Annotated in this window: 53 protein-coding genes (1 of these 53 running past the window's edge); 33 read left to right on the forward strand and 20 right to left on the reverse strand. The window is 61.2% G+C overall.

Annotation, left to right across the window (positions count from 1 at the left end; all coding sequences use genetic code 11):
- Window positions 1–192: 192 nt before the first annotated feature.
- From FHR95_RS01865 to FHR95_RS01895, 7 genes are all read right to left on the reverse strand, one after another.
- Window positions 193–540, reverse strand: coding sequence for a hypothetical protein (locus tag FHR95_RS01865; protein ID WP_183313136.1), 348 nt, complete (start codon window positions 538–540; stop codon window positions 193–195).
- A gap of 111 nt (window positions 541–651) precedes the next feature.
- On the reverse strand, window positions 652–1,881 hold the full coding sequence (locus FHR95_RS01870) for a FliC/FljB family flagellin (RefSeq protein WP_183313137.1): 1,230 nt from the start codon (window positions 1,879–1,881) through the stop codon (window positions 652–654).
- 260 nt (window positions 1,882–2,141) lie between these two features.
- A complete protein-coding gene (gene fliD / locus FHR95_RS01875) occupies window positions 2,142–3,575 on the reverse strand; it encodes a flagellar filament capping protein FliD (RefSeq protein ID WP_183313138.1) in 1,434 nt (477 codons plus the stop codon).
- A 193-nt stretch (window positions 3,576–3,768) separates the two neighbouring features.
- Window positions 3,769–5,649, reverse strand: a complete 1,881-nt coding sequence (locus tag FHR95_RS01880; protein WP_183313139.1) for a methyl-accepting chemotaxis protein — start codon at window positions 5,647–5,649, stop codon at window positions 3,769–3,771.
- 111 nt (window positions 5,650–5,760) lie between these two features.
- The gene (locus tag FHR95_RS01885; RefSeq protein ID WP_183313140.1) at window positions 5,761–8,121 is read right to left on the reverse strand and encodes a bifunctional diguanylate cyclase/phosphodiesterase; all 2,361 of its coding nucleotides are present in this window, start codon (window positions 8,119–8,121) and stop codon (window positions 5,761–5,763) included.
- A 382-nt stretch (window positions 8,122–8,503) separates the two neighbouring features.
- Window positions 8,504–11,011, reverse strand: a complete 2,508-nt coding sequence (locus tag FHR95_RS01890; protein WP_183313141.1) for an EAL domain-containing protein — start codon at window positions 11,009–11,011, stop codon at window positions 8,504–8,506.
- A 244-nt stretch (window positions 11,012–11,255) separates the two neighbouring features.
- Complete coding sequence (locus FHR95_RS01895; RefSeq protein WP_183313142.1) at window positions 11,256–13,067, reverse strand: putative bifunctional diguanylate cyclase/phosphodiesterase; 1,812 nt, start codon at window positions 13,065–13,067, stop codon at window positions 11,256–11,258.
- A 559-nt stretch (window positions 13,068–13,626) separates the two neighbouring features.
- On the opposite strand from FHR95_RS01895, the gene FHR95_RS01900 reads away from it, so the two are divergent.
- The 3 genes from FHR95_RS01900 (at window position 13,627) to FHR95_RS01910 (ending at window position 17,254) form a co-directional block, all read left to right on the forward strand.
- Window positions 13,627–14,301: a hypothetical protein gene (locus tag FHR95_RS01900; protein ID WP_246378302.1), complete on the forward strand. Its 675-nt coding sequence runs from the start codon at window positions 13,627–13,629 to the stop codon at window positions 14,299–14,301.
- A gap of 250 nt (window positions 14,302–14,551) precedes the next feature.
- A complete protein-coding gene (locus FHR95_RS01905; protein WP_246378305.1) occupies window positions 14,552–16,525 on the forward strand; it encodes a methyl-accepting chemotaxis protein in 1,974 nt (657 codons plus the stop codon).
- 432 nt (window positions 16,526–16,957) lie between these two features.
- Window positions 16,958–17,254, forward strand: a complete 297-nt coding sequence (locus FHR95_RS01910; protein WP_246378308.1) for a flagellar protein FlaG — start codon at window positions 16,958–16,960, stop codon at window positions 17,252–17,254.
- Here FHR95_RS01910 and fliE read toward each other — a convergent pair whose 3' ends face one another.
- The gene (fliE, locus tag FHR95_RS01915; protein ID WP_183313144.1) at window positions 17,255–17,584 is read right to left on the reverse strand and encodes a flagellar hook-basal body complex protein FliE; all 330 of its coding nucleotides are present in this window, start codon (window positions 17,582–17,584) and stop codon (window positions 17,255–17,257) included.
- A gap of 254 nt (window positions 17,585–17,838) precedes the next feature.
- Here fliE and fliF point away from each other — a divergent pair, with 254 nt between their 5' ends.
- The 13 genes from fliF to fliR all read left to right on the forward strand — a co-directional run bounded on the left by fliF (window position 17,839) and on the right by fliR (window position 29,057).
- Complete coding sequence (fliF, locus tag FHR95_RS01920; RefSeq protein ID WP_183313145.1) at window positions 17,839–19,563, forward strand: flagellar basal-body MS-ring/collar protein FliF; 1,725 nt, start codon at window positions 17,839–17,841, stop codon at window positions 19,561–19,563.
- Window positions 19,556–20,560 (forward strand): flagellar motor switch protein FliG, encoded by a 1,005-nt coding sequence (fliG, locus tag FHR95_RS01925; protein WP_246378311.1) that lies wholly within the window; start codon window positions 19,556–19,558, stop codon window positions 20,558–20,560. Before fliF ends, fliG begins: the two co-directional genes overlap by 8 nt.
- Entirely contained in the window at window positions 20,553–21,308 is a 756-nt protein-coding gene (locus tag FHR95_RS01930) for a flagellar assembly protein FliH (protein ID WP_246378312.1), read from the forward strand. Before fliG ends, FHR95_RS01930 begins: the two co-directional genes overlap by 8 nt.
- Before the next feature lie 59 nt (window positions 21,309–21,367).
- Entirely contained in the window at window positions 21,368–22,699 is a 1,332-nt protein-coding gene (gene fliI / locus FHR95_RS01935; RefSeq protein ID WP_183313380.1) for a flagellar protein export ATPase FliI, read from the forward strand.
- Entirely contained in the window at window positions 22,696–23,157 is a 462-nt protein-coding gene (fliJ, locus tag FHR95_RS01940; protein WP_183313146.1) for a flagellar export protein FliJ, read from the forward strand. The genes fliI and fliJ overlap by 4 nt, the downstream gene beginning before the upstream one ends.
- Window positions 23,158–23,175: 18 nt before the next feature.
- Entirely contained in the window at window positions 23,176–24,561 is a 1,386-nt protein-coding gene (locus tag FHR95_RS01945; RefSeq protein ID WP_183313147.1) for a flagellar hook-length control protein FliK, read from the forward strand.
- A gap of 132 nt (window positions 24,562–24,693) precedes the next feature.
- Window positions 24,694–25,173 carry a flagellar basal body-associated protein FliL gene (gene fliL, locus FHR95_RS01950; RefSeq protein WP_183313148.1) on the forward strand — a complete coding sequence of 160 codons (480 nt, stop codon included), beginning with the start codon at window positions 24,694–24,696 and terminating at the stop codon, window positions 25,171–25,173.
- Between the two features lie 20 nt (window positions 25,174–25,193).
- Window positions 25,194–26,237, forward strand: a complete 1,044-nt coding sequence (fliM, locus tag FHR95_RS01955) for a flagellar motor switch protein FliM (protein ID WP_183313149.1) — start codon at window positions 25,194–25,196, stop codon at window positions 26,235–26,237.
- On the forward strand, window positions 26,230–26,757 hold the full coding sequence (fliN, locus tag FHR95_RS01960) for a flagellar motor switch protein FliN (RefSeq protein ID WP_183313150.1): 528 nt from the start codon (window positions 26,230–26,232) through the stop codon (window positions 26,755–26,757). Before fliM ends, fliN begins: the two co-directional genes overlap by 8 nt.
- Entirely contained in the window at window positions 26,754–27,194 is a 441-nt protein-coding gene (gene fliO / locus FHR95_RS01965; protein WP_183313151.1) for a flagellar biosynthetic protein FliO, read from the forward strand. The genes fliN and fliO overlap by 4 nt, the downstream gene beginning before the upstream one ends.
- Before the next feature lie 38 nt (window positions 27,195–27,232).
- The gene (gene fliP, locus FHR95_RS01970; protein ID WP_183313152.1) at window positions 27,233–27,949 is read left to right on the forward strand and encodes a flagellar type III secretion system pore protein FliP; all 717 of its coding nucleotides are present in this window, start codon (window positions 27,233–27,235) and stop codon (window positions 27,947–27,949) included.
- A 21-nt stretch (window positions 27,950–27,970) separates the two neighbouring features.
- Complete coding sequence (gene fliQ, locus FHR95_RS01975; RefSeq protein WP_183313153.1) at window positions 27,971–28,240, forward strand: flagellar biosynthesis protein FliQ; 270 nt, start codon at window positions 27,971–27,973, stop codon at window positions 28,238–28,240.
- A gap of 16 nt (window positions 28,241–28,256) precedes the next feature.
- Window positions 28,257–29,057 (forward strand): flagellar biosynthetic protein FliR, encoded by an 801-nt coding sequence (fliR, locus tag FHR95_RS01980; protein ID WP_183313154.1) that lies wholly within the window; start codon window positions 28,257–28,259, stop codon window positions 29,055–29,057.
- Window positions 29,058–29,146: 89 nt separating this feature from the next.
- Here the strand turns inward: fliR and flgL are convergent, their stop codons facing one another.
- The 11 genes from flgL to flgB form a co-directional block, all read right to left on the reverse strand.
- Window positions 29,147–30,415, reverse strand: a complete 1,269-nt coding sequence (gene flgL / locus FHR95_RS01985; protein ID WP_183313155.1) for a flagellar hook-associated protein FlgL — start codon at window positions 30,413–30,415, stop codon at window positions 29,147–29,149.
- Window positions 30,416–30,433: 18 nt separating this feature from the next.
- Window positions 30,434–32,344 carry a flagellar hook-associated protein FlgK gene (gene flgK, locus FHR95_RS01990; protein ID WP_183313156.1) on the reverse strand — a complete coding sequence of 637 codons (1,911 nt, stop codon included), beginning with the start codon at window positions 32,342–32,344 and terminating at the stop codon, window positions 30,434–30,436.
- Between the two features lie 64 nt (window positions 32,345–32,408).
- Window positions 32,409–33,452, reverse strand: coding sequence for a flagellar assembly peptidoglycan hydrolase FlgJ (gene flgJ, locus FHR95_RS01995; RefSeq protein ID WP_183313157.1), 1,044 nt, complete (start codon window positions 33,450–33,452; stop codon window positions 32,409–32,411).
- 1 nt (window position 33,453) lies between these two features.
- On the reverse strand, window positions 33,454–34,524 hold the full coding sequence (locus FHR95_RS02000) for a flagellar basal body P-ring protein FlgI (RefSeq protein WP_281380719.1): 1,071 nt from the start codon (window positions 34,522–34,524) through the stop codon (window positions 33,454–33,456).
- A 62-nt stretch (window positions 34,525–34,586) separates the two neighbouring features.
- Complete coding sequence (locus FHR95_RS02005; protein WP_183313159.1) at window positions 34,587–35,246, reverse strand: flagellar basal body L-ring protein FlgH; 660 nt, start codon at window positions 35,244–35,246, stop codon at window positions 34,587–34,589.
- 79 nt (window positions 35,247–35,325) lie between these two features.
- Window positions 35,326–36,108, reverse strand: coding sequence for a flagellar basal-body rod protein FlgG (gene flgG / locus FHR95_RS02010; protein WP_183313160.1), 783 nt, complete (start codon window positions 36,106–36,108; stop codon window positions 35,326–35,328).
- A 38-nt stretch (window positions 36,109–36,146) separates the two neighbouring features.
- Window positions 36,147–36,899 carry a flagellar basal-body rod protein FlgF gene (gene flgF, locus FHR95_RS02015; RefSeq protein WP_183313161.1) on the reverse strand — a complete coding sequence of 251 codons (753 nt, stop codon included), beginning with the start codon at window positions 36,897–36,899 and terminating at the stop codon, window positions 36,147–36,149.
- A 22-nt stretch (window positions 36,900–36,921) separates the two neighbouring features.
- The gene (locus FHR95_RS17235; protein WP_281380720.1) at window positions 36,922–39,018 is read right to left on the reverse strand and encodes a flagellar hook-basal body complex protein; all 2,097 of its coding nucleotides are present in this window, start codon (window positions 39,016–39,018) and stop codon (window positions 36,922–36,924) included.
- A 42-nt stretch (window positions 39,019–39,060) separates the two neighbouring features.
- Window positions 39,061–39,765 carry a flagellar hook assembly protein FlgD gene (locus tag FHR95_RS02030; protein ID WP_183313162.1) on the reverse strand — a complete coding sequence of 235 codons (705 nt, stop codon included), beginning with the start codon at window positions 39,763–39,765 and terminating at the stop codon, window positions 39,061–39,063.
- Between the two features lie 3 nt (window positions 39,766–39,768).
- On the reverse strand, window positions 39,769–40,176 hold the full coding sequence (gene flgC, locus FHR95_RS02035; protein WP_040187020.1) for a flagellar basal body rod protein FlgC: 408 nt from the start codon (window positions 40,174–40,176) through the stop codon (window positions 39,769–39,771).
- Window positions 40,177–40,190: 14 nt separating this feature from the next.
- Window positions 40,191–40,601 carry a flagellar basal body rod protein FlgB gene (gene flgB, locus FHR95_RS02040; RefSeq protein WP_183313163.1) on the reverse strand — a complete coding sequence of 137 codons (411 nt, stop codon included), beginning with the start codon at window positions 40,599–40,601 and terminating at the stop codon, window positions 40,191–40,193.
- Between the two features lie 158 nt (window positions 40,602–40,759).
- Here flgB and flgA point away from each other — a divergent pair, with 158 nt between their 5' ends.
- The 3 genes from flgA (at window position 40,760) to FHR95_RS02055 (ending at window position 42,308) form a co-directional block, all read left to right on the forward strand.
- Entirely contained in the window at window positions 40,760–41,467 is a 708-nt protein-coding gene (gene flgA, locus FHR95_RS02045) for a flagellar basal body P-ring formation chaperone FlgA (RefSeq protein ID WP_183313164.1), read from the forward strand.
- Between the two features lie 101 nt (window positions 41,468–41,568).
- Window positions 41,569–41,862, forward strand: a complete 294-nt coding sequence (gene flgM / locus FHR95_RS02050; protein WP_183313165.1) for a flagellar biosynthesis anti-sigma factor FlgM — start codon at window positions 41,569–41,571, stop codon at window positions 41,860–41,862.
- Window positions 41,859–42,308 carry a flagella synthesis protein FlgN gene (locus FHR95_RS02055; protein WP_183313166.1) on the forward strand — a complete coding sequence of 150 codons (450 nt, stop codon included), beginning with the start codon at window positions 41,859–41,861 and terminating at the stop codon, window positions 42,306–42,308. Before flgM ends, FHR95_RS02055 begins: the two co-directional genes overlap by 4 nt.
- 66 nt (window positions 42,309–42,374) lie before the next feature.
- Here the strand turns inward: FHR95_RS02055 and FHR95_RS02060 are convergent, their stop codons facing one another.
- Complete coding sequence (locus tag FHR95_RS02060) at window positions 42,375–44,135, reverse strand: sensor domain-containing phosphodiesterase (protein ID WP_183313167.1); 1,761 nt, start codon at window positions 44,133–44,135, stop codon at window positions 42,375–42,377.
- A 162-nt stretch (window positions 44,136–44,297) separates the two neighbouring features.
- On the opposite strand from FHR95_RS02060, the gene FHR95_RS02065 reads away from it, so the two are divergent.
- From FHR95_RS02065 to FHR95_RS02130, 14 genes are all read left to right on the forward strand, one after another.
- Window positions 44,298–45,980, forward strand: a complete 1,683-nt coding sequence (locus FHR95_RS02065) for an HD domain-containing phosphohydrolase (protein ID WP_183313168.1) — start codon at window positions 44,298–44,300, stop codon at window positions 45,978–45,980.
- Window positions 45,981–46,134: 154 nt separating this feature from the next.
- Window positions 46,135–46,554 (forward strand): flagellar export chaperone FliS, encoded by a 420-nt coding sequence (gene fliS, locus FHR95_RS02070; protein ID WP_183313169.1) that lies wholly within the window; start codon window positions 46,135–46,137, stop codon window positions 46,552–46,554.
- A 2-nt stretch (window positions 46,555–46,556) separates the two neighbouring features.
- A complete protein-coding gene (gene fliT / locus FHR95_RS02075; protein ID WP_183313170.1) occupies window positions 46,557–46,955 on the forward strand; it encodes a flagellar protein FliT in 399 nt (132 codons plus the stop codon).
- 914 nt (window positions 46,956–47,869) lie between these two features.
- A complete protein-coding gene (gene fliK, locus FHR95_RS02080; RefSeq protein ID WP_183313171.1) occupies window positions 47,870–48,184 on the forward strand; it encodes a flagellar hook-length control protein FliK in 315 nt (104 codons plus the stop codon).
- Window positions 48,181–48,474, forward strand: a complete 294-nt coding sequence (locus tag FHR95_RS02085; protein WP_040187043.1) for an EscU/YscU/HrcU family type III secretion system export apparatus switch protein — start codon at window positions 48,181–48,183, stop codon at window positions 48,472–48,474. Before fliK ends, FHR95_RS02085 begins: the two co-directional genes overlap by 4 nt.
- 304 nt (window positions 48,475–48,778) lie before the next feature.
- A complete protein-coding gene (flhD, locus tag FHR95_RS02090; RefSeq protein WP_183313172.1) occupies window positions 48,779–49,105 on the forward strand; it encodes a flagellar transcriptional regulator FlhD in 327 nt (108 codons plus the stop codon).
- Window positions 49,106–49,108: 3 nt separating this feature from the next.
- Window positions 49,109–49,684 (forward strand): flagellar transcriptional regulator FlhC, encoded by a 576-nt coding sequence (gene flhC, locus FHR95_RS02095; RefSeq protein ID WP_040187045.1) that lies wholly within the window; start codon window positions 49,109–49,111, stop codon window positions 49,682–49,684.
- A gap of 140 nt (window positions 49,685–49,824) precedes the next feature.
- A complete protein-coding gene (gene motA, locus FHR95_RS02100; RefSeq protein WP_040187046.1) occupies window positions 49,825–50,697 on the forward strand; it encodes a flagellar motor stator protein MotA in 873 nt (290 codons plus the stop codon).
- Window positions 50,694–51,650, forward strand: coding sequence for a flagellar motor protein MotB (gene motB, locus FHR95_RS02105; protein ID WP_183313173.1), 957 nt, complete (start codon window positions 50,694–50,696; stop codon window positions 51,648–51,650). Before motA ends, motB begins: the two co-directional genes overlap by 4 nt.
- A 34-nt stretch (window positions 51,651–51,684) precedes the next feature.
- Window positions 51,685–53,811, forward strand: a complete 2,127-nt coding sequence (gene cheA, locus FHR95_RS02110) for a chemotaxis protein CheA (protein ID WP_183313174.1) — start codon at window positions 51,685–51,687, stop codon at window positions 53,809–53,811.
- Window positions 53,808–54,305, forward strand: a complete 498-nt coding sequence (gene cheW, locus FHR95_RS02115) for a chemotaxis protein CheW (protein ID WP_183313175.1) — start codon at window positions 53,808–53,810, stop codon at window positions 54,303–54,305. Before cheA ends, cheW begins: the two co-directional genes overlap by 4 nt.
- Window positions 54,306–54,330: 25 nt before the next feature.
- Window positions 54,331–55,980, forward strand: a complete 1,650-nt coding sequence (locus tag FHR95_RS02120; RefSeq protein ID WP_183313176.1) for a methyl-accepting chemotaxis protein — start codon at window positions 54,331–54,333, stop codon at window positions 55,978–55,980.
- Complete coding sequence (locus tag FHR95_RS02125) at window positions 55,973–57,388, forward strand: methyl-accepting chemotaxis protein (RefSeq protein WP_425485249.1); 1,416 nt, start codon at window positions 55,973–55,975, stop codon at window positions 57,386–57,388. The genes FHR95_RS02120 and FHR95_RS02125 overlap by 8 nt, the downstream gene beginning before the upstream one ends.
- Before the next feature lie 98 nt (window positions 57,389–57,486).
- On the forward strand, window positions 57,487–57,671 hold the 5' end (the start) of the coding sequence (locus tag FHR95_RS02130) for a methyl-accepting chemotaxis protein (RefSeq protein ID WP_183313177.1). It continues 2,005 nt past the right edge of the window; the window shows 185 of its 2,190 coding nt (coding positions 1–185); its start codon is at window positions 57,487–57,489; its stop codon lies off the right edge, out of view.

Here is a 57,671-nt window from a genome sequence, read left to right on the forward strand (position 1 = left end):
GGTAGCATCGCCAGCGTATGCGCCCGCTGCTGGTTCACGGCATCATCCAGAATCGCCAGCAGCTTGTGGTAATCCGTCGACATCTTGGTCTCCATGCCGGTGGCCTCGAAGCGATCGAGGGTGTGCTGAGTATCGTCGATGACAGCTTGAAGCTCATCAATGACGAGCTGATGCTCATTCTCGGTCGTCGCGTCAACTTACGTGCAGTTCATAGGCGCGACGATACAAATTCCTTGCGCTCTCAATGGCCACGGCTTCTGACTGATCCAGCGCCAGTATCGGCGTCGTGAATCGCCTGTGCCCCTCCGCTGCTGCCTTGAGCTGGTCGTGATAGCGCGTAAGAAGGTGATCCATATTCAGCTTGATCATCGTCATCTCCAGCTCGAATTCCTGCTGGAGAATGATCAGCCTGCGACGCTGCTCATAATCTTCGGACTGCTCAATACGCGCTTTGAGCGTATTATCGACCAGATGACGCGTGGCCTTGAGCTTGGGCAGCACGTCGCGAATTAACTCTCTCGCGTCAATCTGTTCCTTCATATACCACCATATGCACTAATGATGATAAAAACCGGCCCCACGATGGGAGCCGGTTTTATGCGAACCAAGGGGAAGAGCGCCTTCCCCAAGGGTTGACGCAAGGACTTCAGATTAACCCAGCAGAGACAGGACGTTCTGCGGGATCTGGTTGGCCTGAGCGAGGACGGAAGTACCGGCCTGCTGCAGGATCTGAGACTTGGTCATGTTCGCCACTTCCACTGCATAGTCGGCATCTTCGATGCGCGAACGAGCGGCAGACAGGTTAGTCTCGTTGGTCTGCAGGTTGGTGATGGCAGATTCGAAACGGTTCTGAATGGCACCAAGATCGGAGCGCAGGCTATCAACATCACTCAGAGCAGAGTCCAGCTTTTCAAGCGGATCAGCAGTCGCTGCACCAGTGAAATCCGTTGCGGTTGCAATGGCAGCTGTATCATCAAACGGAGCAGTTACGGTAACCAAATCACCATCCGCATTCTCAGTGTAACCAGTCACAGTACCTGCATCATTGTAAGCAACTTTAACAGCAAAGTCTGTACCACCGGCAGTACCACCAAGGTCCCCACCAGTAACGACATTTACTGCACCAGAGCTCGGATCCATAGCAGCATAATTCTCACCTTTGTACTCGACTACGTAGTCGGCTGTTGAAGCGCCGGCTTGAGTAAGAACGTTCCTATAAGTCAGGTCTTCAGCACTAACTTCTTCACCAAGCTGAGTCGAAAGAGTAGTAGCAGCTGTACTAAGGTCGACTTCAGTGGTAGCGGCAGCACCATCGCTGAGCTGAGTAATAGCCTCACTTGTCTTAAGAGAAGCCTTTTCAACTGAGAAACCAGACAGACCAAGGGTGTCGCGATTGATTTCTTTTAGAGCAACAGTGATTTGCTCATCATCATTGGCCCCTACCTGAATCTCGAGACCAGTATCCTTAGAAAGGACTTTAGTTCCATTGAAATCAGTCTGCTCGGCAATCCGGTCAATCTCATCCAAGCGCTGATTGATTTCATCTTGAATGGAGGTTAGGTCGTCAGAAGAATTGGTGCCATTCTGAGCCTGAACGCTCAGCTCACGAACACGCTGCAGGTTATCGTTTACTTGATTCAGTGCACCTTCTGCAGTCTGGGCGACGGAGATGCCGTCGTTGGCGTTACGCTGCGCCTGAGACAGACCTGTGATCTGGCTGCTCATGCGGTTGGCGATGGCCTGACCGGCCGCATCATCCTTAGCGCTGTTGATGCGCAGGCCGGAGGAGAGACGCTCCATGCTGGTCTGCAGGCTGTTCTGGGACTTGGACAGGTTCTGCTGCCCGATCATGGAGGTAATGTTGGTATTGATCACTGACATGGTGTGATTCCTTCCAAGCTGTTGGGGCTCCAGTGGCGGGCCCGCTGCGATGGGTGTTCAAGGCCCAGCGGGCCTGCCACAACGGCGCCGTTGGCCGTTACTCTCTATAACGGCGCCTGAAGGATGAACTTTAGGGAAAGTCACCACTTTCTTGCCGCTGTAGCGCGGCGCTCTTGACACGACACAATGCAAAGCAGCGGCCAGACGACATCGCCCCGGCCGAATGGCCGGGGCGATGTCAGGGAGGGGTGGGGCGAGACTTAGTCGCGCCCGAGCTGGGCGTTCAGCGAGTCGAACTGCTGTATCAGGTAGGTGCTGGTCTGGTTCATGCTGGCGATCATGCTGTCCAGCTGGGCGAACTGCGAACGGTAACGCTCGACGGTGCGCTCCACGCTCGCCTCCATGCGGGTATAGCGCTCACCCAGGCTCTCGACGCGGTTCTCGGCCCCCTCGATGGCGTTGCTGAGGGTGCCATTGTCGTCGAGCATGCGCTCCAGGGTGGCGTTGAAGGTGCCGGCCATGCCGGTCTCCTCGCTGTCGCCGGCGAAGAATGCTGCAACCTCGCCAGGTGACTCGGCGATGGCGGCATCCAGCGCCGCCTCGTCAACCTCCAGGCGCCCTTCCTTGTCGAGGGAGATCCCCAGGTCGGAGAGCAGCGAGAACTCGCCACCCGGCACGGCGCTGGTAAGGTCGCGCACCATGCGCGACTCCAGGGTACGCACGGTGCGATCGCCGATCAGCTCACCGGAAGAAGAACCGTCGTTGCCCGGCTTCGTCATGCGACCGATGGTGGACTGAAGCTCGTTGTAGGCAGAGACCCACTTGTTAACCGCCTCCTTCACCGAGCCGTCATCTCGGCTGACGGTGACGCCAAGAGTGCTGCCCTCGGCCTCAGGGCTCAGCGTCAGGCTCACCCCTTGGATGGCCTCCTCCATGGTGTTGGTGGGGCTGGTAATGGTGATGCCGTTGATATCCAGCTCGGCGTCGTTGCCGGGGCGCAGGGTAGCGGTATCCTCAGCGAGCGGAACCGGGTTCGCAGAAGCCGTGTCTTTGTTCCCGAACTCGAACCCCACCAACGAGGCCTCGGCACCCGTCTCGCGGGAACTCAACGCCAGGCGATAGCCGGAGCCATCGTTGATAATGGAAGCATCGACGCCGGCTGCCTCGTTGGCGTTGATGGCATCGCGCACCGCTTCCAGGCTGCTGCCGGCAGCGAACTCCATGGTCACGCTGGTGCCGGTAGGGCTGGCAGCGGGGTCGAAGCTGCCGTCGGTGTCAGAGTAAGCGGCGCCGAAGTCCAGGGTAAGGGTGGTGTCCTCGGTGAACAGCGCTTCATCCGGCGAGTAAGTCGCGTCGGTGGCCTGGGTCGCCAGAGTGCCGGCGGTGGCGAGACGATTGACCGTGACGTCATAACGACCGGGGCTTGCGGCTTCGCTGGCAGAGGCGCTGAGCCCCTCGCCCTGCACGCTGGCCGAGAGCTTCTGGAACAGCGCCGAGTCATTCAACCCCACGGCGGCGCTCTGCAGCTTGTTGACGCCGGTCTGCAGCCTGCCATAAGCGGAGATCCTGGCCTCCTGCTGCACCTTCTGCTGGGTAATCGGCTGCAGCTTCTGACGCTCGGCCGAGCGCAGCTGGTCCAGCAAGCCATTGAGATCCAGGCCGGAACCGATGCCGAGAGATGAAATGCTAGCCATGCGATGCCCCTTGTCGAGCGCCTAAGCGAATGATGCGTGATTTAGCCACTATCGGCCGTTTGCGTCGCAACTTTAACAACGCGCGATAAAAAACGCCGGAGGCGTCCCTCACCCCCGGCGCGCACTACCACGCCGTTACACTCCACTGCGCTAAATCTTGCGCTCGATAGCCAGCGGAGGCGCGAAGTCTGGCTTAGGCGGGCTGGGGCTCATCGGCCCAGCTTACGGCGCGATGGCGTGGTGCCTCGGCTTCGCCAGGCTTATCGCCCTCCCCGCTGACCGTAAAGCTGCCCACGGCCTCGGCGAGACGGTTGGCCTGCGCCTTGAGCTGCTCGGCGGCGACGGTGGACTCCTCCACCAGGGCGGCGTTCTGCTGGGTCACGCGGTCGAGATCGGCCACCGCCAGGTTGACCTGGCCGATGCCGTCGCTCTGCTCGTGCGTGGCGGCGCTGATTTCGCCGAGCACCTCGGCCACACGGTTCACGCGCTCCACCAGCGTCTGCAGGGTGTCGCCCGCCTGGCGCACCAGGACAGTGCCACCCTTCACCTTAACCTCGGAGCGGTCAATCAACTCGCGGATCTCGCGGGAGGCATCGGCGGAGCGTGTGGCCAGCTGGCGAACCTCGCCGGCCACCACCGCGAAGCCGCGGCCTGCCTCGCCGGCGCGCGCGGCTTCCACCGAGGCGTTGAGCGCCAGCAGGTTGGTCTGGAAGGCGATGCCATCCATCACCTTAACGATGGCAGCGATCTGGCCGGAGGCGTCGCGAATCTCCTCCATGGTGCTCACCACCTGCTGCATCTCCTCACCACTCTTGGCGGCCACCTCGGTGGCGGATTGGGAGAGGCCGTTGGCTTCCCGGGCGGAGTCGGCGGTGTGGCCGACGGTGCTGCTGATCTGCTCGATGGAGGCGGAGGACTCCTGCAGGCTGGCGGCGGCGCTCTCGGTGCGTCGCGAGAGGTCCTGGTTGCCGTGACTGATTTCACCGGCGGCCAGGCGTACCTGCTGGCTGCTGTCGCGGATGGTGCGCATCACGCCTTCCATGCGCGCGACAAACCGATTGAAGGCGGCGGCGATCTGCGCCACTTCATCACGCCCGTCTTCCGGCAGGCGGCGAGTAAGATCGGCATGACCGCTGGCGATATCGGCCATGGCGTCCCGCGCGGCGAGCAACCGCCGAAAGGCCAGCCGGAGCAGCACGCCCAGCAACAGGGTGGTGCCCAGCGCTACGACCAGCAGCGTCACCAGCGAGGCGTTCAGCACGCCGCGCAGCCCGGCGGTGGCGTCACCTTCGTCCAGGGCGATCACCAGCTGCCAGTCGGTGCCTGGAATGCCCTTGGCGAGCAGTCGCACCGCTTGCTCGCCGACGGCCAAGGCCTGGGGAGCATCGGCTTCCACCAGCTGCGCCAGGCGCTGCGCATTCAGCTCGGGCGACAGTGCGTCGACGTTCTTCAGGCTGAGCGCGGGGTCGGGATGGGCGATCAGTGTGCCGTCGGCCGCCGCCAGAAAGGCAAAGCTCGAGGGCGTGGGCGCAATGCCGCGCACGATATCCACGATGGTGCCGATGGCCACATCGCCGCCCACCACGCCGAGCAGCCGGCCGTCACGTTCGACCGGGGTGGCCAGGGTCACCACCAGCGCGTCGGTGGCCACGTCGACATAGGGCTGGGTGACAATCGGCTCACCGGCCTCGACGGCCTGCCGGTACCAGGACCGCTCGCGCGGGTCGAAATCGGCCGGCGCCTCGAAGCCGTTGGAGAACACGGTGTCGCCGTCGGCGGCACTGGCCAGATAGGCCATCTGGAAGTTGCCGGAGGCCGCCAACTGGGTCAGCGCGGGAAGCGGCGTCTCGCCCGGCAAGGGGGCCGGCACGGCGTCGAGCATGGCGGCGCGAGCATCGAGCCATTCGTCGATGGCCTTGGCATTGCCACTGGCCACGGCGGCCAGGTTGCTGGCGATCTGGGCGTCGTTATGGGACTTCACGGTGAGGTAACTGGCGGCGGTATTGAGCACCAGCGCAAGGATAATGACCGCCACGGTGGCGATAAGCAGACGGCGTCGCAGGGAGGTGAGCATGGGCGCACTCGTGAGTGGAGTGTGGAAATTCGGCCGGCGCGCGGGTGCCACGCGACTTGGCCCAGGCCATCACCTATCGGCGACCTGCCACACAACTTTAACGCCCACCTGCTAGCAGCGGGAGCGACTCGGCGTTTCGCCGGTGACCGCCTCCACGGCGCTTGCCACCAGGCCCTGCCACTCGCGGCGCTTCGGCCACTGCGCCAGCCAGCCCTGAAGCGCGTCTGCGGGCATGGGGCGGGCAATACCAAACCCCTGCGCCAGGTGACAGCCCAGCCGCAACAGCTCCGTGGCATGGTCGATGCTTTCCACGCCTTCGGCGAGCAGCGCCCGGTTGAAGCGCTTGGCCATGTAGATAATGCTCTCGACGATGGCTCGGTCGCTGGTGTCCTCAAGCATGTCGCGCACAAAGCTCTTGTCGACCTTGATGAGATCCACCGGCAGCTGGCGAAGGTAGGTGAGCGAGGAGAAGCCGGTGCCGAAGTCATCGATGGCCACTTCCACGCCCATGGCCTGGCAGTGGGATATCACCTTGAGGGCGGCGGCAATGTCCTGCATGGCAGCCGTTTCCACCACCTCGAGCTTGAGCCGCGAGGGTGACACTGCGGGCATGGTAGCGAGCAGCCCCGAGAGCTGAGTGACGAAGTCGGGCGCAAGCAGATGCGCGGGACTGATATTGACGCTCACCGGCAGCTCGTTGCCCTCCCCCTGCCAGCACGCCAGCTGTTCGAGCACCGCCTTGAGCACCCATTCCCCGAGCAGGATCTCCAGCCAGGTACCTTCGGTGAGGGGGAGAAACTCGCCCGGGCCCAACAACCCTTCCTCGGGATGTTGCCAGCGTACCAGGGCCTCGAACCCCACCACCTTGGCGGTGGCCATATCGACCTGGGGCTGGTAATGCAGGCAGAGCTCATCGCACAGGATCGCCTGCTCGATGCGGCGGCGCTGCGCCTGACAGCGCTGCACCTGCTTATCCTGCCTGGGGTTGAAGTGTGCCAGGGTGTTGCGCCCGTTCTGCTTGGCACGGTACATCGCCTGCTGGGCATGGCGCAGCAGCACATCGGCTTCGACGTCATCCATCGGGAAGCTCGCCACACCGAGGCTGGCGGTGATCGTGACCGAGCGCCCGGCCAGGTGGAAAGGCTGGCGAATCGTCTCGAGCAGCGCCTGAAAGGTCGTATCGTCGGTGACGTTGTGTCGGATCACCACGAGCTCGTCGCCGCCCATGCGCACGATAAGGTCGTCGCGGCCGAGCGAGCGATTGATGCGCTGGATGAGCGCCAGCACCAGGCGGTCGGCCAGGGCATTGCCCAACTGCTCATTGACGTTCTTGAAGTGGTCAACGTCCAGCGAACACACCGCGAGCGTGCCGTTATGGTGGCTGGCCAGGGCGAGGGCCTCTTCGAGCCGGGAGGCCAGCTGCATGCGTCGCGATGCGCCGCGATACTCGTCGATAAAGCGAGGCCGCGAAGGCGACTCGGCCTCCTGCGCCGAGGTCGGCGTTTCCGCCACGCCGTACTCGGGGTCGACCTCGACCCGATTGCGCCCACCCCGCTTGGCGCGATAGAGCGCGCCATCGGCACGCTGAATCATGTCCCGTGCGCTATCCCCGCCCTGGAAAGCGGTCAGGCCGAAGCTGATGGTCACCCCCGGCCCGGGCATGGCGGCCCCGGCGACATCGGCACGCAGCCGCTCCGCCAGCTGGCAGGCGCCCTGCAGCGGCGTATCGGGCAGCAGCAAGGTGAACTCCTCGCCGCCCCAGCGCGCCAGCAGGTCGCGCTTGCGAAGCCGTTGCTGGATTAACTGCGTGAGCGCATGCAGGGTCGCATCCCCGATATCGTGACCGTGGTTGTCGTTGACCGCCTTGAAGTGGTCGATGTCCAGGAACATTAGCGACAGCTCGCCGCCAGTGTCACCGGCGACTCTGACCGACTTGATCAGGGCGCGATCGAAGGTGCGACGGTTGGCGGCACCGGTCAGATGATCGCGACTGGCCTCCTGCGCCAGGGTGTGTTCGACGCGCTTGCGCTCGGCGATGTCGTGGAACACCGAGACGTAATGGCGCACCCGGTCGTCATCGTCTTTTACCGCGGTGATCGACTGCCATACCGGATAGATCTCACCCTGCTTGTTACGATTCCAGATCTCCCCCTGCCAGTGGCCCTGGCGTAGCAACGTACCCCATAGGCGTTGATAGAAGCGCGGACCGTGCCGACCCGACTTGAACATTCTCGGTGTGTGGCCCAGCACGTCATCAGGGGTGAACCCGGTGATGCGCGTAAACGCCTTGTTGACCCGTCGAATGCGCATCCGCTCATCGGTGATGATGGTCGCCTGACCGGTTTCGAAGGCGGCGGCCATCAGGCGCAGCTGATCGCTCTGGCTTATCGGCTGGCTAAGGTCATCCGAGGCATCGGCGTGCCATGTCGTGCCCGATGACGCGCCCTGATGATCCGCTTGGTCCTTTCCCATCGCCTGATTCCTTCTGACAACTGGTTGCCCGCTTGGCAGCCGCTTTCACCACGCCGCGCCCTCCACGTCAGATGACGGCATCACCGTCGGGGCGACAAAGCATATGTATAGATATACTAATACAATGGCACATTGACGCATTGCATCAATGCAGTGGCACTCACTGTATAGTATCTGTACAAGATAATGCCGATATTAGCGGGGAAGCTATCGTTTCTCAATGCAGATGGAGAACAATATTTACCAAAAATGATACACATGCACCACTATAAAGCACGCCGCTGCCACCTTGCCAAGACCTGCGATGCCCCCTTCACCCGCACCTCCCCTCGCTCTCGCGAGCCCCAGCAGAACATCGTCTCGGCAACCACAACACGAGGGATCAGGCATGTACGCGCTGGGTATCCAGGTAGTGATTGGCAAACGTTTCGGCATCCACCGGGTGGCCGGTGAGATACCCCTGGATCAGGGTGACGTGATAGCGGGAAAGCGCCGCCAGCTGGGCCTCGGTCTCGACTCCTTCGGCGACCACCCGCAGGCCGAGCTCCTTGGCCAGCCCGGTAACAGCGGCCACGATGGCCGCGCTGCCGCGACTCTCTCCGAGCTTCTGAATGAAGCTGCGATCGATCTTGAGGGTAGTCACCGGCAGCTCCTGCAGGTAACTCAGCGAGGAGTAACCGGTGCCGAAGTCATCGATGGCGATAAAGCAATCCAGCTCGCGCAGCGCCTGCAGGGTATGGATTGCCTGCTGGTGCTTGTCGAGCAGGAGGCTCTCGGTGAGCTCGAACCCTATCTGGCCCGGCGGCAGGCCATAGGCAGCGTAGAGTTCCTGCACCTGGGCGACCAGGTCGCTCTGCCAGAACTGCCGCGCCGACAGATTGACGGCAATGCGCGGAGGCGTAAGGCCGTCGGCCAGCCAGTCTCGTAGCTGGCCCGCCACGAGGTGCATCAGCCGCTCCCCCAGCGGCAGAATCAGCCCCGACCGCTCGGCCAAGGGGATGAAGTCGGCGGGTGAAACCTGACCAAATTGCGGATGGTGCCAGCGCAGCAAGGCCTCAGCGCCCTGCAGCTCACCGCTGTCGCGATCGAAAAGCGGTTGGTAGTGAACCGCCAGCCCCTCGCCGGTTTCCGCGGTATTGCGCAGGGCGGTCTCCAGCTCGAGTCGGCGGTGCTCCTGCTGATGCATCTCGGGACGAAACAGCCGAAAGGTGTTACGCCCTTCCTGCTTGGCGCGGTACATGGCGGCATCGGCATTTCGCACCAGGGTCTCGACTTCGGCGCCGTCGTCCGGGTAGAGACTGATCCCCAGGCTGCAGCCAACACGAAAGACCTGCCCGCCGACCTCGAAGGGAGCGCTTACCGAATCAACCAGGCGATGCGCCACTCGCATGACCTCTTCGACCTCTTCCACCTCGTTGACCAGCACGATGAACTCATCTCCCCCCTGCCTGGCCAGGGTGTCATCCTCACGGAGATGCGCTCGCAGCCGCTGAGAGACCTTGAGCAGCAACTCGTCACCCACCGCATGCCCCAAGGCATCGTTAACCTGCTTGAAATGGTCCAGGTCGAGGAAGATCACCGCCAGCCGTTGCCGATGACGATGGGCATGGCGTATCGCCAATTCCAGGCGGTCCTCCAGCAGGCGCCGATTGGGCAGCCGGGTCAAAGGGTCATAGTAGGCCAGTCGTCGAACCTGCTCCTCGTTCTCGCGAATATGCGTGATATCGGTGAACAAGGCAGCGAAGTTCGTGATCTCGCCCTGTTCGTTACGGATGGCGGTGATGGTCAGCAGCTCAAGATAGAGCTGCCCGCCTTTTCGACGGTTCCAGATCTCGCCGCGCCAGTACCCATGTTCCTGCAGGGCTCGCCACATGTCGCGATAGAACTCGGCACCGTGACGTCCCGAAGAGAGCATCGCCGGCGTGCGACCCACCGCCTCTTCCAGGCTGTAGCCGGTCATGTGAATGAAGGCAGGGTTGACGAACTCGATGCGGGTCTGGGCATCGGTGATAATGATCCCCTCCAGGGAGGAATCGATCACGCGCTCTGCCAACTGTAGGTTACGGCGTGACTGGGCGAGCGCCTGGTCACGCTGTTCCAGGGCCTCGCGCAGATCTTCCAGGTAGAGGTGCTCGGCCCCCGCCAGCATATCCTGGAAGCCCAGCAGGCCGACCACCTCTCCTTGGCTATCGAGCACGCCCAGATGACGAACCCGCTGGTCGATCAGCAGGTCACGGGCATGGATCAGGGCGTCCTCGACCCGCACGGTGAGCAGCGGCCGGCTGGCCAATTCGCCGATCGCCGTGGCACCCGGCCGACGGGCCACGAACCGCACCAGATCCCGTTCGGTCAGGATGCCGAGTGGCTGGCAGGGAGAGATCACTACGGCCGCATCACAGCCGCTGCGGCGCATGTGCTGCGCTGCCTCGTTGAGGGTCAACTCACCCTGCAGCAGCAGGGGCCGGCTGCGCATCGCGCCGCCCACCTCGCGCAAGCGCAGGTAGGGTTCCAGGCCCTGATTGAGCACCATGTCGCTCTGGGAGAGGATGCCTTGGGGAGTGCCGGCATCGTCCACGACCAGCAAGTGACGACGCCGTTCAGTCGTAAAACGCAGGGCGGCCTCACCGACTGGGGTGGCTTGGTGGATGGTAGCAACCGGTCGGTTCATGACCCGTTCAATAGGGCACTGCACGGCCTCGGGGTCAGCAAAGTCGACGAACAGACTGTCGTGTTCCGTCCAGATGCCGACGGCTTGCCCACCTTGCATCACCAGCATCGAGCTACAGCGCCGCTCAGCCATACGCGCGGCAGCCTCGCATAGCGGCGTTTGCGGCGTACAGGTCAGCAAGCCAGTGTGCATGATGCGTTCTACGGGAAGCTCGTGGGTCATGGTGCCTCGTGCCAATGGATTGACTTGATCAATATCAAGGAAAAACGAAGTACGTTACGCGGACAGACCACGCAAGGAAACGCCGAAGAGAACCCGTTTCTTGACGCTGATCAATGACGGGATGATTCTTGGCGCACGAATTACCCTGGCACTCATAACAGCGGCTGACGACGACCGTTTGATGGAGCGCGCCACCGCCACCCTACCCCCTGGTCGGGGCCGAAAGCGGCACTCCCAGCCACCGTCACTCTACTTGGTGTGGACGCGCATGCGGGGTCAACTTTTGCAGGTGCATGGCCAGGGCAGACCATTCGTGCCGACCCGGCCAGTCTCGCAGCCAAGCGGGAAAGTCCTCGGCGGGCATGGGCCGAGCGATGCCATAGCCCTGAACACGGGCGCAGCCCAATGCCAACAGGGCGCGGGCATGGTCGAGGGTCTCGACGCCCTCAGCAAGCATCGGCCGCCGGAAGCGATTGGCCATGTAGATCACACTCTCGACGATGGCCATGTCATCGGGGTCCGTGAGCATGTCGCGCACAAAACTCTGGTCGATCTTGATCAGGTCCACCGGCAACTGCCGCAAGTGCGTCAGGGAAGAGTAGCCCGTACCGAAATCATCGATGGCGAAGTCGATCTCCAGCGCCTGACAGTGACGCATGACACTCAGGGCCGTCTGGATGTCGTGTATGGCAGCACTCTCTACCACCTCAAGCTTGAGCAGCCGCGCCGGAACCTCGGGATAACACGTCAGCAGCCCGGCCAGACGCTCGGCGAACTCGCCACTGAGCAGGTGGGCGGGGCTGATATTGACGTGAACCGGCAACGAGATGCCCTGCATGCACCATGCTTGCAGCTGTCGCAAGGCCGCTTCGATCACCCATTCCCCGAGTTCGATCTCGAGCGCCGTACCCTCGATGATCGGCAGAAAGCGCCCCGGTGCAAGCAGCCCCTCTTCGGGATGCTGCCAGCGCACCAAGGCCTCGGCACCAATCACTTCGCCACCGAAGATGTCGACCTGGGGCTGGTAGTGCAACCTCAGCTCGCCCTCTGGCAGGGCAGTGGCGAAGCGCTGTCGACTCGCTTCTCGCGCCTGGATCTCGCGATCCAGACCGGTATCAAACACCTGATAAGTCGCACGGCCCTGCTGTTTGGCGCGATACATAGCCTGAGTCGCATGGCGCAGCAGGACATCCCCATCCTCATCGTCACGGGGGAAGAAGGTGACCCCCAGGCTGGCCGTTACCTGAAGGCGACGTCCCTTGATGAAAAGCGGCTGACGCATGGCGGCTAGCAGCCGTTCCAAGGTGTCGTCATCGGCGCCCTGATGCAGCAACAGCACGAACTCATCGCCACCGACGCGTGCCAGGATATCGTCGCCGTGTAACTGATGGCTGAGGCGCTGGGCAAAGGCGGCGATCATCAGGTCGCCAATTTCCTGGCCATGCTGGTCGTTGATGCGCTTGAAGTGGTCGATATCCAGAGCGCAGATCGCCAGGCTTCCTCCCTTGTGGTGCGCGTGCAACAAGGACTCCTGAATCAGCTGAGTCAGCAGCTGCAGGTTCGGCAGGCCCGTGAGGGCATCGAAATAGACCTCTCGCCCTGACCGACGCGCGGCAGCCAGGGCGCCCAGATCGGAGAGTACCCAGACAAGGTGAGAGGTCTGCCCTTGCTGATCTCGCACGCGCGTGGCCGAGATAACCGCCGGAGAGGTACGTCCGTTGCGATGTCGATAGGTGATTTCGGCTTTGCAGTGATCTGCGAAATGCAGCTCCCGCCACAGTTCGTCGACCCGCGTCGAGGGCGCTCCTGCCAGCAAGAACGCCTGCAGGGATTCACCGACTAGCGCCTCGGGCGTCAGCCCTGTCAGCTTGGTGAAGGCCGGGTTGATATCGAGGACACCATGGTCGACATCGGTGATGATCATCGCTTCGCTGACTTGGCTGAAGACACCAGCAGCAAGCTCGACAGTGGCTCTGCCGAGGGTGTTGTCAACGGTGCCATGGGGACCCTGGCCCTCACGTGCACTCGTCGGACATGGCACTCCTTGCGTGTTCATGCTGTGATCCTGTTTCCTTCAGTCCCAGACACATTCGTTAGGCGCCCGTCGGAGTTGACTGGGCGTGGTGAGAGGGTCGGATTTCGAGACACGTGTATCGACCTGATGAGACGAATAGCCCGTTTTTCAACGATTCAGATCAATGGACAGTGGCCGAAAGACCGGTCCTCAGAGCCGATCTGCGTTACCTCCGACGGGTTGTGCTAGGCGCATTCTACCCCATTGCTTCTGCCATCGGGCATGTTGGACATCACACCGGTGCGACCCGACGACTTTAGCCCGATAAAACGCCCCATCGGCCCACACCAGCATGCCATCCTTGTCATCCCCCGGTCGATATTCGGTGATACCAGTACGGATGGTGACGGTAAGGTAGGTAAACGCCTGGTTGGCGCGCGCTATCGACACAGGCATCGTTCTCGACTCGCACCAATGCCCCCCTTTCAGCGCTCTAAAGTCTTTTATGCCTCTGCCGATAAGAGCGGGGCGGTGTAAGGGACACCCACCCTGCCTTCAAGCAGCAGGCAGGACGCACAAGGGAACACAAGGACATTCATCGATGAAAATGACGCTGGCGGCAGGCCTCTCCGCCGTACTGTTGGGCGCCACCATGAGCCAAGCGCAGGCCTTTGAGGATCGCGTCACCGTGAGCGCACTGGCCGGAACCACCGGGGCCGGCGCAGATATCAGCTGGCGACTGCACCAACGCTTCGGCATCACCGCGCAGTACGCCGGTGGCCTCGCGTGGGACGGCGACTACGACACTGACGAGGTGAACTACCAGGGCGACCTGGACATTTCTGCCGCTGCCCTGAAGGTCGACTTCCACCCCTTCGGCGGTCGTTTCTACGTCACTGCCGGGGCCATGCTGCCAGACATGGAAGCCAACGTGCGCGGCAGCGCCAAGGACAACCAGGTGTTCGAATTCGACGGCAACACCTACACCACAGCTGAGCTCGGCACCGTCCATGGCCAGCTGACCGTTGCCGATGGCGTCCAGCCCTATGCCGGGCTGGGGTGGCGAAGCTCACACACGCAGGGACTGAGCGTCTTCTCCGAGTTCGGTGTCATGGCGGTAGATGTGGCCGTAGACCTGCGGACCTCCAATGATTACGAAAGCCGCAATGACCAGTTCCGCGAGGACCTGCGCCGCGAAGAGCAGACACTCAAAGACGATGCCGACGAGCTGCCCTTCTATCCGGTCGCCGTGCTAGGCATCAGCTATACCTTCTGACCTCACGCTATGCGACGACGGGGCTCGGCGATGCCGAGCCCTGACACATCGCACTTGATTGACCCAAGTCACGAAACCGACTTCCCGGTCAATCAACGGCTCAAGGCCCCCCTTCCTTGTGTCGATAACGGCTCCAGGCCGGACACCAGACCGAAACACAACCATAGCGAAAGTCCGCCAGCTTACCCTGCTCGGTTTACCGATGCGATTGACCAACGGCCCTTGCCGCCGCCACCTGGAGAGACTTTCGATGACGCACTTGCTGCACCGCCTTCCTATGCGCAGAAAATTCCTGCTCAGCCTGCTACTGCCCCTATTGGCCCTGGCCTGGTTCGCCGGCAACGGCATTGTTGAGCGACAGCATCTGGCGAGCGAGATGGTCGAATTGACATCGTTGACCTCCCTCTCCCAACACGCCGGTAATCTGATTCATGAGCTCCAGCGCGAGCGCGGCATGTCGTCCGGCTTCATCGGCAGTCAAGGCGAGACCTTCGGCAACCGCTTGAGCGCTCAGCACAATGCCAGCGATCGGGCCATCAATGCCTATCAACAGACGCTAGGTAGCCTCGACCTGGCGGCACTAGACGAGTCACTCGCCAGCCAGGCTGCCGACATCGAGCAGCAATTGTCAGCCACACCCGCCATACGCCAGCAGGTGAAACGCCTCAACGTGAGCGCCGAAGAGGCGGTGAGCCACTACACCGCTCTCAACAACGCCCTGATGGCCATGATTGGCCGCGTGACACATCTCACCGCCGATGCCGATATCTCGCGGCGTCTCGGCGCTTATTTCACCCTACTCAAGGCCAAAGACCTCGCGGGTATCGAACGCGCCCTGCTGGCCAATGCCTTCAGCACCAACCTGATGCGCTCGGCGACGCATCAGCGCCTGGTGTCGATGCTCGGGCAGGAGAAGGCCTACCTGGAAAGCTTCCGCACCCTGGCCAATGACACAACCCGACAGCAACTTACTGAGGTCCTCAATGATGCGGACGTGCAACGCGCTGCCCCCTTGCGCCAGATCGCGCTGGACCTGGGCGTCGCCGGAGGTTACGACGTTGACCCCCAGCAATGGTTTGACCGGCAGACTCTCAAGATCGACCAGCTCAAGGGTCTGGAGGACAGCCTGGCCGAAGGCGTGCTGGCTCAGGCGGAAAGCCTGCGTGGGGAGGCACGCCAGGAACTGATCGGCTACCTGGTGATCTCGCTGGTCGCCGCTGGCCTGGCCATCCTCTTCTCGTCGCTCATCGTTCAGAGCCTTGTGCGCTCGCTGCGCGCCGCCCTGGAGGATATCGCCAGCCGAGGTGGTGATCTGACTCGACGTCTGACGGTCCCAGGAAGCGATGAGCTGTCGCAGCTATATGCTGCCTTTAATACTGCCTCGAAAGAAACCGAGACGCTGGTGAGCAACATCCAGCGCAGTGCCCTCTCGGTCGAGTTGGCCAGCGGGGAAATCGCCCAGGGCAATCAGGACCTTGCCCAGCGCACCGAGGAACAATCCGCCTCCCTGGTGGAGACCGCCTCGAGCATGGAGCAGATCACCGCCACGGTTCGGCATACGGCCGACAACGCCCACCAGGCAGAAACGATGACCGACGAGGTGAGCCAGCAGGCAAGCGACGCCAGCCAGGTGGCCGAGCAGGCACGCCAGGCCATGCAGCAGATCCACTCCGCCAATCAGGAAGTGACCAGCATTGTGGAGGCGATCGACAATATTGCCTTTCAGACCAACCTGCTGGCCCTCAACGCTTCGGTGGAAGCCGCGCGCGCGGGTGAGCATGGCCGAGGCTTCGCGGTAGTGGCAGCGGAGGTGCGCAAACTCGCCAGCCGCAGTGCCGGCGAGGCGGAACAAATTCGCAAGCTGATCGCCAACAACGTGGCACGTATCAACGAGGGGGAGACCCTGGTGCGCAGCACCAGCGACACCCTCGAGGCCATTACTCGCCGCATCCAACAGGTTGCCGCGCTGGTCCGCGACATGTCCGCCGCCACCGGTGAGCAATCGGCCGGTATCGAGCAGATCAACCAGGCTGTCACACAGCTGGAAGAGGTCACCCAGCAGAATGCCGCCCTGGTGGAACAGGTGGCGGCCGCCAGTCGCTCGCTGGATGAACAGGCCGGGGACATGGCGAAGCTGGTGGGTCATTTCACCGTCAGCAACGCGTCATCGCCCGTGTGGACGGCTGGCCAGAATACCGCCGAACGCAGCGCCGAAACGGCCTGAGCCAGAATGGGGGACGGGCGTCGATGCTAAAGCCGGCGCTCCATATGGCCGATAGGTCGTGTGGAGCGCTTTATTTTTGGTTCATCGCACTTTGCCGGGAAACGGTCGTTTACAGGAGAGCAGAGACCTGAACGTTGTGTTGTGGGAGCCGTGCTGGCACGGCGAAGGCGCCAACAGGCGCCCGGCCGTGGGCATGGCGGATGCCAAGGGCATGCCACCGCTACGCGGCGGATCGCGCTGCAAGCAGCGCTCCTACGAACCTCACCCGTATCACGCTGATCTGCGAAGAACCTTATTTTTCCCAGCGCCATGGCGCCGACTAAAACGAAACAAGAAAGGTAACTGGCTATGCCGCAACCGCTAACCGATGTCTCCGTATCCCCCCAGACCGCAGCCTCCCTCTCGCTGTCGGCCCGCCAGCGATTGGAGAGCATGCTGGGCAATCTGCCCTCCCTGGACGGAGTGATCGCACAAAGCGCTCAGAGCGCTGCGGGTGGCACGGATGTGATCAGCCAGGCAAGCCTGGTCGAACCGCTGCAGCGCATCAACGAAGTGATGCGGCCTTACAGCATCGAATTCGAACTACGCGAGTCGACGTCACGGCTCGTAACCCGCATCGTCGACCGCGACAGCGGTGAGGTGATTCGTCAGATCCCGGCAGAAGAAGTGCTGCGCATTGCCGAACGCCTGGAAGAGTTGCGGGGCCGGTTGATCAAACTCGAGGCCTGATCAGACCTGCATGTTCATCACATCCTTGTAGGCCGTGACCAGGCGATTGCGCACCTGAATCCCCATTTCGGTGGCCACGCTCGATTTCTGCATGTCGACCATCACGTCGTTGAGCGCCACGCCGGGCGTTCCAGCCTGAAAGGCCTGAGCCTTGGCGTCGGCATCAAGCTTGAGCTCGTTGATGCGCTGGATGGCCGACTGCAGCTCACCAGTAAAGCCACCTGCCCCCACCTGGGTGTCGACCCGCTGACCACTGCTGGGCTGTGAGGCGGCCTGACTGGATAATGATTGCATCTGGGAGAGGACAGTCTCGATTGCGGGAACGCTCATCACTACCACCTTGGCATCTAGGGTCACGGGACTAGGGAGCGCCAGACTACCAGCCCGACGCACTCGGCCAAGCGGGCAATTACCCCGTAAAAACTGGGCTTTTCCGACCTTTAGGGTGACAGCGCCAGCGGATAATGACCGACATCAAAGTTACGCCCACTCCAGGGGCGGCCAATCGCGATGGACGGACAGCACTCGATGCCTTCTTCCTTGACAACCTCCGACCACGGCATCCGCCATGCCTGGTGGCCTGCATGAGCAGTGGCGCCTCCGCCACCGATAACCAAGCCAGCCATGGCTCGGGCGGCCTTGCGCGCCTGAAACATCAGCTACGTGGCAATCCCCTCGTGGCCCTGCTGATCGCGGGCGCTGCCTCGATCGCGCTGATTGTTGCTCTGCTCATGTGGGCCCGCAGTCCCGACTACCGCGTGCTCTACAGCAACCTCAGCCAGGCGGACGGCGGCAGCATCATCAACGAGCTCGACACTCGCGGAATTCCTTACCGCTTCAGCCAGGGCGGACAGGCACTTCTCGTGCCGAGTGATCAGGTTCACATGTTGCGCCTTCAACTGGCCGAACAGGGACTGCCCCAAGGCGGGAACGTCGGTTTCGAACTCTTGGAGAATCAGGCGTTCGGTATCAGCCAGTTCGCCGAGCAGATCAACTATCAGCGTGGCCTGGAGGGTGAGCTGGCTCGCTCCATGGAATCACTGGGGCCGGTCAACCGGGCCCGCGTGCATCTGGCGCTGGCCAAGGAGTCCGTGTTCGTGCGCGACCGCGAGCCGGCCAAGGCCTCGGTGGTGCTGACCCTGCATGCCGGGCGCACCCTTGGCGAAGGGCAGATCAGCTCCATCATGCACATGGTTTCTAGCAGCGTGCCCGATCTGTCCGCCGAGGCCGTGACGGTGGTCGATCAGAACGGTCGACTTTTGACCACGCCGGATGCCAATGGGCTGGGGCTGGACGGCACACAGCTGGACTATGTTGCCGAAGTAGAGCGCTCCTACCAACGCCGCATCGAGTCGATACTGACGCCGATCCTGGGCCATCAGAACGTCAAGGCCCAGGTCACGGCCCAAGTAGACTTCTCACGGCGCGAGGAAACCTCGGAGCGCTATGGCCCCAATCAGCCGCCTAACGAGGCCGCCGTTCGCAGCCGTCAGAGCAGTGTCAACGTCAGCGGCAACGGCGACCTGGCAAGCGGGATTCCGGGAGCACTGAGCAACACGCCTCCCGGTATCGCCCCCTCACCGGTAGCCAACCCGCCCGCCGAGGAGGGTGAGACGAACGCCGAAGAGGCGCAAGCAGAGGCGGATACCCTGACGGCGACGCGCAACCTCAATCGCGACGACGTGATCAACTATGAGGTCGATCGCAGCATCTCCCACGTCCAGCATCGTCGCGGCCAAGTCGAGCGGCTGTCGGCCGCGGTAGTCGTCAATTACCGCCCGACGCCGGATGATCAGGGCGTGATGCAGCCCGCCCCGCTCAGCGATGCCGAGATCGACCAGATCGAGCGCCTGGTCCGCCAGGCCATGGGCTTTTCCCAGGCCCGCGGCGACGAGATTGCCGTGGTCAACAGGCCCTTTGCTCGCACGTCCCCGGAGGTCGAACCCCTCGAATGGTGGCAGGAACCCGAGATCCAGCAGCTGGCCATCACCCTGGGCCGCTACCTGTTGGTGGGCCTGGCGGTCCTGCTGTTGTACCTGCTGATCCTGCGTCCGCTGGTCAAGCGGGCCAGCCAGCCTCCCCAGCCAACCGCACAGCCCTCCACCACCTTCCAGGCCAAGGTCGGCGAGGATGACGAGGAAGGCTCGTCAACCGCTGCCCGAGAAGACGAATCCACCTATGACAAACCGCGACGCAAGCGCAAGGCATCGGCCTACGAGGACAACCTCAACGACCTGCGCGAGATGGCCGACGAGGATCCTCGCATGGTGGCCATGATCGTTCGCGGCTGGATGAACAAGCATGACTAAGCTCCAGGAGATGAGCGGCCCACGGCGCAGTGCGATCCTGCTGCTGGCACTCGACGAGGACAGTGCGGCCGAAGTGTTCAAGTACCTCTCCCCTAACGAGATCCAGCAGATCAGTACGGAGATGGCCAGGCTGGACCAGATTTCCCACGATGATATGCGCCAGGTGCTGCAGGCCTTCCACGATGAAACCGAGGAGTTCATCGCGCTCAACCTGAACTCCAGTGAGCATATCCGCTCGGTGCTGACCAAGGCACTGGGCAGCGATCGTGCCTCAAGCCTGATCGAGGATGTGCTGGAAACCAGCGGGACCGGCTCTGGCATCGATGCCCTGAACCTCATGGAGGCCTCGATGGTGGCGGAACTGATACGCGACGAGCATCCACAGATCATCGCCACGGTGCTGATCCACCTGGATCGCCACCAGGCGGCAGACGTGATGGCACTGTTCGACGACAAGCTGCGCAACGATGTGGTGCTGCGGATCGCGACCTTCAGCGGCGTGCAACCCGCCGCCCTTCAGGAGCTGACGGAAGTGCTGACCAACATGCTGGATGGCCAGAACCTCAAGCGCAGCAAGATGGGCGGCGCACGGACCGCTGCCGAGATCCTCAACCTGATGAACACCAACCAGGAAGAGGCCGCCATCGAAACGGTTCGCTCCCACAGCGAGGACCTGGCCCAGAAGATCATCGACGAGATGTTCCTGTTCGAGAACCTCATCGACCTGGACGATCGCAGCATCCAGCTGATCCTCAAGGAGATCGATACCAATTCGCTGGTGGTGGCGCTCAAGGGGGCACCGGAAACCCTCATGGACAAGTTCATGCGCAACATGTCCCAGCGTGCCGCCGACCTGATGCGCGAAGACATGGAAGCCCGCGGGCCAATCCGGGTCTCTCAGGTGGAAGCCGAACAGAAGGCCATCCTGCAGGTGGTGCGCCGCCTCGCCGACGGGGGCGAAATCGTACTGAGCGGCGGGGACGAAACCTATGTCTGAACGTGGTGAAGCCGGCATGGCGGACAGCCAGACGCCCTGGCGCCGCTGGCAGATGGGGGAGCTACAGAGCCCCAGGCGGGCCTCACGGCCCGAGTCGCCTGGCGGCACTCAGGCAAAGGAAGATGCCGACGGCCGCGAGGCGCGCCAGCGTCAGGCCGAGCTGCAAGCGCTGCGCGAGAGGGTTCGTCGGGAGGCCCATCAGGAAGGCTTGCTGGCAGGGCGTGAACAGGGCCATGCCGAAGGGCTCGCCAGAGGTCTCGAAGAGGGTCGTCAGCAGGCCCAGGACGACATGGAAGCGCGTCTTGCCGAAGCGCTCCAGCCCCTCGTCTCCCTGGCCTCGGCTTTCAGCGCCGCCCTGGAAGAGCTCGACGAGTCCATTGCCCAGGACCTGGTCGACCTGGCCCTGGCCACCGGCCATCAACTGGCCGGGGAAGCCCTCAAGGCAAGGCCGCGCCAGGTGCTTGAGCTGGTGCGCGCGCTGCTGCACACCGAGCCACCGCTCATCGGCCAACAGCGTCTCTGGCTGCACCCGCTGGACCACAAGCTGGTGCAGAAGCATCTGGGCGAAGAGCTGTCGGCGGCGGGCTGGATGCTGCAGCCGGACGACCAGCTCAGCCGTGGCGGGTGCCGAGTCACCAACGCCAATGGCGAGCTTGATGCCACCTGGGAGACACGTTGGCAGGCCGTCAAGGCCCAGGTCCGGCATCGCAGCCCTGGCCATGATGAGCAGCAAGGAGAAGCTCCCTAGTGTCCGAACCGCTGTCCACCAATCCTCACCAGGCTCACTGGCAGCGCGCCCTGCGTGGCATGTGCGCCCGTGTTGAGCCCCTGCCGCCCTATCGCATCAGCGGTCGGGTGGTGCGTGCCACCGGCCTGATCATCGAGGTGGTGGGACTGCAGGTGGCACTCGGCAATGCCTGTCGGATCGAGCTACCCCCCGGGCGCCAGGAAGGCCCCCAATTCGCCGAAGCCGAAGTGGTGGGGTTTGCCGGCGACAGGCTCTACTTGATGCCGCTGGCCGAGATCACCGGCCTGATGCCGGGGGCGCGGGTCTTTCCACTTGCCGATGGCGCACACGAAAGTGCCCGGCGCTTTCCCCTCGGCGAAGGCCTGCTGGGCCGTGTCGTCGACGGCAATGGCAGTCCTCTGGATGGCTTGGGACCTCTCACCGAGGCGCCCCGCGCGCCGCTTGCCACACCGCCCCTGAACCCCCTGGCGCGCGCCCCTATCGAAGAGCAGATCGACGTGGGTATCCGCGCGATTAACGCCCTGCTCAGTGTCGGCCGCGGTCAGCGCATGGGCCTGTTTGCCGGCTCCGGGGTCGGCAAGTCCGTATTGCTCGGCATGATGGCCCGCTATACCCGTGCCGACGTGATCGTGGTGGGCCTGATCGGCGAACGCGGGCGTGAGGTCCAGGAGTTCATCGACAACATCCTGGGCGAGGAAGGCCTGCGGCGGGCCGTCGTGGTGGCGGCACCGGCCGACACGTCCCCACTCCAGCGCCTGCAGGGAGCGTCCTACGCCACTCGGCTGGCCGAAGGCTTCCGCGACGAAGGGCGCAATGTCCTGTTGATCATGGACTCCCTGACCCGCTTCGCCATGGCGCAGCGCGAGATTGCGCTGGCCGTCGGTGAGCCGCCGGCGACCAAGGGCTATCCGCCCTCGGTGTTTGCCAAACTGCCGAACCTGGTCGAGCGCGCCGGCAATGCCGAGCGTGGCGGAGGATCCATCACGGCCTTCTACACCGTGCTCACCGAAGGGGATGACCAGCAGGATCCCATCGCCGATTCGGCGCGTGCCATCCTCGATGGCCATATCGTGCTCTCTCGCACCCTGGCGGAAGCAGGCCACTATCCGGCGATTGATATCGAGGCTTCCATCAGTCGAGCGATGACCGCGATTATCGACCCGCGGCAGCGACAACAAGCCCAGCAGTTCAAGTCACTGTTCTCCCGCTATCAGCGTAATCGCGATCTGATCAGTGTCGGCGCCTATCATCCTGGCCATGATCCTCAGCTGGATGACGCCGTGAGGCGCTACCCCCAACTCGAGGGCTTTCTGCAGCAGCGCATCGAAGAGAACAGTAGCCTGGAAAGCGCTCGTCAGGCGCTGGACAGGGTCGTGGGAGGCAAGCCATGAGCCAAACTAACACGCCACTCGACACGCTTATCGAACTCGCCCGCGATGCTCGGGATCAGGCGGGTCAGAACCTGGCCGGTGAGCAGCGCACCAGCAGCCAGGTCAGCCAGCAGCTGGGGTCACTGCATCGCTATCGCCAGGAGTATGCCGAAAAGCTGAATGCGGCCATGCGCGACGGTATCGACCCGGCCACCATGCGTAACTACCAGCAGTTTCTTGCCTCCCTGGACGACGCCCTGGTGCGCGCCCGTGAGGCGCTGGCCGCCCAGCAGCAGCGGGTCGAGCGGACTCGCCAGCATTGGCAGCAGCAGCAGCAGCGCCTGTCGTCCTACGACACCCTCGCCGAACGGCGGGAAGTCGCCAGGCGCCGCGATGAACAACGCCGGGAACAGCACGCAAGTGACGACCTGGTCAATAACCGACTGGTCCGCCAGCGCTCGTCCCATAGCGAGCACTGAGCCACAAGGAGACTGCCGATGGATATACAGTTGCTCGTCAATGCCCCCGGAAATGCCACCGGAAACCGCGTCTCGTCCGAGGGAGCCAAGGCACCGGGGAACGAGTTCGCCCGCCACCTTGCCGGTGCGAGTAAGGCCCGCGGTGAGGGGGCCAGGGAAGCCGGCATCCCGACGCGACAGGCGTCGTCCTCGCAAGCATCAGCGGCCGCGACGAACGGCCAGAGTGATGCGCCCGCCGATGCTGCCACGCGGGGCGAGGCGGTCAAGGCCCGGCTGGCCAGTGTGTCGGGCCCGACCGACACCAACGTCGAGCACGGGAAGATAGGCGAGAACGCCGACCTGGCCCCGCTGCTCGGCGCCGAGGACAACCGGGCCGCCTGGTCGCGTCTCTCGGCCGAAGACGTCGAGTCGGTCCTCCAGTCGCTCGAGCAGGGCAGGCCGCGGTCAGGCGGCAGCGACGCGACAGGTAACGGCGGCTGGGGCGGGCTGCAGGAGCGCCTCGCGCTGATCGAACAGGCCGGCCGCCCAGAGGCGGACGATGCTCTCGCGCTGCTGCCGCTGGCCGCCGCCGGGTTCCCGGCCAGCGGCAGTGCCAGCGCGCCCACCGCGGCGGGTACCCCCGGCCCTGCCCCTCAAGTGGCCGGTCAGGCGCTGCGCAGCAATCCGCTGATCGAGGCGATCGCCGCCGAGCGTCGCGCGCCCCAGCCGAGCGCGGCGGCAGGCGCTGCCGCGACCGAACGACTCGCCCCCTCCCTGGCCGGCGCCGGCCAGGCCTCAGCGGCGAGCAATGAGGTGCTGCGTGTCGCAACCGCCGGCGACGCCCTGCTGGCCCAGCGTGGCGAGACGTCGGGGCCCACCGGTGGCCTCGAGATGGCCGGCCAGGACGCAGCGAATACCATGACCGGTGCGATGGGCGGCGGCACGGCCGGGGCGATGACCAGTGCCTCCGCAACGCCGGCCCAGGCCAGCCTGCCGGCGCCGGTAACCAGCCCCGCCTGGCCGCAGCAGCTGGGGCAGCAGTTGGTGCGCCTGAGCCAGCAGGGCGGCGAGCAGCGCGTCGAGCTCAAGCTCCACCCGGCGGAGCTCGGGCCGCTGTCGGTGTCCCTGAAAATGGGCGACCACGGCGCACAGGCGCAGTTCATCTCTGCCCATGCCCAGGTGCGCCAGGTACTGGAGCAGGCCATCCCGCAGTTGCGTGAAGCGCTCGCCGAACAGGGCATCAGCCTGGGTGAGACCTCGGTAGGTGAACAGCGAAACGGTAACAGCGACAGCGCTCCCCACCAGACAGGCAACATGCTGGCATCGGCAGGACTTGGCGAGAGTGGTGACGGGTCATCAGAGGTGACCCAGAGCAAGGCATCGCGTGAACTGAATCTGGACGGCCGAGTAGACCTCTATGCCTGAGCCTCACCCCTCTGGAGCGCCAAACGAGCAAGATAGGCGCAATCGACAAGCCTGTTCCCTTCTTCATGAGCACGGCGCAACACGCATACTGCGGCCTGCGCGTCGGCAACACTCTGTAACCTAGGAAAGAGAATGGCAAAATCCCGTGGTGGCTCACGCAAGCTTCTGTGGTTGATGATGGTGCTGCTGATCCTGTCATCATCAGCGGCAGCGGTGGCTATCTACATGGTCCTCACTCAGCAAGACAGCGAGGCCCAATCCGTTACGCAGACCGAGGGCATGCCGGAGCCAAAAGCGCCAATCTTCATGCCGATCAAGCCTTTCACCGTCAACCTGGCGGATGACGATTACGGCCCACGGTTACTCTACACCGGCCTGACGCTTAAGCTCGATGACGAGGAAAGCAAGGCAATCCTCGAACAACATATGCCACAGGTTCGTAGCCGTCTGCTGACGCTGTTCTCCGGCAAGCAGGCCGGTGAACTGACCTCGCCAGGAGGCAAGCAGCGCCTGGCAGATCAGGTAGTGGCGGCCCTCGAGGCACCCATGTCGGTCAATCAGCCGGAAGTGGCCATCAACGATGTACTCTTCACCGAGTTCATTGTGCAATAAGCCGGGGTAGCCAAGACACCATGTCCCAAGATGATCTGCTCTCCCAGGAAGAGATCGATGCGCTGCTCAAGGGCGTGAGTGGTGACGACGAGCCCGAGGCCAAGAGCAACGGCGCTTCCCGCGTGCGCCCCTATGATCCTGCCTCCCAGCACCGCATCATCCGTGAACGCCTGCATGCGTTGGACATCATCAATGAGCGCTTTGCGCGCCACTTTCGCATGGGGCTGTTCAACCTGATTCGCCGCAGTGCCGATATTACCGTGGACTCGGTACGCTACCAGAGCTATAGCGAGTTCTCCCGCAATGTGCCGGTACCCACCAATATCAACATGATCGCCATGAAGCCTCTACGAGGCTCGGCCTTGATCGTATTTCCTCCCAGCCTGGTGTTCATGGTGGTGGACAACCTCTTCGGCGGTGACGGACGCTTCGTGACCAAGTCGGAAGGTCGCGAATTCACCAATACCGAACAGCGCATCATCCAGCGACTGCTGCAGCTGGCCATCGACGCCTACAGCGAGTCCTGGAAATCCGTCTACCCGCTCGAGATCAGCTTCCTGCGCTCTGAGATGCAATCGAAGTTCGCCAACATCACCAATTCGCCAAACGAGATCGTGGTGAATACCAGTTTCAATCTCGAGGTGGGCAACCTCGCCAGCAGTTTCCAGATCTGCATGCCCTACGCCATGATCGAGCCGCTGCGTGACCTGCTAACCAACCCCCTCAGCGATGGCAGCCAGGATCAGGACGGCAACTGGACCAAGCGCATTGCCGGCGAGATACGTCATTCCGAGGTTGAGCTGGTCGCCAACTTTACCGATATCGCGAGCCGCATCGCCCATGTCATGGCCTTGAAGGTCGGTGACGTGCTGCCCATGGAGCTTCCCGACACGGTGATGGCCAGCGTGGATGGTGTGCCCGTGATGGAGTGTGAATACGGCAGCCAGCATGAACAGCGGGCACTGCGCGTGCTTCGCATCTTCGACCATGCCGCCGACCATGCGCCGACAGATGCCTTCGTGAAAGGGTCACGGCCGCAATCCAAGGAATCCCCTCATGACTGATCCCAACAAACCCGATCCTAAAAATCCTGATCAAAGCATCAGCGAAGACGACTGGGCCGCCGCCATGTCGGAGCAGCAGGACGATGCTACTGGCAGCGACGAGGATGACCCCTGGGCGGAGGCGATGGCCGAACAGGCAGCCGCAGAATCCGCCGAGCAGGATCAGCAGGCCGAAGAACCCACCGCAACGTCAAACGCCCAGTCCGCAGGGAACAGCGTATTCCGTCCCCTCGAGGGAGCGCAGGGAGTTGCCAAGGGGCGCGACCTGGAAATGATCATGGATATCCCGGTCAAGCTCACCGTCGAACTGGGACGTACCAAGCTGACCATCAAGCAGCTACTGGAACTTGCCCAGGGTTCGGTAATCGAGCTGGATGGTCTCGCGGGCGAGCCCATGGACATCCTCATCAATGGCTACCTGATCGCTCAGGGTGAGGTCGTGGTTGTCGAAGACAAGTATGGCATCCGTATCACAGAGATCATCACGCCCTCCGAGCGGGTCCAGAAGCTCAACCGATGAACGAAGCAATACCCGAACAATCCCAGGGTGGCCTGGATGCCGCCCTCACCGGCGGAGAGACCCTGATCGGCATGGCCACCCTTGGCAAGACCGCTGCCGCGCTGGGGCTCATCCTGGTGGTCATTCTGGTGGCTGCCGCCGTGCTGCGCCGCTGGGGACTACCTCATCAGCGCCACGGCCGTCACCTGAAAGTCGTGGGTAGCGCGGCAGTGGGGACCAAGGAGCGCGTGGTAATTGTCGCGGTAGACCGTACCTGGCTGGTCCTCGGTGTCGGCGGCGGACAGGTCAATAAGCTGCATGACATGCCCGCCCCGGAAGAATCTCAGGCGACAGACAACACGGCCGGGCCAGGCTTTGAGTCGGAAGACTCTTTCAGTACACGTTTCGCCAAGGCCCTCCGGCACAATGCCGGACTGGGACGACGGGGGAAGGTGTGAGACACGTGGCGTCAAGGCACTTGCTGGTGACGTTAGCCATGGCGATATTGCTGGCCTCGCCCACGTTGGCGCTGGCACAGCAGATTCCCGGCATCGTCAGCCGTCCTCTGGACAATGGCGGACAGCAGTGGTCGCTGTCACTGCAGACCCTGCTGCTGCTCAGCTCACTGGCTTTCCTGCCTGCCGTGCTGCTGATGATGACCTGCTTCACGCGCATCATCATCGTCTTGAGCCTGCTGCGAACGGCCATGGGCACTCAGGCGACGCCGCCCAACCAGGTACTGCTGGGACTCGCCCTGTTCCTCACCCTGTTCATCATGGCGCCAGTGTTGGGGCAGGTGCATGAGCTAGCCTGGGCCCCCCTCTCCAACGATGAAATCAACTTCGATGAGTTTCTACAGCGGGCCCAGGGCCCGTTTCGCGAGTTCATGTTGGCCCAGACTCGGGAGCCTGATTTAGCGATGTTCGCGCGCCTGGCCGACATCGGCGACCTGCAGGGGCCCGAGGATGTGCCCATGCGCATACTGGTGCCCTCCTTCGTCACCAGCGAGCTGAAGACAGCGTTCCAGATCGGTTTCACCATCTTTATCCCTTTTCTGATTATCGATCTGGTAGTGGCAAGCGTCTTGATGTCGCTGGGGATGATGATGGTGCCGCCGATCACTATTTCGCTACCGTTCAAGCTGATGCTGTTCGTACTGGTGGACGGCTGGCAGCTGATCATCGGATCGCTGGCAGAAAGCTTCTACTTCTGAACACACTCCGAGGAAGCCGACATGACACCGGAAGAGGTGATGAACATCGCCTATCAGGGCATGCGCGTCACGCTACTGCTTGGCGGACCCTTGCTGCTCACGGCGCTGGCTACGGGCTTGCTGGTCAGCCTGTTCCAGGCCGCCACTCAGATCAACGAAATGACGCTCTCGTTCATCCCCAAGATCCTCGCGGTGTTTGCGGTCCTGGTACTAAGCGGTTCCTGGCTGCTCAAGCTGATCACCACCTTTACCATCGAGCTGTTCGGCAACATCCCTGCCATGATCTCGTGAGGCAGGACGTCCGCTGATGGTAGAGGTCACCTTTGATCAGCTCCAAAGTTGGCTAGTGACCTTTCTCTGGCCCTTCGCACGCATCACTGGACTGATGCTCAGCGCCCCGCTGTGGGGACATTCCAGCATTCCGCGCCAGGCAAAGCTTGCCCTGGCAGGTACCGTTGCGGTCGTTATCGCGCCGGTGCTGCCGCCCATGCCTGCAGTGCCACTCTTCTCCTGGGCCGGTTTGGGCATTTTGGTCGAGCAACTGCTGATCGGTGCCGCCATCGGCCTCACGGTACGAGTGATGCTGGCCGTTGTGCAGGCCTCGGGAGAGTTCATCGGCCTGCAGATGGGCCTGGCCTTTGCTACCTTCTTCGATCCCTCGAGCGGCACCAACATGGTGGTGCTGTCACGGATCCTCTATATGGTCACGCTGCTGATGTTCCTGGCCTTCAACGGCCACCTGATGGTTCTCGAGGTGGTGGTCACCAGCTTCCAGACATTGCCGATCGGCATCGGCCGCTTCAATCCAGAAGCCTTCATCATGTTGGCCCGCTACGGCGGCACTATCTATACAGCGGGCATGCTGCTTGCGTTGCCGCTGGTCGCCGCCTTGCTGATCATCAACCTGTCGCTGGGCATCCTCAACCGCTCGGCCCCCCAGCTCACGGTTTTCAACATCGGCTTCCCGACGTCACTGACGGTCGGCTTGATTCTGATGATGGTACTGATGACCGATATCGGCAGCTTCCTTGAGCGTCTGTTCAGCCAGGGACTGGCCTTCTTGCAGAATCTGCTGGAAACAATGGCACCGCTGCCCATCGCGAACTAAAAAAAACCGCTCCGGCCATGAAAGGCGCCAGAGCGGCAAAAAGACCATGGTTGAGAGTGCAAGCGACCATGGTCATCAGGGACCGAATGTCAGAGATAGTTAAAGAGTGACATGCCTTTCATGTCGGCAAAGGTCTTCTGTGACGCCTGCAGGCCCACCTGGCGCAGGCTGTAGTCGGAGATTGCTTGGGCGTAGTCGAGGTCGACCAGGTCGGAGAGGGTCTGCTCGTAGTTGAGCATGCGATTGCCGGCCACGCTGTCGACCACATCAAGCTCGTTGAGACGCGCGCCGACCGCGGCACGCTTGGTCAGCACGTTATCCAGGCTATTGTCGAACTCGCGCATCACCGTGTTCAAAGTGTTACGGCGTTCAGCACTACGCTCGGGCGAGACAGGGTTACCGGCCTCGTTCTCCAGCACCTTCAGGGCCTTTTCGAAGGTTTGGAAGAGGTTGGTATTCATTTCGTCGGCCGGGGCGAATTCGACCGTATCGCCAGCCACAGCCTCGCCCTTGAGTTCGAGGCGCAGACCACCAGCAGAAACGCTGCTGGATGCTGGATCATAGGTATTGCCGCTGGTCAGCGTATCCCAGCCCCCCGTCGTGTTTTCCTTCTCTACGCTGTACTCGGTATCGCTGGTGAAGACGACACGGAACGACTCGCCGTAGTCACTGTTTCCGTTGTCGATGACTTGAGGCCCAGAAAAGGTCACACTGCCGGCATTATCACCAATACGCTCGCCCTGGGCATTGAACTTGCCGGCTTCGGCCACATAGCCAGCACCGCTGGGGACACTGTTGAAGATCGACTCACCGTTCTCGCTGACCTTCATCAGCCGCGAGGCATCGATGCGCTGCTCGCGGGTGTTGCTGTCGCCGACGTAGTCGATGTATTCGCCGCCGGCACCATCTGCTTTCTTGACGAAAGGCGCAGAGCTGTCCTGATAGCCGCCGAACAGGTGGCGGCCGTTACCGTCGGTGGCATTGCCCTGGCCAATCACCGTTTCGTAGATGCCACGCAGTTCGGAGGCCACCGACTGACGATCGGCGTCGCTCAGGGTGTCGCTAGAGGCCTGCACCATCAGCGTCTTGGCGCTGGCGATCGCGTCGTTGACGCTATTAAGCACACTCTCAGTCTGCGAGAGAGAATTTCGTGCGCTTACCCTGGCGTCAGCATACTGCTGGGTGACCGCCTTGGCCTGGTCGACACCCACGGCGCGAGACGCCGCCTGAGGGTCGTCGGAGGGATTGACCACCCGCCGACCGCTGGCGATCTGCTGGCTGACCTTGAGAAACTCGCCCTGCTGGCGGTTCATGGACGAGACGCTCTGCTCGAACATGGTAACGCTGCTGATACGCATCTAGGAGCTCTCCTGGGATCAGTTGCGCAGGCCGAGGATAGTGTCAATCACGGTTCTACCCGTCTCGATCACCTTGGCGTTCGCCTGGTAATACTGCTGGTAGCGGATCAGGTTGGCGGCCTCTTCATCCAGGTTGACGCCAGACTCGGACTGCTGGACGGCCCGCAGCTGGTCGGTCAGGCCCTGCTGAGCGTCCAAGTTGACCTGAACGATATTGGTGCGGTTGCCGACGTCGCTGACCATGGCCCCGTAAGCGCCGCTGAAGGAGGCATTGCCGCCGACCAGTGACTGTTCCTGCAGTTCCTGCATGCGCAGGGCGTTCTGATTATTGCCGGAACCGAACTGTCCTTTCCGGAGTTCCAGGCTGGCCTCGTTGCCTGATGCCGGTAGCGAGGCAAGGGTGAAGCTGACACCGTCGATGGTCAGGCGATCACCCGCCTGCAGCGTGTCACTCCCCGCTGTAAGGGCAGAACCATCGCGCATAACGGAACTGCCACCCGACAGCGTGAACGTACCATCATCCTGCACAGTCAGCTCATAACCATCCGATGAGATCGCAGTCAGAGGATCATCAGCAGCCAGAACATTACGCACCCCAAGGTTACCCTCGGTTTCTACCAACGAGGCGGCGGCAATCTTGTCCAGATCGCGGATGGCACTTTCAAGATTCGCCGCCGAACGACGTACCGGCTGCACCTCGAAGCGATCGCCCTCTTTAGCCGTTGCCAAACTTTGGAGCTCCACCTGGACGCCACCGAAACTCAACATGCTACCGGCGAATGTCGCATCAACTGTTTCACCGCTATCCTTGCGGAACACTTCGAATCCGCTGGCATCACTCGGAGCATCTGTAACAACACGCACAGTGAAGTCGGTTGCGCGAAGTCCACCCAGATCAGCCTCATTAAAGCTGGCGGTCGCGGTGGCATCACCACTATTACGGGCATCGGAATAGACCTGAGGCTCACCAAAGGTGAAGAGTGCCCCACCCTGCTTACCCTCCAGGTCACTCCCCAGCCGGTGCTGGGCATTGAGTCCGGCCGCCAGCGAAACGGCCAGCTGGCCGATCTGGTTCTGGGTCTTGTCCAGGGTTTCGGCGCGAAAGTCCATCAGTCCGCCGAGGGTGCCGCCGGTCACGGTATCCTCGTTCAGCGCCATCAAGTTGCCGCCGGAGTCCTGGTAGCCCAGCACGGTTCGCTGGGGGTCGGCGGGCGAGTCCATTGCCTGGAGCTTGTAGTGGTTGGTGCCGGCCACCAACGGCTGGCCGTTGGGCAGGCTGATGTTATAGGTCTTGCCGTCCTGGATATTGAGCCGGACATCAATGCGCTCGTTCAACTCACTGACCAGCTGATCGCGTTGATTGAGCAAGCCATTTGGGGCCTCGCCGGTCCGCGCCCGGGCAAGCACGATCTCCCGATTGATGCCGGCCAGCTGTTCGGTGGTGTTGTTAATCTGGGTGACTTCGTCAGCGATCTGGCCGTTGATGCCTTCCTGCATGTCCTGCAGGTAGCCATCGAAAGAGCGGAACTGGGCGCTGAGCGTATCGGCAGCACCCAGCACACCCTGGCGCGCCGCCGGGTCGGAAGGGGCGCTGGCCAGATCCTCCATGGCCGAAAAGAAGTTCTGCATCAGCGGTGCCAGGCCAGCATCCCGATCCGCCAACAGGCTATCGATCTGATCCACCTGCGTGCGATAGGCCTCCAGCGCACTGGACTTGCTGGTCGCAGCATTGAGCTGAGAGGCCACGTACTGGTTGAACTGACGCTGGATGTCGTTGACCTGCACGCCACCGTCGGTACGACTTTCACCGAGAACGGCCACCTCACGGTTATAGCCCGGTGTATAGACGTTACTGATGTTGTTGCTGGTGGTGCTCAGCGCGTTCTGCGCCGCATTGAGGCCACTCAGTCCCGTGGAGAAGATGCTCATGGCAGGATTTCCTTAAGCCGATAGAAAAGTTATCGGCACAGCAGCGACAAACTTGAGCGCTTGATCAAAACGAGGCGGTAGGAGGGGACGTGACACTGCTGCTCGCCAATGTCGTGCGACCCGCCAACGGCCCCATGGTATCCATCACGGCAATCAACTTGTCGGCATAAGATGGATCCGTCGCATAGCCGCTCTGCTGAAGTTCCCTCGCCGCCTGCTCGGCGCTACCGGCAGTGGTCACCGAGGCATAGCGAGGGTTCTCGCCGATCAGCCTGGCGTAATCGGTAAAGGCCTCTTCGAAGGAGTTATAGACGCGGAAGTCATCGCGGATACGCTGACGCTGGCCGTTAACCACCTCATGCGTGGTGATCTCGGACGTCTCACCCTGCCAGCGACTTCCGGCCTTGATACCGAAGAGGTTGTGGCTGTTCCCCCCGTCGCTACGCGGTATCTCGTGGCGGCCCCAGCCGGTCTCCAGGGCCGCCTGGGCCAGGATCAGCTCAGCCGGCACGCCAGTGGTCCGGCTAGCCGCTTGCGCAGGCGCCTCCAGGCGCTCGAGGAAAGTTCGCACATGAACGGGAAACTCAGCGCGCGTTGCTTCGCGCGCATCGCCTGCCTGGTTGGCCTGGGCAGTGCCGGCAGGAATGGCCATCAGCTCGTCGAGGAACTGCTCGGGCATTTTCGCCTTGTCATCGACGGTCCCGGGCTGGATAGCATCGGTCAGTACCCTAGGGGTGCCTCGGGGAATCCCCGCCACCAGCGACTCGATATCAGCCATCGCATCGCTCCGCTGATGAGGCTCGACCCCGTATCCATCAAGTTCCGCGACCAGCTTGTCGGCCAGGCCGATGCCGCGATTCGCGAGGGTCTGTGACCACTGCTGGTCAAGCAACGATTGATAGAACTCGGTCTGCTTGCTGTCGATGAGCCCCGCGGTCGGGATGGCGTCACGCATGCTCTTCATCATCATCTGGATGAAGAGCGCCTCGAACTGCTTGGCGGCCTCCCCGGCCCCTCCGGCAGGATCCTGCCGGGCCGTATGCTTGAGCCGCTGCAGGCCCTGCATGTCCAGGGCGAACTGGCCGTCGATGTTGCTTCCCAGGCTCATATCAGATGATCTCCAGCTCGGCACGCAGTGATCCCGCGGCCTTGAGCGCCTCGAGAATCGACATCAGGTCGGCGGGCGTAGCGCCCAAGGAGTTCAAGGCGTCCACCACCTCCAGAAGGTTGGCGCCCTCGACGACCTTGAGGGTGCCGGGCTGCTGCTCGATGCTGATCTCGGTGTCCTCGACCACCACGGTCTCGCCGCCCCCAAAGGGGTTGGGCTGGCTGACGCCCACGTCCGTGTCGATAACAATCGAGAGGTTGCCGTGGGCCACGGCCGCCTGGCGCAGCATCACCTTGCCATTGAGGACGATGGAGCCAGTGCGCGAATTGAGCACTACCCGCGCTGCGGCCTCGCTGGGCGTAACCTGGACATTTTCGACGCGCGCCATGAAGTTGACGCGAGAATTGGCATTCTGCGGGCCATCAAGGGCAATGACGCGAGCATTGCGGGCGGCCGCCACGGGCTGGCCAAACTCGGCATTGATCGCACTCACCACACGCTGGGCAGTGCCGAAATCTGCCTCTTTGAGCTCAAGCTCGAGCAGTCCGCCGTTGGCGCCCAGATCGAGGGGTACTTCGCGTTCGACCATGGCACCACCGGCAATGCGACCACTGGCCTGCTGGTTGATCTGAACGCTACTCCCGCCCGCTTCAGCACCGACACCGCCAATCAACAGATTCCCCTGGGCGATGGCGTACGTATCGCCATCAGCGCCCTTGAGAGGCGTCATCAGCAGCGTTCCACCGCGCAGGCTTCGGGCATTACCCACGGACGATACGGTCACGTCGAGACGCTGACCGGGTCGCGAGAACGGAGGCAAGTCAGCCGTGACGATCACAGCGGCCACGTTGCGCAGCTGCATGTTGGTTCCCGGGGGAACTGTAATGCCAAGCTGCGAGAGCATGTTGGAAAGACTCTGTCCGGTAAACGGCGCCTGTGTGGTCTGATCGCCCGAATTATCCAGCCCGACCACCAGGCCGTAACCCACCAGCACGTTGTCTCTCACGCCGCCAAAAGATGCCAGGTCGCGTATCCGTTCGGCCTGCGCTGGCATCGCCGATAGCATGAGCATGGCCGATAGCAGGAGCCACCTGAAAGCTCTTTTCGCCATTCTATCAACACACATCAGATCACCTAGAAGGGCGAGACGTTGAGGAAGAAACGCTGCAGCCAGCCCATGTGTTGCGCTTCATTGATATAGCCATCGCCAACATACTCGATACGTGCATCGGCGACCGAGGTGGAGGGCACGGCATTCTGGGCCGTAATGGTTCGTGGGTTGACAACGCCCGAGAAACGGATGAATTCAGTGCCCTGATTGATAGCAATCTGCTTCTCGCCTCGCACCCGCAGGTTGCCGTTATGCATGATCTCGAGTACCGAGACGGTAATGGTACCGGTGAAGGAATTATTGGCCTCGGACCCACCGCCGCCGCTGAAGTCGCTATTGCCACTGACGTCAAAGCCATATTCGGCGAGCGTCTCCAGGGCATCGGGCAGCTGGGCCAGCTCGAGGCTGGAGGCGCCGCTGCGATCGGCGTTGGACTGGCTGCTCTTGCTGGCGCTGACTTCTTCGTCCAGAACGATGGTCAAAATATCCCCCACCATGCGTGGCCGTCGATCCTCGAACAACGGGTTATAGCCGCGCTCGACCTGGTAAATGGAACCATTGGCCTTGGGCGCCGGCCGATCGGGAATCTCGATGCGCTCCTGCTCACCGACCACCGAGGCACGCGGAATCTGCGCGCAGCCCCCCAGCACCAGCAGCACCACGGCCACCATCAGCAGCCGCATGCCAGTCTCGCTCTTGCGCCATCGTCCGTCAGTTTTCCGTCTCGCCATTCTCCGCCCCAGCATGCCGCGCCTCTCCTGGTTACAGCTGGGTCAGGCGAGCCAGCATTTCGTCGCTGGTCTGCACCGCCTTGCTGTTGATCTCGTATGCCCGCTGGGTCTGGATCATGCTGACCATCTCCTCGACCACATTGACGTTGGAGGTCTCGACATAGCCCTGAAAGAGACGGCCCGCACCATTCATTCCGGGCATGGATTCGTTGCGCGGCCCAGAGGAGGTCGTTTCGGCATAGAGATTCCCCCCCATGCTCTCCAGGCCGGTCGGATTAACGAACGTGGACAGCGTGATCTGGCCCACCTGATTGTCCTGGCTGCTGCCCGGTTCAGTCACAGTAACGACGCCATCCTCCCCGATGGATACCGAGAGGGCATTGGCGGGAAGGATGATCGCCGGCTCGAGGGGATAGCCGTTGGCCGTGACCATCTGGCCGTTCTCGTTGAGCTGGAAGCTGCCGTCGCGGGTGTAAGCGGTGGAACCATCCGGCATGAGCACTTGGAAGAAGCCGTTGCCGTTGATGGCCATGTCCCGGGAGTTGCCGGTGTTCTCCAACCCGCCCTGCGTGTGGAGTCGTTCGGTGGCCACCGGGCGAACGCCCGTGCCGACCTGCATGCCGGAAGGCAGACGATCCTGGATGTTGTTCTGGGCACCGGGCTGGCGCATGTTCTGGTATAGCAGGTCCTCGAACACGGCACGAGACTGCTTGAAGCCGTTGGTGCTGACGTTAGCCAGGTTGTTGGAGATAACATCAAGCTTGACCTGCTGCGATTCCAGGCCGGTCTTGGCGGTCCAGAGTGACTTGATCATTCCGGGTTCCTCTCGATAGATGGTGACGACTCTGGCGCTTAACCCTGCAGCGACAGCAGGCTATTGGCGCGTTGCGCGTTCTCGTCGGCGGTGCTGATGACCTTGGTCTGCATCTCGTAGCGTCGTGCCACGTCGATCATCGATACCATGGCGTCCACGGCGCTGACGTTGCTGCCCTCCAGTGCGCCGCTGGCGAGTCGCACGTTCTCGTCGGCCGGCAGTGCCGCCGGTGCATTCTGGCCCCCGGCGCGAAAGAGCCCATCATCGCCGCGCGCGAGCTCTCCCTCGGGCGGATTGACCAGCTTGAGGCGTCCCACCGGCACCAGGGCATCGGGATCCTCACCGGCACCAAGGGTGCTGATGGTGCCATCTGCCCCGATGGAGACCTGAGCCCCCAGCGGGACCTGGATAGGCCCCCCCTCACCGATCACGGGACGCCCGACGCTGGTCAAGAGGCCATTACCGTCTACCTGGAGATCACCACGACGCGTATAGGCTTCACTGCCATCCTGCGCCTGGACGGAAAGCCACCCATCGCCATCGATGGCCACGTCCAGGGCGCGTCCCGTCTGGTTGATCGAGCCGGTCGCAAGGTCTGCGCCCGGCGTGGAGGCGGCCACCGAGACGCGAGTCGCCAGGGCACCATCGCCTTGAACCGGCACGGCGCGCATGGCGTGCAACTGGGCACGGAAGCCGGCGGTGTCCACATTGGCGAGGTTGTGACTCACCACCGACTGCTGCTCCATGCTCTGCCTGGCCCCGCTCATGGCGGTATAGAGGATGCGATCCATGACTCAGTCTCCGTCGAGGCGATCAGCGCAGGTTGATAGCGGTCTGCAGGACCTCGTCCTGAGTCTTGATGGTCTGGGAGTTGGCCTGGTAGGCACGCTGGGTGACGATCATGTCCACCAACTCCCGGGCCATGTCCACGTTGGAGGTCTCGATGGCGCCGGACTCGATGCTGCCCAGCAGGCCGGTGCCCGGCGCACCGACCAGCTCCTGGCCGGAGGCCTGGGTCGCCGACCAGGCGTTATCGCCCTCTGGGCTCAGCCCCTCGGGGTTGCGGAAGCTGGCCATGGCGATCTGGCCCGCCGCCACCGACTGCTCGTTGGAGTAGTTACGCACCACGGTACCGTCGCCTTCGATGCTGATGCCCACAAAGGCGCCAGAGGTGTAGCCATTTTGCTGCAGATCGGTGGTGCGAGAGGTATTGCCGAATTGAGTAGCACCAGCAAGGTCGATGTCAAAGGTTAGATCAGCGGGAGCCCCTGCCAAAGGTGTCTGTTCTGAACTAGAAAAGTTCACTGAAGGAGTATTATTTCTCGCATCCACATACTCAACCCCTCCACCCTCAGCAAGCCGGGGCTGCCCAACACGAGACAAAGAGCCATTTTGGTCAAACTCAACCACGAAATCATTAGTCCCAAACGCTTCAAACGCCTCTCCTGGGTCTGCAGCAACGGCATTTGAAACTGCAGCTGTGAGCGTGGTAGCAGACTGAGCAGCCGCTTCCACACCATTTACGGCATCAATGACGTCGTTGTCATCAACCCCAGAAAGTACATCGTCAGCAAGCACGCTCAAAAGGCTTTGTAGTGAAGCAAGTGTATCTGCATCACCATCAAGATCTGTGGCATTAGCATTTACAATCTGCTGATCAATAGCATCTCCTGCAGCACGACCACTAAGAATCACTTCAGCAGCACTCTGCGCGACTCCAGCATATTGTGGATTAACACTCTCGACAATCTGTTTAGATCTGGCAGCCAAAAATGCATCAAATTCTGCAATAACGGAACCGTCAGTCATCGGATCACTTCCATCAACAGCACTTTTAGCAGCATTTGCGTCACCAGCACTTTCTATATCCGCTTCAACACTCTCCACAAAAGCCGATAGAACTCTCCCCTCACCAGACCCCACGTCCTCGCCATTAAGATATTTATCAAGAACTTCACTCAGTGTAGTGCCAGAAGAGGTTATAAACTGAGATGCAGCGCTCATCACGGCTTTACTGATATCTTCCTTAGTAGCCCCAGCCGTATTTGCTGAAGCTGCCGCAGCATCCAACGCACCCTTCAAGCTATCAAGGTCAGATTTTACATCATTAGCACTCCGCAGAAGTTGATCATAGGAATCATTGGCAGCATCTCCAGCTTCCTTTGCAGGAACGGACACTTCACCAGCAGCCTTCCCGACAGGATCAGACGTCATATCATAGTAACCATCCATGGCCACTTTCGCTAACCAAGAGTTCTCGGCCTCTGGACGCTTTTCATAATATATGGAAATATTTCTAGGATTCCCCAAAGAATCATAGACTGTGAAATTGTTAGAAAAATGGTAATCCAACTGCTCTTGAGCCACAGGATTATCAGGGTTACTTACGTCAGTCACAACTCGGGCTTGATCAAGATCCTCTCCTGCGACTTCCCGAGAGTCCAGATTGAAAACTGTCCCTACTTGAGAAGTAGCGCTTGCCTCCATCTCCTCGCTACCGACCTGAATCACCTGCGGCTGCCCACCGGTCTGCACCTCGCCATTGGCATTCACGCCGTAGCCCATGATCCGCGCGCCCTGGGCGTTCTGCAGGTAGCCATCCGAGGTCATGGAGAGTTGGCCGTTGCGGGAGTAGACCACTTGGTCGTTCTGCATGAAACGGAAGAAACCCTCGCCACTGATGCCGAGGTCGAGCTCGCGGCCGGTACTCTCCAGGTTACCCTCACCAAAATCCTGCAGCACCGTTGACATGCGCGTACCCAGACCGATTTTGGAGTTGGCGAAGACATCGGCGAACTGGGCGCTGGAGCTCTTGAAGCCCACGGTCTGAGAGTTGGCGATGTTGTTGCCCTGGACGTCCAGACTGGAGGCGGCGGCATTCAGGCCACTGAGCGCTTGTGAAAAACCCATGATGATGTTCCCTCTGCGTAAGGCGAAAGCGGTAGTTATTCGTTAGAGAATCTGCTTGATAGCGGACAGGCCGACCTGCCCCTGCACGGCGCCCAGGTCCAATGCGAACCCGCCGCTCTCATCGGTGGGTGTCACCGCGTTGACCATGGCGTAGTTCAGGGCATCGATTGAAAGCTCCTCGCCGCCTTGGGTCGCCTCGAGACCAATGCGGTAGGCACCGTCGGGAGCGAAGTTGCCCTGGTCGGTCTCGCCATCCCACTGGAAGGAGGAGACCCCGGCATCCACGGAGCCGATGTCATAACGCCGCACCACCTGGCCTGCGCCGTCAGTGATGGTGACCTTGACGTTCTCTGCCGGCTCGCTGAGCTCCATACCGAACGGCGTGGCGTTCACGTTGCCCTCGGTATCACGTCCCACCAGCACCCGGTCGCCGGGCACAAGCACGCCCTGGCCGATCAGGCCGGCGGCCTCCAGGGCACGTCCGGCATCGATCTGGCTGCCGATGCCCTGCAGGGTCCCGTTGAGGTCCTCGATGCCGTTGAGCGTGTTGATCTGGGCCAGCTGAGAGACCATCTCACTGTTGTTCATCGGCTTCAGCGGATCCTGGTTCTTCAGCTGGGCGACCATCATGGTCATGAAGTTGTCGTTCAGCGCCTGGGAACCGTTGGCACGCGTGCTGGACGCCCCGCGGGTCGCGCCGACCCCATTGATGCCTGTGAGCACACTGTTATCGATGGTGGCCGCCATGGCTTAGCCCTCCCCCAGCGTCAGCGTCTTGAGCATCAGCTGCTTGTTGGTGTTCATGACCTCGACGTTGGCCTGGTAGGAGCGAGAAGCCGAGATCATGTTGACCATCTCGCCTACCGGATCAACATTGGGCATGGTCACGTACCCCTCCTCGTCGGCCAACGGGTGGCCCGGGCGATACTCCATGCGCATCGGCGAGGGATCCTCGACCACCTCGCGGACCCCTACGCCGCCAATACCGTCACGTGACTGCGCGCGGGTTTCGAACATCACCTGTTTGGCGCGATAAGCCTCACCGTCAGGGCCCGATACGCTATCCGCATTCGCCAGGTTGCTGGCAGTAACATTCATGCGCTGTGACTGGGCGCTCATGGCCGAGCCAGAGATATCGAAGATGGAGAACATCGACATGCGGTCACTCCTGATTATTCGGGCTGCATGGCCTTCTTGAGACCCTGGATACGGCTGTTGAGAATCGTCAGCGCCGACTGGTAGCGTACCGAGTTATCGGCAAACTGAGTCCGCTCGCGATCCATGTCGACGGTGTTGCCATCGAGGCTTGGCTGATCGGGCACCCGATACAGCAGATCACGAGACGAGCCAGGAAGCCCCTGACCCTCGATATGACGCGCGGACGTTTTCGACAGCGCCAGTCCACTACTGTCACCACCCTGCTTGACGGCTTTCTGCAACTCGCTCGCGAAATCCATGTCGCGCGCCTTGTAACCCGGCGTATCCGCGTTGGCGATATTGCTCGCCAGCACTTTCTGGCGCTCTTGACGCAGCCCGAGGGCCTGCTGATGGAAATTCAAAGAGGCTTCGAGCCGATCGATCATCCCGGCACTCCCGAAAAGGTATGAGTCGACGGTGGAGCTTAGCCAAGCTCCTGTCATGACAAAGCCCCGAACAGCCAACATTCGGGGGGCCAATTCACGAGTTTCATCACGCAGACGCCCGCTAGAATCATCACGATAGCTCCTACCCTGGCCTCGACATGCCCCGATACTGCCCGCCACCCCACCGTTTCCCGCTCGTCGCACGCCTCCTGGTGCTCGCCGTGCTGCTACTGGCGGGGCCCAGCCAGGCTGATGAAGCAGCCATGCTGGCCAAGATTCACGCCTTTCTCTATGCGCAGGCCAGCGCGTCGGGGGAGGAGGTTATGATCGAAGTACATCCGTCACGCGCCACTCTGCCGGCCTGTGAGAACCCCACCCCCTTTCTGCCCAACACCTCCACCAGACCGGCCGGGCGCGTCTCGGTTGGCGTGCGCTGTGGCGACCAGGGGCGCCAGGTACGCTATTTTCAGGCTGAGATTCATATCACCGGCCGCTACGTCGAGACTGCACGGGATATCAAGGCCGGCGAGACAGTACGCCCAGAGCACCTTGTTGAACGCCTAGGCAACCTAAGCCGACTGCCACGCCAGTCCATCCTCGACCCCGACGAGGCGATCGGCCAGGAAGCCACACGACCTCTGGCAGCCGGTATGACCCTACAAGACCATCACTTGCGACCCCGCCAACTGGTCAAACGAGGACAGCGCGTGGTAATCGAAGCCCAGGGCTCGGGGTTCCGAATTGCGCGAGAAGCCGAGGCACTGGAACCCGGTGGCAAGGGAGAATACGTGCGGGTGCGCCTTCCAGACCGCGAGATCCTCGAGGCAAGGGTTGTCGATCAAGGGCGCCTGACCGTGGACTTTTAAGCTTTTCGGCAGCAAAATCGCCAGTAGAGCAGCCACATCGCTAAAGTTACCCCTTCAACGGCCGATATCCTCGTCAACATATCGATCACGAGGTCACCACCGTGAAAGTCGACAATCACCACCCCCTGCCGCGTCCTGGCCAGACAGAGCCGCTCAACGAGCCTCGCAAAGCCCAAGGGACAGACCCGACTCACACGCAGGATGATGGCCCGTCTGCCACGACCCATCTGAGCCAGGCTGCCACCGATGTCAGTCAGGATATTGATACCGCACGTGTTGAAGAGCTTCGAGACGCCATCCGCGAAGGGCGACTGGACGTGCGCGCCGACCGCATTGCCGACGGCCTGATCGAGAGCGTCAAGGATCTGCTGGATGCCAAGGGCGACAACGCATGAGCCTTCGCCGCCTCCTCGAGCAACAACAGTCTCGGCTGGGTGCATTGAACCGGCTGCTCGAAAATGAGCAGGCGCAGCTGATCAGCGGCACCATTGACGGCCAGCAACTCGAGAATATCGCGCAGAAAAAATCCCAGCTGCTATCGAGTCTCGAAGACACCGAGTCGAATCGTGTCCGGGTCCAGCTGAGACTTGGCTATGCGATGGGCGGAGACGGTGCACGCCAGGCAGCCATGGATGTGGGTTGCCTTGACCAGTGGCAAGCCACCCTTGAACTGGCGGCAGACACCGCTCGCCTGAATGAGCGCAACGGTCGCCTGGCGAGGCTACGCATGACACACAACCAACAGATGCTGGACTACATACATAGCATTGCCGAAAAATCCGTCTATGCGCCTGACGGACGGACGATGACAGGGCAGAGACGCCTGAACACCTCTGCTTGATCGCTTAGCGGTAATCCCTCCCTCCTGCAAAGGAAGACCGCCGACACACCTATCGCGGATCGTACATCAAGGCTTCGGGAGCACCTTCAGACCAGGAAGGCGCCCCAACCACACTGCCAGCTCGCATGCGGCCATTGGCGAGCCGAGCAGGTTTCCCTGGACCTGATCGACCCCTTTTTGCTGCGCCACCTTGAGCTGCTCGGCTGTTTCGACGCCTACCACGATGCTGTCTATTTGCAGCGCAGTGAGGCACTGCGACAGCGCACCCAGCGCCTGGCGCGCAAAGGCACTGCTGTCCGTCAGGCCATGCACCAGCTCGCGCTCGATCTTGCCTCGGGCAATAGGCAGCATGGCCAAGCGAACCAGATCCAGATGCCCTCCTCCCAGCTTGTCGGCTACCAGTTGCACCCCCATGCGCGCAAGGCGACGCAGCAGGAGGCTATGGCCTTCGACCTGTTCAGAGAGCACCCAGCCATCGACCTCCAGGCTAAGCCAGCCCAGATCATCGGCCATTCCGCGCAGAAAACGATCGAGCGGACGACCGTCAAAGGCAGAGGGCTCCAGCAGGCTGGCATCGAGGTTGATAGATATCCTTAGATCCGCCGAGAGCGCGCCTTCCGACTGCCAGCGCTGGTGCTGAGCGATGACCTGCTCGATGACCCAGCGATCGAGCCTGACCATCTGCGCCATCTCCGCCACCAGCGGCAGGAAGTCGACAGGCTGGAGAACACCCCGCTGAGGATGACGCCACCGCACGAGCGCCTCGACGCCCACACAGCAGCCACTCGCCAAGTCAACCTGCGGCTGGTAGACCACAACAAAATGACGGTCGGGAAACAGCAAGGCCTCCTGCAGACAGGATCGCAGCGCCATACGCTGCGAAAGCATGCGCTTGATGCTTCGATCGTGGAAAACATGACTGGCAGGACTCGCCCGACTCAGTGCCTGACCGGCATTGGCCATCAACTGCTCTGTTGAATTGCCATCGTCCGGATACATGGCGATGCCGATGGATAGCGTGAGCAGTAATGGTGGTCGTCCCTGCTTGAATGGCGCCTCCATGGCTTCTAGACAGCGAAGTGCGGCAGCCTGCAGGCTCTCCGGAGACACGGGGTGCTCTATCAACACGCCCCAGTGGTCATCACCGAGATAGGCGACGCTGTCCTCAGTCCGCAGGGTACCCATCAGGCGACGGCTTATCTGCGGCAGCAGCGTCTGCATCACCGGCTCACCATAGACCTGCCGGACATCCTCGGCACGATCCAGCCGAATCAACAACACAGCCAAGCACTGATCGTGCCGATCGGCTCGATCCATTGCATGACGCATCCGGTCCTCGAAAACCCATTGGCTGGCAAGACCAGTATGCGGATCCGCCGTGGGAGGGAGTTCTCCCGCCTGACCTGCCCGGAGATCGACGAAAGCCAGCATCCTGGCGACACCGGCGGGAGCCGACTCAGGGCTGACCTCGGCCATCAGGACTATTTTGGGGGATTCGATGCCCTCACTGGCCAGCCATATGCGCTGCCACTGCTGACTGACCGATTCCGCATTGCGTTGGTTCGGAATCGGCAACCATGACACCATTCGAACCTTATCCGTCAGCGGCTTGTTTACCAGCACCTCTTCTGCCGCCCCGACCAATTCCAGAAAGCCCGGATTGGCCCAGAGCACCCTGCCTTGCGCGTCGAGCACCACCAAGGCCATCGGCGCATGCTCCACAGCAAGGCGGGCCAACACAGCCGGATGGTATGTCAGGGCCGAGTTGTCGACCTCGCCGTTTCCTGAAGGGGGGTGTGGCGGTAATCCAGCACCATCATCGGACATGGAAAACTCCCGGCAAGCTCGCTGCTCAGATTACCCTTATACTAGTCAATTCATATCGACCATCTGAGCCGAGACTTGAGGAAAAGAAGAGCCTGCAGCTCAAGAAGACGCTCCAACAGCCGATAGGAGGCCCAAGAAGAACCTTACACACAAGAGGCAAGGATGTCGCAGCAACAGGATGGCTACGCGCGCGTGGAGAGCCCCTCCGAGATTGAGGCGTTACTGGAAGCCTTGATTGAACCCGGCGGGGCATCGCTTCAGGTGAACACCCCCGGCAGCCAGCCACTGCCGGTGCTTGTCATGGAGCAACACCCGGGGGAAGCCCTGGAACTGGACATCAGTGCCATCCGTGAGATGGCCGGCGAGCTGAAACGCGGCCAGGAGTTTCGACTCCTGGGGCAAGCTCAAGGCAAGATGCTACGCACCCCGGCAATCACAATGACGGAATGCCATGAGGCGGATGGCCGCCTGATGTGCCTCTGCCCCTTCCCCCATCACCTGGAAGTACTACAACGCCGAGAATCCTTTCGCGCACGTCTCAGGCTGGGCATGGAAGTCGGTGCCATCCTGCGCGGCAAAGCGGGAGAGTCGGCCCAGGGGGATCTGAAAGACCTCTCGCTAGAGGGCTGCCAACTCGAGCTGTCGCTCTCCGCCGGCGCCTTGTTGGCAGATAGCGATCCGCCTCACGAGGTGGAGTTTTGCTTTCCCAATGACACCCGGTTCACTGTTCACGCAACACCTCGTCATCAGCAAGTGGATACCGAACGCCAAGTCATACTGAGTGGCTTTCGTTTCGACACCCTCAGCGGTGAGCGTGAAAGGCAACTGTGGTTCCTGGTTCGCGAGATCGAGCGCGAGGCGGCACGCTATGACAAAGGCGGAGAAGGGACACGCCTGCCATCACTGCTCTTCCAGCCCCGGACTTCCACACCACCCGTAGTGGGCCGACGCAACAATCAAGCCTACCCAACGCCCATGGCAAGACGCCTGGCACGTATCGCCGGCTACCTGGATGCGCAACTGCTCGAACTCCAACAGGGCGGGGAAGTCGACTCGGTTCAGCTATCACGACACGCCGACCGCCTGTTGCTACTTCACGATGAGGACCGCCAGGGGCTTCTCTTCGCCACACGCTGCCTACAGCATGAACCCAGGCTAGTGAGCCATAGCCTCGGGGTCAGTGTCGGCCTGCTGGAGCTGGCTGGCCTATCATCCCTTCCACGAGAAATGTGCAAGACCATGGTGGCGAGTGCCATGGTTCATGATCTGGGCAAGGCACTGCTGCCGGCCGAGCTATGGCAGCTGCAGCACCCCGATGAGCCACAACGCCAGCAAATGGGGCGCCATGTGGAGGCACTGAGAGACCGCATGGGGCGCTGCCATTGGCTCTCAGCCAATATCCTCGAATCGGTGGCGTACAACATCAATGAACGCCTGGATGGCAGCGGGTACCCTCGCCGCCTTGCGGGCAACGATCTCCATGAGCTGGCTCGAGCCGCTGCAGTCGTGGATGCCGTCGATGCCATGCGGCGAGACCGTCCGGACCGCCCTGCGTGGCGGATTGACGCCATCTATCGATATCTGCTGAGCCAGCCAGAACAGTTCGATCAGCGCTGGGTCAAGCGCTACATCAAACGGTTTGGCCTCTACCCAGTCGGTTCACTGGTACGCTTCGGCAGTGGCCAGCTGGCATGGATTCAAGCTCATGACGCTCATGGCTCTCCTGAACAGGTGCAACTCACGCACTCAGCAGAGCCTCCCGGGCCGGCCCTTGGCAATATCCTACGAGGAGCCAGTCTGCAGCGTCTCGGAAGTATCCAGGAGGAACTCCCCGTATCCGCCTAAAGTTGCCAAAGAGCGTGCCGATAACCTGAACTACATCATATGACAAGGGCTATTCGAGAGTACATTCAGCCGGATCCTTGTCAGACTACGTAGCGTCACGGCACCTCCTTCTGACATTGCGTCGGTGCCGTCTCAGAGAGGAGCAAGAAAAGCCATGAGTGCCATGCGAGGAGCAGCTGCCTACGGCCGCGGCGCCAGTGCGTACGCAAAGGTGGGCGTCGAAAGCGGCGTGATGTCCGCCAGCCCCCACCAGTTGATCGTGATGCTATTCGATGGTGCATTGGCGGCGATACGCACCGCCCGAATCCACCTCCAGGATGGCAATACATCCGAGAAGGGCAAGGCAATCTCCAAAGCACTGGATATTGTCAACAATGGCCTGGCGGCCGCTCTGGATACGGAACAAGGGGGAGAAATCGCTGCGCAGCTCGGTTCACTCTATGATTATGTGGCGCGTTTGCTGTTATCGGCCAACCTGCACAACGATACCGAGCGCCTCAACCAGGCCGAAAAGCTGCTGAACGATATCGCCTCGGCGTGGCGAGACATCGGTGATCACGGGGCGAGGGGCTGATCATGGAGTGCGCTGTTGAGTCGACCCGCCAGCTGGCGCTGCTAGAAAAGTACCAAACGCTGCTATCGCGCACGCAGCGAATGCTGGCTCTGGCACGAGATGCCGACTGGGCCGCGCTGATCGACCAGGAAAGTCACTACGTCGTGCAAGTGGAACAGCTGATACAACTCGATGCCGAGCTTCAACTCGATACCGACGGCCGGGATCGCAAGGCAAGGCTGCTCGAGCAGATCCTGGAAAACGATCTCGAGATCCGCCAACACTTGATGGAGCGGCGAGAAGAGCTTGGCAATTTGATCGGGGCTACGCAACGCCAACGGAACCTGCGACGGACCTATGGCGTTGTTGAGCAAGCCACAGCCACACCCGCCGACATGCGATTCACCAAGAGATCCCCGTGAGCGGTATAACGCCTCTGCTGGACACCCTGCTGCATCAAGTGCTGGGCAAACGGGTCGACACCCCGCCTGCCCAAGACTTGAACCAGCCGGTCAAGCCAACCTCTCCCGCAGAGGCCCCAAAAGCCTTGCACAGTGATTCGCGCCTTGACGCCCGAAGCAACTCGCCTGGGTTGCCGGAACTGGGCCGGACCTCTCGAGAGCGGTCAGGTGCCACTTCTGGGACAATGCCGCCACAAGGTCATCCTCCCGCCTCGGCGCAGACCCATTTCAGCACATCAGCACGAACCATCGCCGACCTACTCGTCCGCTTTCCCGCTCCGCCATCTGTCGTGACGACGGCGATGCCACTGATGCCCCGCGAACCGATGCCAGCCCCAACCATCTTGGCGACTCGCCTGGAAGACAGCATCCGTCACAGCGGACTCTTCTATGAGTCGCACCTGGCCCGCTGGTTCAAGGGAGAGCTGCCACGTCAGCAACTCGAACGCGAACCGCAGATGTGGCGCTCCCTGAACTTCATCCCCTCAGGGGGTGGCCATGGAGCAAACTCGTCAAATAATCTCGGTAGCGATCGCCACTCTCCCTTCCTGCTTGCCCCCTTATTCTCCAGTCGCACTCACTCACCTGCCGCTCCCCACCCGACTAACGTCCCGGCTTCCTCGCCACAGTCACAACCAGCAGCCAATGTCGCAGGCTCTACCACTGCGCCGCCTCACGCCGTCCCGACCTCGAGCCCTTCAACTACCGGAAACGATAACGGTGCCACGCCTAACCCGCGCGAACCACTTCCCGAGACCAGCTCACGCTCAAATCAAGCCGTTCACGAGAGCCTGCAGGGAATCGTCCGCCATCAGCTCGAAATGCTGGTAACGCCCGCCCTGCGCTGGGAAGGTGACGTCTGGAGCGGCCTGTTCATGGCGTTGATGATCCAGGTTCCTCCCGGTCACCAAGACCGGACGGGTGGCGAAAAGCGCAATACGGAAAACCGCGACGCTGAACAACAAGGCTGGCGCTCAGAGATCGACCTAAACATCGCCGGCCTGGGACGCGTCAAGGCATCGCTATGGATGCAGGCCCATAGCGTGGAGATCGAGCTGAATGCCGCTCAAGAGCTCACTCGTCGTCAGCTCGAGGGAGGTATTGAAAGCCTGAGGTCTCGACTCGCCGGTCACGGTTTCGAAGAGGTCCGGATCGACCTGAACGGCCCGGTCGAGGGACAGCTGTCATGACCCATCAGAACCAGGAAGGACGTCGCCAGGCCGTCGCACTGGCCTATCACGATAGTGAAGGCGCCCCGCGGGTCATCGCACAAGGCTATGGTGAGCTCGCCGAGCGCATCATCTCGGAAGCCCGGCGCCAGGGGATTCATGTGCATGATGCCCCAGAGCTTGTCGGGTTGCTGATGCAGTTGGACCTGGACGAGGCTATACCGCCACGACTCTATCAGGTCATTGCAGAGCTGCTGGTGTGGGTATACGAACTCTCACCAGGCGATCCACGGAATAACCCCCACCAATAAATGCTGCCACTGCGCATCATTGTGCGCCAAAATGTAAATTTTTGTTAAAATCTAATTTTGGTTAGCCTCTTTAGCTACAGCTGCATAAGCATGATTTTTCACACCTTTCTGCATTAGACCCTACCCATTCCTCGTGCTCAACACGCATGGATACCCAATGTGAGTTATTGCATCTATTTCTCAGCCAACGACAATACGTGCGTTTGATAGACGATCGATCCAAATGTGGTCCACGGGCAGCCAGCCAACAAGAATTCCAAGGCCCAGACCAAGCAAAAAAAGATTGACGGACGACAGGGAACCCATGGAAACCAATAACTTAGTCAGCGAGATTCACGAAATGAACCTCGCCTACCTCTTGCTTGCCCAGCGCCTGATCAACGAGGATCGAGCTTCGGCAAGATTTCGCCTCAAGATCGATGACGAGATGGCTGACCTGATCCAGGAGCTTAATGCTCGTCAACTCACACGCCTGTCGCGCGTCAACCAACTGCTTTGCCACTTTGGTCATGACAGCGCTGAACATCTACGCCAGCTAACCCATAACCCCCGGGAGCAAGGCCTAGGGCCACTCCATGCCGCATTGCTGATGGCTTCCCGACCGGCGGTCTCGCCCGCGGCGGAGGAGTAAGGCATGTCCAGCAAGAGCTTGCTAGTTGAAATGCAACAGGTACAGCTGGCCATTGACCTGATCGAACTTGGCGCACGTCTCCAGGTCCTGGAAACCGAAACCGACCTTAGCCGTGCCCGTCTGATACGCCTATTCAAGGAAGTACGGGGCATGTCACCGCCTAAGGGAATGCTGCCGTTCTCGACCGACTGGTTCATCACCTGGATGCCGAACATCCATTCCTCGCTGTTCTACAACATTTACCTTCGTTTGCAGGAAGATCCTGGTTGCGATCGGATGGAAGCCTTTATCAAGGCCTATCGGCTGTACGCGGAGCAGGTGGAAGCGGAAGATGCAGAAACCGTCCTGGGCCTGACCCGCGCCTGGACCCTGGTGCGCTTCTTCGAGAGCGATCTCCTGCAGCTCTCCTCCTGCACCCGCTGTGCCGGCCACTTCGTGGCGCACGCCCACAGCCCGAGCCATGACTATGTCTGCGGCATCTGTCAGCCCCCTTCGCGAGCCGGCAAGACCCGCAAACGCCAACAGGCTGCGATAGACCGCGTCGACACCTCTGAACCAGCGGCGCACCGCCAGGCCTGAACCTCCTCAGGTCGATTCCGCGGGGAACCTCTTTCCCCGCGGACACAGCAACAAGTTCCTCTACTCCCCTCAAGTATCGCCCGGTGCCGCCGATAATCGATGTAGACCATCATTCATCGCCTTGCTAGGGGATACCGGCCGTGCTGATACCCATCGGATACCTTGTCGTGATCTTCTCCGTGTTCGGGGGGTTTGCGCTGGCGGGTGGCCACCTGGGGCCGCTTTTCCAGCCCACGGAGTTCCTGATGATCTTCGGCGCCGGTATCGGGGCCTTCATCGCTGCCAACAACGGCAAGGCCATCAAGGCCACCTTTCGAATCTTTGCTCGCCTACGGCGCTCCAACAAGTATGACAAGGCGCTCTACATGGAGCTGATGGCGCTGCAGTACAAGATGCTCGCCAAGATCCGTCGAGACGGCATGCTGGGGATTGAACGCGACATCGACAACCCTGGGGAAAGCGCTCTGTTCAATGAACACCCGAAAGTTCTCGCCGACCCAATGATCATGACCTTTCTTACCGACTATCTGCGTCTGATGGTGAGCGGCAGCATGGACCCCATGGAACTCGACGAGCTGATGCTTCATGAGATCGAAGCCTTCGAGCAGGAAGCGCATATTCCCGTCGATGCCATCACCAAGGTCGGGGATGCCATGCCGGCATTCGGTATCGTTGCCGCCGTCATGGGCGTCGTTAAGGCGTTGAGCGCTGCGGATGCCGCCCCCGATGAGATGGGAAAAATGATTGCCCATGCCCTGGTCGGTACCTTCCTGGGCATCCTGGCCGGCTACGGCTTTGTCAATCCACTGGCGAGCCGCGTTGAACGACAAGCCAAAGAGGTGGAAAAGGTCCTGCAGTGCATGCGGGTTACCCTGCTGGCCAGCCTACATGGTTATGCCCCCCAACTGGCCGTGGAATTCGGGCGCAAGGCGTTGCATACCGAGGAGCGTCCCGGTTTCTCCGAGCTAGAGGAATATGTTCGCAATTCCAAGGCGGGTGAAGGCAGCACATGACTCAGAATCATCGACCGATCATCATCCGCCGCAAGAAAGTCGTTCACCAACACCATGGCGGCAGCTGGAAGATTGCCCTGGCGGACTTCATGACCGCCTTGATGGCCCTGTTCCTGGTGATGTGGATCTTGTCGCAATCCGATCAGAATCAGCGCGAAGCCATCTCGGAATACTTTCGTACCCCCCTGGTTACCGCCATTACCGGCGGAGATGGAGCAGCGCAAAGCGCTAATGTGATTCCGGGAGGAGGTCCAGATCCGGTTCATTCGGATGGGGAACGGGCACGCATCGATTTGCGCACCCAGACCCGCCCTAGTGAACAACAGCGCCGGGCCTTTCGGGACCTCCAACAACGCATCGAAACGGCCATCGACGCCGACCCGGATCTGAGGCAGCTGCGTCAGCAGTTGCGCTTCGACATGACACCGGAGGGGCTACGAATTCAGCTGCTTGATACCGAGCAGCGGCCGATGTTCGACCTCGGCAGCGACCGGGTTGCCCCCTATATGCGAGACCTGCTTCGCACCATGGCACCGTTGCTTAACGAACTGCCCAATGACCTGAGCATCAGCGGTCACACCGACAACCTGGCTTACCTGAACGGCTACCGCGGCTACAGCAACTGGGAGCTCTCGAATGACCGTGCCAATGCATCACGTCGTGAGCTGGTGTCCGGGGGACTGAATCCCGTCAAGCTATTAAGGGTTTCCGGGTTCGCCGATCGGGTTGTAATGCCCGAGACAGATGCCAGTGATCCCATCAATCGCCGGATCGAATTGCTGGTGCTTTTCCGTGAGGTAGCTGATCGCATCCGCTCGCCAGGCATACTCAACGGTGCGGGAACGCCGTCACCGCTTAGCCGACAAGCGAAGCCGAGAGTCGATACCGCGCCGGTGGAGCGTTTCACCAAAAGCCTGCAGCAGACACTGGGTACAGAACAAGCGTCGCCCTGAGGGGCGAAAACCTTTCCAGCATGGGGACAAGCGCATGGATATCACCGATTTCTATGACACCTTTTTCGAGGAGGCAGAGGAACTGCTGGCCGACATGGAGCGCCACCTTCTCGAGATCGACCTCGAGGAACCCGATGCCGAACAGCTCAATGCGATCTTCCGTGCCGCACACTCGATCAAGGGGGGAGCCGGTACCTTCGGCTTCGATGTGCTGCAAAAGACAACGCATCTCCTAGAGAACCTACTTGATCACGCGCGCCGCGGGGAAATGCCCCTGCGTCGGGACATCGTTGATACATTTCTGGAAACCAAGGACATGCTGCACGATCAGCTAGACGCCTATCGCAATCAGGAAGAACCCGACCAGGCCGCCTTCACCCGTATCTGCCAGACCTTGCAGCAGCTGGCCCGTGAGGAGATTGGCCAGGAACTCGAGGCCGCCGCTAGCGCGCCGGAAGACACGGGCAACGCCCCAACTGCGACTCCCCCGGCACACACTGCCGATACCACCACTGACAACGTGGCAGTTGCATCGCCAACGAGTGAGCAGCTACTCGCTGTGGCCCTGCTCAACGTAGGCGAGAAGGACCGCGGCTTGCTGGTCGAAGAGCTAGGCCAGTTAGGCACGGTCCAAGGACATCACGGCGACGAAGAGTGCTACGAGGTCACGCTCCTCACTGGCGTCAGTCGGGACGACATCGAAGCCGTGATGTGCTTTATCGTGGAACCCGAACAGCTACAGATTCGTCACGCTGAAAACGAGGAGAGTGTGCCGGAGGCCTCACCACAAGCGCCTCCTCAGTCGGAAAAAGACCCAGCCTCGCCCGCCAAGTCGGAGACGGCCACCTCCCCTGCCCTCCTCACCACGGGGGGAGCATCCGAGAGTGGCAGGCCCAAGGCAAAGAAGGCCAAGGCTGGCGGTGAATCGAGTTCGATCCGGGTCTCGGTGGACAAGGTTGACCAGATCATCAACCTGGTCGGAGAACTGATCATCACTCAGTCGATGCTCGATCAGACCGTCAGCGAGCTGGATGGGGTGACACATGGCGGCTTGTTGAATGGCATGAACCTGCTCCAACGCAATGCTCGAGACCTTCAGGAAGCGGTCATGTCGGTGCGTATGGTTCCCATGGATTACGTGTTCAGCCGCTATCCGCGCCTGGTACGCGATCTGGCCGGCAAGCTCGACAAGGAGGTGGAACTGGTCACCGAGGGCGAGTCTACCGAGCTCGACAAGAGCCTCACCGAGCGCATCATCGACCCCCTCACCCACCTGGTGCGGAACAGTCTCGATCACGGCATAGAGGATCCGGACACGCGCGAGGCGGCCGGCAAGCCACGCATCGGCCGTCTGACCCTCTCGGCTCAACACCAGGGCGGCAACATTCTCATCGAGGTCATTGACGATGGCGCCGGGCTGGACCGCGACAGACTGCTTGCCAAGGCCCACGAAAGCGGCCTTTCAGTTTCAGATAGCATGAGCGACGACGAGGTCTGGCAGCTGATCTTTGCGCCTGGCTTCTCCACCGCCAAGCAAGTCAGCGACGTCTCCGGTCGTGGTGTCGGCATGGATGTGGTCAAGCGCAACATCCAGGGCATGGGGGGGCATGTCGAGATCATGTCACGTCGAGGACAAGGCACCACCACACGCATCGTTCTGCCCCTGACCTTGGCCATTCTCGATGGCATGTCGATCAAGGTGGGTAGCGAGGTGTTTATCCTGCCACTTTCCACCGTACTCGAATCTCTGCAGCCATCTCGGGAAGACCTGTATGCCATGGCCGGCGACGACGTCGTGCTCAAGGTTCGCGACGAGTACCTGCCAGTAGTTGCGGTGCATGAGGCACTGGATGTGAAGGGCGCCAAGACACAACTGAAAGAGACCATCGCAGTAATCGTCCAAGGCGAGGGACGGCGTTATGCTCTTCTGGTTGACGATCTGATTGGTCAGCAGCAAGTCGTGGTAAAGAATCTGGAAACCAACTATCGCAAGGTGCCAGGGGTTTCGGCGGCGACCATTCTCGGCGATGGCAGTGTGGCCCTGATCCTGGATATCGCCGACCTGCATCGCCTGAGCCGAGCCAAGAAGGAAGCACGCCGTCCACAGCGCGCCTCAATCGATTACGAGACACTGCTTCAACAAGAGAGGGAGCCATCATGACCAGCCTGTCACAACACGCCGACTATGCCACATCCGAGGCCCAAAACCGGGAATTTCTGGTGTTCTCCCTGGGGGAAGAAGAGTACGCCATCGACATCCTTAAGGTGCAGGAGATCCGGGGCTACGAGAACGTCACGCGTATCGCCAATGCGCCGGAATTCATCAAGGGTGTAACCAACCTACGCGGCATTATCGTGCCCATCGTCGACCTTCGCATCAAGTTCCATCTCGACAAGGTCGAGTACGGCGGCCAGACGGTGGTGATCGTGGTGAACGTCGGTGAGCGCGTGGTGGGCATCGTGGTCGATGGCGTGTCGGATGTCATGACTCTCACGCCGGAGCAGATCAAGCCGGCTCCCGAGTTCGGCGTGACCCTGTCATCGGACTTCCTGAGTGGGCTGGGCAGCCTCGAGGACCGCATGCTGGTGCTGGTTGATATCGACAAACTCCTCACCAGCGAGGAAATGGCGCTGGTCGATCGTAGTAGCAACTAAGGCAAGCTCAAGCAGGGTAAGACGCATGCAAAAGATGACAATGACAAAGAAGCTCTGGGGCTCACTCGGCATCATCTGGGTGGCAATGCTGGTGCTGGTCGGCTGGGGCGCATGGGAAACGCGATTGACCATGCTGGAGGAACGCCGCAATGCCATGGGTGACTATGTCGACATGGCCATCAATGTTATTGGCGACCACGCAGAGCGCAGCGAACGTGGCGAGTTACCCCTCGCAGAGGCAAAACGCCGGGCAGCCTCGGCGGTACGCGAAATGACCTACGACCAGGGGCGCGGCTATCTCTACATCTTCAATGGCGACTATGAGCTTCTTGCTCACCCACGCCTGCCGGTCGGTACGTCAGTCGCCGATTTCCAGAATGAAGAAGGACGATACCTGTTCCGAGAATTCGTCGAGGATGTCAAAACCGATGACGGCGTCGTGGATTACCTATGGGCACATGCCTCCGATGAGGACGCCCTGGCCGAAAAGTCTTCGCTGAATGTCCTGTTCGAGGAGTGGGGGTGGTATATCGGCACGGGGGTGTATGTCGACGACATCGACAGTGCCTTTCTGGCCAGCCTGACCCACTATCTTCTCGCCTTGCTGGGTATCGGCATTCCGGTATCGCTACTGATGGGTCTGGTCATTCGCGGTGTTACGCGCCGCCTTGGCGGCGACCCTCACTATGCAGCCGAGATGGTACGCGAAATCGCCGAGGGTCGTCTTGACCATGCCATACGCCTAGGAGACAAGGATCGAGATAGTCTGCTCTTCGACATCGAGAGAATGCGCGCGGCACTGGCAGGCACCATCGGCGACATCCATCGCAGTACCGACGAGGTCAATGGTGTTGTCGAAGAGATCGGTGCCGGCAATGATGAGCTGGCGACACGGACCGAGCAGCAGGCTGCATCACTCGCCGAAACCGCTTCCAGCATGGAGCAGTTGACCGCAACGGTTAAGCAGAATGCGGAGCATTCCGGCAAGGCACGTGAACTGGCAGGCGAGACGGCCTCGAATGCCGCCCGTGGCCATGAGTCCATGGCGCGAGTAGAGGCCTCGATGAGCGGCATCAACGAAAGCGCGGGCCAGATGAGCACGATCGTCGACACTATCGACTCCATCGCCTTCCAGACCAATATCCTGGCGCTCAACGCCTCGGTGGAAGCGGCTCGTGCCGGCGAGCACGGCCGCGGCTTTGCCGTGGTCGCTGAGGAAGTGCGCAACCTGGCCAGCCGAAGCTCGCAGGCCGCCCAGGAAATCAAGGCACTGATTGAAACCTCCGACGGCAAGGTCGTCGAAGGAACTCGAATGGTCCAGGAAACCGGGAAGATCATCGAGATCATGGTCACCGATATCCAGCAGCTCAGTACGCTGATTGGCGAGATTTCATCGGCCTCCGAAGAGCAGAGCCATGGCATCGAACAGGTCAATGAAGCGGTGTCCCAGATGGATCGCATGACCCAGCAGAATGCCGGCCTCGTGGAAGAACATAGCGCGGCGTCGCAACGCCTGATTGTCCAGAGTCACCAATTGCGTGATCACGTGGCCCGCTTCAGCATCGCCGCCTCAGGTAGGCGACAGGGCACCAGCGAGACGCTCGAGGCATCGCCAGACACGGAACAACGGCAATCCGTCGCTGACAGTTCACAATATGAAATGGCGGATGCCTGACGAGTCAGGTCGACCAATCACCGGCGGCTATCTCGCCGCAAGCGACAGGGAGTGGGAAGTGAGGATACTCGACAACATGTCTGTGCGGGTCAGCTGGCTGCTGGTACTGCTCACCTTCACCGTGCTGATCCTGGCCGTCAGCCTGCTTGGCCTTTTTGCACTGGCGGAAGGCAAAGCGGCGGTTTCACAGATCGCTCCACATGCTGGCGAAACCGGTGCCACACTCGAAACATCATTCAGCAATTTTGCCGGCTGGATGCAGCTGGCCATCCTGGCGGCATTGCTGGGTACATTGATCACCGTGGTGGTGGTTTTGTGGGGCGTCACGGTCAACGTCGTACGCCCTCTGGGAGAACTGGTCGGCTACTTCCAGCGCATGAAGGAGGGCAACCTGGCCCAGAAGATTCCGCAACTAGGAGACAATGAGATAGGGCGACTTTATGCCTCGCTGGAAGAGATGCAACACGGCCTTGCCAGTACCGTAGGTACGGTGCGCAACGGCAGCGAATCGATCTACGTTGGCACCCAGCACATCGCTCACGGCAATAACGATCTCTCCGCCCGTACCGAACAGCAGGCCTCTTCACTGCAGCAGACCGCCGCCAGTATGGAAGAGCTCTCCTCCACCGTGAACCAGAACGCGGATAATGCCCGGCAAGCCAGCCAGCTGGCCACTGACGCCACACGAACGGCTCAACAGGGTGGTGAGGTCGTAAGCGACGTGGTCACGACCATGCATGACATCAGCCAAGGCGCTCATCGCGTCGCAGAGATCATCGGCACCATCGACGCAATCGCTTTCCAGACCAACATTCTGGCCTTGAATGCCTCTGTTGAAGCCGCGCGAGCTGGCGAACACGGCCGAGGCTTCGCGGTAGTCGCCCAGGAAGTCCGCAACCTGGCCAGTCGCAGTGCCAGTGCCTCGAGCGAGATTCGCACGCTCATCCAGACTTCGGTGAGTCAAGTGGATGCCGGCACGTCGCTGGTCGACCGCGCCGGCCAGACCATGAACGAGATCGTGGCCGCCGTTCAGCGTGTCAGCGACATCATGGATGAGATCGCCACCGCCTCCTCCGAACAGAGCAATGGGATCGCCCAGGTCAATGATGCCATTACCCAGATGGACCAGGTCACTCAGCAAAATGCTGAACTTGTTCTTCAGGCAGCCAGTGCTGCCAACCAACTGGAGGCTGAGGCCAGCCGGCTTAAGGTCGCTGTGACCCGCTTCCAACTCGAGGATGAGAACACCGACACTCAGGCTTCCCCCTTACAACAAGCCGACCAATCCCATGATCTTGCTCGCTGGATGCCGACCCTGATGCCGGCCAGGAAGACGAAGCCCGATGCCGCCAATGAGGGGCTTGAAAACGGACAGAAAGGTCGAGACGACGAATGGGAATCCTTCTAGGGCTCCCCGCCACGTCGACCTTTCGGAGCAGACCTAAGCCGGCGTAACGACATAACAAGCGCCAGGCTTTCGCCTTTTGCCTCAGCAGGAAATATCGCATGCGAAATAACCAGCCGGTCACTCAGAAAGAATATCAGCTCCATGAAGAGCACTTCCTGATCTCGCGTACCGATCTCAAGGGCCGCATCACCTATGCCAATCCGGCCTTCATCGACGTCAGCGGTTTCAGTCAGGAGGAGCTGCTCGGCGCCCCCCACAACCTGGTGCGCCACCCGGACATGCC

Source organism: Halomonas fontilapidosi (genome assembly GCF_014192285.1).
In the GTDB taxonomy this organism is placed as follows: Bacteria; Pseudomonadota; Gammaproteobacteria; order Pseudomonadales; family Halomonadaceae; genus Halomonas; species Halomonas fontilapidosi.

Coding starts and splice junctions, on each gene's coding strand:
- FHR95_RS01865 (WP_183313136.1), bottom strand. CDS start 540: ATGAAGGAACAGATTGACGCGAGAGAGTTAATTCGCGACGTGCTGCCC.
- FHR95_RS01870 (WP_183313137.1), bottom strand. CDS start 1,881: ATGTCAGTGATCAATACCAACATTACCTCCATGATCGGGCAGCAGAAC.
- fliD (WP_183313138.1), bottom strand. CDS start 3,575: ATGGCTAGCATTTCATCTCTCGGCATCGGTTCCGGCCTGGATCTCAAT.
- FHR95_RS01880 (WP_183313139.1), bottom strand. CDS start 5,649: ATGCTCACCTCCCTGCGACGCCGTCTGCTTATCGCCACCGTGGCGGTC.
- FHR95_RS01885 (WP_183313140.1), bottom strand. CDS start 8,121: ATGGGAAAGGACCAAGCGGATCATCAGGGCGCGTCATCGGGCACGACA.
- FHR95_RS01890 (WP_183313141.1), bottom strand. CDS start 11,011: ATGACCCACGAGCTTCCCGTAGAACGCATCATGCACACTGGCTTGCTG.
- FHR95_RS01895 (WP_183313142.1), bottom strand. CDS start 13,067: ATGAACACGCAAGGAGTGCCATGTCCGACGAGTGCACGTGAGGGCCAG.
- FHR95_RS01900 (WP_246378302.1), top strand. CDS start 13,627: ATGAAAATGACGCTGGCGGCAGGCCTCTCCGCCGTACTGTTGGGCGCC.
- FHR95_RS01905 (WP_246378305.1), top strand. CDS start 14,552: ATGACGCACTTGCTGCACCGCCTTCCTATGCGCAGAAAATTCCTGCTC.
- FHR95_RS01910 (WP_246378308.1), top strand. CDS start 16,958: ATGCTGGGCAATCTGCCCTCCCTGGACGGAGTGATCGCACAAAGCGCT.
- fliE (WP_183313144.1), bottom strand. CDS start 17,584: ATGAGCGTTCCCGCAATCGAGACTGTCCTCTCCCAGATGCAATCATTA.
- fliF (WP_183313145.1), top strand. CDS start 17,839: ATGAGCAGTGGCGCCTCCGCCACCGATAACCAAGCCAGCCATGGCTCG.
- fliG (WP_246378311.1), top strand. CDS start 19,556: ATGACTAAGCTCCAGGAGATGAGCGGCCCACGGCGCAGTGCGATCCTG.
- FHR95_RS01930 (WP_246378312.1), top strand. CDS start 20,553: ATGTCTGAACGTGGTGAAGCCGGCATGGCGGACAGCCAGACGCCCTGG.
- fliI (WP_183313380.1), top strand. CDS start 21,368: ATGTGCGCCCGTGTTGAGCCCCTGCCGCCCTATCGCATCAGCGGTCGG.
- fliJ (WP_183313146.1), top strand. CDS start 22,696: ATGAGCCAAACTAACACGCCACTCGACACGCTTATCGAACTCGCCCGC.
- FHR95_RS01945 (WP_183313147.1), top strand. CDS start 23,176: ATGGATATACAGTTGCTCGTCAATGCCCCCGGAAATGCCACCGGAAAC.
- fliL (WP_183313148.1), top strand. CDS start 24,694: ATGGCAAAATCCCGTGGTGGCTCACGCAAGCTTCTGTGGTTGATGATG.
- fliM (WP_183313149.1), top strand. CDS start 25,194: ATGTCCCAAGATGATCTGCTCTCCCAGGAAGAGATCGATGCGCTGCTC.
- fliN (WP_183313150.1), top strand. CDS start 26,230: ATGACTGATCCCAACAAACCCGATCCTAAAAATCCTGATCAAAGCATC.
- fliO (WP_183313151.1), top strand. CDS start 26,754: ATGAACGAAGCAATACCCGAACAATCCCAGGGTGGCCTGGATGCCGCC.
- fliP (WP_183313152.1), top strand. CDS start 27,233: ATGGCGATATTGCTGGCCTCGCCCACGTTGGCGCTGGCACAGCAGATT.
- fliQ (WP_183313153.1), top strand. CDS start 27,971: ATGACACCGGAAGAGGTGATGAACATCGCCTATCAGGGCATGCGCGTC.
- fliR (WP_183313154.1), top strand. CDS start 28,257: ATGGTAGAGGTCACCTTTGATCAGCTCCAAAGTTGGCTAGTGACCTTT.
- flgL (WP_183313155.1), bottom strand. CDS start 30,415: ATGCGTATCAGCAGCGTTACCATGTTCGAGCAGAGCGTCTCGTCCATG.
- flgK (WP_183313156.1), bottom strand. CDS start 32,344: ATGAGCATCTTCTCCACGGGACTGAGTGGCCTCAATGCGGCGCAGAAC.
- flgJ (WP_183313157.1), bottom strand. CDS start 33,452: ATGAGCCTGGGAAGCAACATCGACGGCCAGTTCGCCCTGGACATGCAG.
- FHR95_RS02000 (WP_281380719.1), bottom strand. CDS start 34,524: ATGCTCATGCTATCGGCGATGCCAGCGCAGGCCGAACGGATACGCGAC.
- FHR95_RS02005 (WP_183313159.1), bottom strand. CDS start 35,246: ATGCGGCTGCTGATGGTGGCCGTGGTGCTGCTGGTGCTGGGGGGCTGC.
- flgG (WP_183313160.1), bottom strand. CDS start 36,108: ATGATCAAGTCACTCTGGACCGCCAAGACCGGCCTGGAATCGCAGCAG.
- flgF (WP_183313161.1), bottom strand. CDS start 36,899: ATGGATCGCATCCTCTATACCGCCATGAGCGGGGCCAGGCAGAGCATG.
- FHR95_RS17235 (WP_281380720.1), bottom strand. CDS start 39,018: ATGGGTTTTTCACAAGCGCTCAGTGGCCTGAATGCCGCCGCCTCCAGT.
- FHR95_RS02030 (WP_183313162.1), bottom strand. CDS start 39,765: ATGGCGGCCACCATCGATAACAGTGTGCTCACAGGCATCAATGGGGTC.
- flgC (WP_040187020.1), bottom strand. CDS start 40,176: ATGTCGATGTTCTCCATCTTCGATATCTCTGGCTCGGCCATGAGCGCC.
- flgB (WP_183313163.1), bottom strand. CDS start 40,601: ATGATCGATCGGCTCGAAGCCTCTTTGAATTTCCATCAGCAGGCCCTC.
- flgA (WP_183313164.1), top strand. CDS start 40,760: ATGCCCCGATACTGCCCGCCACCCCACCGTTTCCCGCTCGTCGCACGC.
- FHR95_RS02055 (WP_183313166.1), top strand. CDS start 41,859: ATGAGCCTTCGCCGCCTCCTCGAGCAACAACAGTCTCGGCTGGGTGCA.
- FHR95_RS02060 (WP_183313167.1), bottom strand. CDS start 44,135: ATGTCCGATGATGGTGCTGGATTACCGCCACACCCCCCTTCAGGAAAC.
- FHR95_RS02065 (WP_183313168.1), top strand. CDS start 44,298: ATGTCGCAGCAACAGGATGGCTACGCGCGCGTGGAGAGCCCCTCCGAG.
- fliS (WP_183313169.1), top strand. CDS start 46,135: ATGAGTGCCATGCGAGGAGCAGCTGCCTACGGCCGCGGCGCCAGTGCG.
- fliT (WP_183313170.1), top strand. CDS start 46,557: ATGGAGTGCGCTGTTGAGTCGACCCGCCAGCTGGCGCTGCTAGAAAAG.
- fliK (WP_183313171.1), top strand. CDS start 47,870: ATGGCGTTGATGATCCAGGTTCCTCCCGGTCACCAAGACCGGACGGGT.
- FHR95_RS02085 (WP_040187043.1), top strand. CDS start 48,181: ATGACCCATCAGAACCAGGAAGGACGTCGCCAGGCCGTCGCACTGGCC.
- flhD (WP_183313172.1), top strand. CDS start 48,779: ATGGAAACCAATAACTTAGTCAGCGAGATTCACGAAATGAACCTCGCC.
- flhC (WP_040187045.1), top strand. CDS start 49,109: ATGTCCAGCAAGAGCTTGCTAGTTGAAATGCAACAGGTACAGCTGGCC.
- motB (WP_183313173.1), top strand. CDS start 50,694: ATGACTCAGAATCATCGACCGATCATCATCCGCCGCAAGAAAGTCGTT.
- cheA (WP_183313174.1), top strand. CDS start 51,685: ATGGATATCACCGATTTCTATGACACCTTTTTCGAGGAGGCAGAGGAA.
- cheW (WP_183313175.1), top strand. CDS start 53,808: ATGACCAGCCTGTCACAACACGCCGACTATGCCACATCCGAGGCCCAA.
- FHR95_RS02120 (WP_183313176.1), top strand. CDS start 54,331: ATGCAAAAGATGACAATGACAAAGAAGCTCTGGGGCTCACTCGGCATC.
- FHR95_RS02125 (WP_425485249.1), top strand. CDS start 55,973: ATGCCTGACGAGTCAGGTCGACCAATCACCGGCGGCTATCTCGCCGCA.